We start from the raw sequence: 57,413 nt of genomic DNA, 5'->3' as shown, positions 1-57,413 counted from the left end.
CGCCTGCCACACCGAGTACGTCGTCTCCGACGGCCGGGTCCGGCTGATCGAGGTGAACTACCGCCTCATCGGCGACCGGATGGACCTGATCCTCGCCGACCTGCTCGGTGTGCCGTTGTTCGAGTACGTCATCCGGCTGCACCTCGGCGAACCGCTGGCCGCCCTCGGCCTGCCCGACACCGTCGACCACTACGCCCAGGTCGAGTACGTCTGCGCGGACCGGTCCGGCCGTCTCGTCGCCGCACCGGGCCCACTCGACACCGTCCACGGCGACGTCCGGCTGAGCTGCCGTCCGCTGCGCGAGGTGGGCCGCACCGCCGAGCACACCGGCACGAACCGTGACTACCTCGCCGTGTTGCACGGAATCGGCCCCGACGAGACCACCGTCCGGCAGTCGCTGGCCGCCCTCCGCAACGACCTCCAGTGGACCATCGTCGAGTGAGCGACGACTGCGAGCGGGAGGTCTTCGCCCGGGTGCTCGACGCCCTGCTGCGCGAGGACCACCTCGGGCTGCGCAGCGCCGGCCGAGCGGACGGGCCCGACTGGTGGCAGGTGCCACACCCCGCTGGCCTGCTGCGCGTTCCGGTCCGGGTGGACGGGTTCCAGCAGGCAGTGCGCAGCGCATCGCCGATGGTGCTGCTGGTGACCCGCACTGGCGAGACGCAGCGTACGGACACACTGGACGGACTGTTGACGCTGCTCGCCCCGCGCGACAACGCCGAGGCCGAGGCCGGCTGGCGGGACTTCGGCGTCGAGTGCCGCGCCGACCTGCGGGCCCGACGGCTCGCCGCCCGCAACCGGGCGCGGGTGTTCACCGAGGTGGCCGCCGAACGCGCGCTCACCCCGACCGGCCTGCCGGCGGCGCTCCTGGACGATGTGCTCGCCGCCCACCACGGCCACCCCGTCTACCCCACGGACCGGTGCCGGCACGGTCTGCGCGACGACGAACTGCTCCGGTACGCCCCGGAGCACGCCCCACGTTTCGCGCTGCGCTGGTACGCCGCCCCCGTCGAGGACGTCCGGCTCGCGGGCGAGCTGCCGTCGTGGTGGCCGCGCGCACCGCGACCGGATCAGCTGCTGCTGCCAGCGCACCCGATCACGGTGGCCCGCGACGCGCTCCCGGTGCTCGACCTGCCGGTGACCCTGGTGCGACCCACCCTCTCCATGCGGACAGTGGCGCTCGACCACGACCCGTACCTGCATCTCAAACTGCCGCTGCCGACCGCGAGTCTCGGCGCGCGCAACCGACGCACGCTGCAACCGGGCTCGCTCGCCGACGGCGCGGCCGTCGCCGCACTGCTCGACCGGATCGCCACCGCCGAACCCGGCTTCGCCGGTCGGATCCGGCACGCCGACGAGAGCACCTGGGCGCACGTCGACGGCGACGAGCGGCGCGGTTTCCTGCTGCGCCGGTTTCCGCGCGACCTGGCCGGGGTCCAGGTGGTGCCGGTCGCGGCCCTCGCCGCCGCCGACCCGGTGGCGGGCACTGTCCTCGAACGGATCAGCCCGCAAGGGCCCGCCGCGTTGCTGGAGTCCTACCTGGACCTGCTGCTCGACTGGCACGTCTTCCTCTGGCTACGCCACGGGATCGCCCTGGAGGCGCACCCGCAGAACATCCACCTGCTGGTGCACAGGGACGGCAGTGTCGGCCTGCTCTACAAGGACAACGACGGCGCCCGGCTGGACGCGCGACACGACGGCCCGAACGGGCTCGCCCTGCACGACGACCGGATGTGGGCGCGTGATCCGTACGAGTTGGCCGACGTGTTCATCACCATCACCCTGCACCTGGCCGCGGCCGCGCCCCTGGTGGCCCTGGCCGCCCGAGGGCTGCCCGTGCCGACACCCGCCGAGGCGCTGGTGCCCCGGCTCGCCGCCGCCCGAGACCGGTGGGGCGACGGACCGGCGGTGCGGACCTTCACCGAGCGGGTCCTGCACGCCACCCAGCTGCCCATCAAGGCGATGCTCACCGCCGGCACCCTGCTGCCCAAACAAAGGCTGGGCTGCTCCGACATCAACAAGTACTACCTGCGTACCGGCCCGAACTACCTCCGGGAGACACGATGACGAGCGCCCAGTTGCGCTCCCGGCCGGCCAGCGACACCGGTCAGCGCGCCGACCTGGCCGCCGCCCACGCCGTCTTCGGCTGCCTGCTGCGCGAGCTGGCCCCGCCGGACGACACCCCGACAGTTGTCGACGGCGCCGTACGGCTGCTACTGCGGCACCTCGACGTCACAGTGCGCTGCGAGGTCGCGCGAACCTCGCCGCTCGGCGCGCACCGCTACACCGGCCCGGTCCAACGCAGGAGCGGCGGCGGGCGGTGGGAAGACCTGGACGCGGACGGGTTGGCCGCCCTGGTCGCTGCGGAACTCACCACAGGTACCGGCCTGGTCAACGACGAGTTCGCCGAGCAGGTCCGGGCCAGCCGGGACACAGTGGCCCGGCTGCTGGCCGACCGACCGACAGAGGATCCGACCCCCACCGGTGAGCCCGCCATCGACGCGTACGTCGACTCCGAGCAGTCGTTGGTCTTCGGCCACCCGCACCACCCCACCCCGAAGTGGCGCAGCGGTGACCCGGACAGGTGGCGGGCGTACGCGCCGGAGCTGCGCACCGCGTTCCGGCTGCACTGGCTGGCCGTACCGGACGACCTGATCGCCGACGCCGGGCCGTTCGATCCGCTGGTGGCCGCGCTCGACCCGCCACGGCCCCCGCGCGGGCACCGCGTCCTGCCGGTGCACCCCTGGCAGCTGTCGCTGATCCCGCCCACCCACCCACGGCTGCGCGACCTGGGGGCGGCCGGTGTGCCGGTACGACCCACGGCGAGCGTCCGTACCCTCTACGCCCCCGAGGCCGATCTGTTCGTGAAGACCAGCCTGCACGTGCGGATCACCAACTGCCTGCGCAAGAACGCCCGTTACGAACTCACCGGCGCGGTGGCGCTGACCGACCTGCTGGCCCGGGTGCCCCTGCCGGACGGGGTGGGGCTGCTCGCCGAGCCCGCCTACCGCACTGTCGACGTCCCCGGCCCGGACGAGGCGTACGGAACGATCCTGCGCGGCGGTCTGCGCCCGCACCTTCGTCCGGGCGACACCCCGGTGCTGGCGGCGGCGCTGGCCGCAACGCCGCTGGTGACACCGGATCCGTTGGCCTGGTGGCGCGCGTACGTCGGTCTGCTGGTGCCGGCGGTGCTGCGTAGCTGGCTCAGCCACGGTGTCGTGCACGAGGCGCACCTGCAGAACGTCGTCGTCGTGCTCGACCGGGAGCGCCGTCCGGTACGCATGCTGCTGCGCGACCTGGAGGGGGTGAAGCTGGACGCCGATCGGTGGAGCACCTGGCCGGACGGCGTCCCGGCGCAGGTCCGCTACGGTCCCCGGGCCGCCCACCGCCGGATCGTCTACTGCCTGTTCGTCAACCACCTCGGTGGGATCAGCGGTGCCCTCGCCGACGCCCGGCCGGGAATCGAACGGCGGCTGTGGCAGGAGCTGCGCGGCGTCGTCGAGGCGGTGGCCGCCGACCTCGGTGAGCCGGCGGAGCTGCGGGCTCTGCTGACCGGGGAGCCGCTGCTGGCCAAGGCGAACCTGCTGGTCCGATGGCGGCGTGACGCCGACCGGGCCGCACCGTTCGTGCCGGTGCCGAACCCGATGGGTGGGCCACGATGACCCGACCGGTCTACGTCCACGACCTCGACGCGCTGGCCGGGCAGGCTCGAGCCATCCGGGCTGCGCTGCCCCAGCCGGTAGAGCTGCTCTACGCGGTCAAGGCCAACCCGGATCCCGGTGTGCTGCGAACCCTCGCCCCGATCGTCGACGGGTTCGAGGCCGCCAGCCAGGGGGAGCTGCGCAGGCTGGCCGAGGTGCTGCCGGGACGGTCGCCGGCCGCGTACGCCGGGCCGGGCAAGACCGACGCGGACCTCGCCGCCGCTCTCGCCGCCGGGGTGCACCGCATCCACGTCGAGTCACCCAGCGAGCTGGCGCGACTCGGCGTGCTGGCCACCGCGGCGGGCCGGACGGCCCAGGTGCTGCTGCGGGTGAACCTGCCTGTCGACGCGCCGGGCGCGAGCCTGGTCATGGGCGGTGGACCCAGCCCGTTCGGCATGGACCCGGCCGACGCGACCGCGTGCGCCCGCCGCCCGCCCGACGGCATCGACGTACGCGGAATCCACGCCCACCTGGCCAGCGGGCTGGACGCGCCGCTCGCCGCGACTGTCGCCGCCGCCGTGGTCGGCTGGGCGGCGGCCGAGGTCGACGCCGCCGAGGTCGACGTCGGCGGCGGCATGACAGTCGACTACACCGACCCGGACGCGCGGTTCGACTGGGAGGGCTACGGCCAGGCCCTGGCGGACGTCCTCGACAGGCACCCGGGCGTGCGGCTGCGCATCGAGCCGGGCCGGTCGGTCACCGCCTACTGCGGGGCGTACCTCACCGAGGTCGTCGACGTGAAGCGCTCCTACGGCGAGTGGTTCGTGGTGGTGGCCGGTGGGACGCACCACCTGCGGACCCCGGCGGCGAAGGGGCACGCGCAGCCGTTCACGGTGCACCAGCGACCGGGTGCCGCTGGCCCCCGCACCGACGGCGGGCCGGTCACAGTGGTCGGGCAACTCTGCACCCCGAAGGACGTGCTGTCCCGGTCGGCCACCGCGGGGCCGATCGGCGTGGGCGACGTGCTGGCCTTCGCCATGGCCGGGGCGTACGCCTGGAACATCAGCCACCGTGACTTCCTGCTGCACGAGCCCCCGCATTTCCGCACCGGTGACCTGCACGAAGTGGCCGCCGAGTGGGCGGCCCGGCCGCTCGGGACGTGAGCCCGAGAGGCTCGATCGGCTCGGCGTGTTATCGATAACATGCTATCTTTCACCCGGGAGTGAAGGGCACGCTCCCGGTCACCCGAGCCAGTCGGCGAAGACGCGCCGAGGGCCCCGCCCTCCCGCCTTTCCGGTCGGTGACCAGTCCGGGCCCCCGTCGATGCCAGGCGACCATTGTTGGTCGTCGAACGGCAAGGAGCCCAAGCGATGCTCAGACGTAGGTTCTTCCTCCCATCCATCGCGGCCGCGGCGCTTCTCCTCGCGGCCACCACCGGCGGCGCGTTGAGCGGCGGCTTCGGTGCGACCGCGGTGGCCGCCACCAACGGCACCCTCGCGGCGACCGCCGGCTGCGGCAAGGCCCCCACACTCGCCAGCGGAACGCGCACGATTCAGAGCAGCGGCCAGAGTCGTACGTACAACCTGCGGATCCCGGACGGGTACGACCGGAACCGTCAGTACCGGCTGATCTTCGGCTTCCACTGGTTGAACGGCTCGGCCAACAACGTCACCTCGGCCGGCTACTACGGGCTGCAGCCGCTGTCGAACAACAGCACGATCTTCGTCGCCCCGCAGGGTCTCAACGCCGGCTGGGCCAACACCAACGGTCGGGACCTGACCCTCTTCGACGACATCTCCCGGCAGATCGAGAACGACCTCTGCGTGGACACCACCCAGCGCTTCGCCCTGGGCTGGAGCTACGGCGGGGCCATGAGTTACGCGGTGGCCTGTGCCCGGCCCACGATCATCCGTGCGGTCACCGTCTTGTCCGGCGCCAACCTCAGCGGATGCAACGGGGGCACGCAGCCGGTCGCCTACTTCGGCATCCACGGCATCTACGACAGCGTCCTGAACATCTCCCAGGGTAGGCAACTGCGCGACACGTTCGTGCGCAACAACGGCTGCACCGCGCAGAGCCCCCGCGAGCCGAGCCGGGGCAGCCTCACCCACATCACCACCGCCTACTCGGGTTGCCGGGCCGGCTACCCGGTGCAGTGGGCGGCGTTCGACGGTGACCACACCCCCAGCCCGGTGGACGGGTCGGGCAGCCCCAACGACTCACGGACCTGGACCTCAGCTGAGATCTGGAGGTTCTTCAGCCAGTTCGAGTCGACCACGCCGCCGACGACCCCACCGCCGACCGATCCGCCGCCCACCGATCCGCCGCCGACCACCCCGCCGCCGACCGGGGAGCCCGGCACCTGCGCTGCCACCTACCGGACGCTCAACACCTGGCCCGGCGGCTTCCAGGCCGAGGTGACGGTGGCCAACAACTCCACAGCGCCCCTGAACGGCTGGACGGTGGGCCTGACCCTGGCCAGTGGTCAGGCCATCAGCAGTCTCTGGAGCGGCACCAACACGGGCACCACCGGCAGCGTCACCGTCAGGAACGCCGCCTACAACGGCACAGTTGGCCCGAGCGCCTCCACCACCTTCGGGTTCACCGCCACTGGCAACGGTGCCACCGCACCCAGCAACGTCACCTGCACCAGCCCTTGAGGTCGACGGAGGGAGGGCCCGGAGCCAACTGGCTCCGGGCCCGCGGGTGACATCCACCGGCGGCGGTTGCCGGCGCACGCTGCGCTCAGGCTTCTCTCTCCAGCAGGTCGCGAAGGGTGTCGAGGGCGGCGATCTCCTCCTCGAACGTCTTGCCGACGACCGGGCCGAGGAAGCGCGACAGCCCGCTCGGCTGCCACGCCAGCTTCAGCGTGAGCCGCGTCCCGCCGCCGTCGGCCGGGGTGAGCGTGTATTCGCCCTGGGTGCGCACCACGCTGCCGGTTGCCTGGAACGCCAGACGTCGACCCGGCTCGAACCCGGTCACCTCGTAATCGGCCGGGATGCGGCTCCCGCCGGGGCCCTTGAGTCCCTGTTTGTAGCGAGCGCCGACCCCCTCGCCGGAGACGCGCGCGACGTCGAGCACGTTGGGACGCCAGCGCGCGTCGTTCTCGCCACGGGCGAGAAAGGCGAAGACGGCCTCAGGGGTCCGTCCGATCTGCACAGTCTTCTCTGCCGAGGGCACAAGGAACCTTTCTCAGGGGTCAGGGAACGATCTTCATCTGTGCCATCATCCCACTCGCGGAATGGTCGATCATGTGGCAATGGTAGACATAACGGCCAAGGTATGGCCCGAATGTCGCCTGGAGTCGGACCGTCTCGCCCGGTCCCACCGAGATGGTGTCCTTCACCCCGGCCTCCCCCGGCGCCGGCGGCTGACCGTTGCGGGCCAGCACCCGGAACTGGACCAGGTGGGGGTGGAAGTTGTGCGGGATGCCGAAGAGCGTGTCGCCGTTCGTCACCGTCCACACCTCGGTCGTGTTGCGTTTGATCTCGGTATCGACCCGTTCGGCGTCGAACTGCTGCCCGTTGATGAGGAACTGGCCGGTGGACGGGTTGAAGTTGAGCGTGAACGCCCGCTCCTTCGTGGCCGCCGGCAGCGCGGGGATGGTGCTCAGCCGGTCGGGCACCCGGCTGGTGTCGGCGGCGGCCCGGTTGACGTCGAAGCGCAGCACCGGCCCGGCCACCGCGTCGTCGAGGAAGACCTGGCTGCCGACCGGGAACGCGCTGAAATCGACGACGATCTCGACCCGCTCGCCGGGTGTCAGGCTCCATGAGCGGATCGGCGTCGGCCCGGCGAGCAGCCCGCCGTCACTCGCGATCTGGGCGACCTCGGCGTCGTTGCCGAGCCGCAGGGTGAACGTGCGGAGGTTGGACGCGTTGACGAAGCGCAGCCGGTACTTGCGGGCGGCCACCGGAAAGTAGGGCTGCGGCTTGCCGTTGACCAGGATCGTGTTGCGGAACTGGAAGTCGTCGTGTTCGAAGACCAGGCTCGCGTCGTCGGCGAACCGCGCGTCGCGCAACATGATCGGTATGTCGTAGCTGCCGGTGGGCAACCGCAGTTCGGCCTGGGCCGGGTCGTCGATCAGGAAGAAGCCGGCGAGCCCGCGGAACACGTGCTCGGCCTCCATGTGATGGGCGTGGTCGTGGTACCAGAGCGTGGCCGCCCGCTGCTTGTTGGGATAGCTGTAGATCCGGCTCTTCCCCGGGTCCAGCACGTCGGTCGGGAACCCGTCGCTGCTCGACGGTGTGTGGCCTCCGTGCACGTGCACAGCGGTCGGCATGTCGAGGTGGTTGCTGTGGGCGATGACCGCGAGCCGGCCTGTCTTGACCCGGAACGTCGGGCCGGGAAAGAGCCCGTCATAGGTCAACACTTCGGTACGCGTCCCGGGCAGGATCTCCGCTTGCGCCTTACGGGTGGAAACGACGTAGAAGTCGGTGTTGGCTACCGAGGCGATCGGCTGCTGCACGGGCGGTATCGGCATCCGGACAGCGAACGGGGCGGTGACGGCCGCGACGTGTGCCGTCTTCCCGTGGCCGGTGTGGGTGCCGTGGGCCGGCGTCGCGGACGGGGTGGAACCGCGGGCCGCTGCCGCCGCGGTGGCCGTGACCAGCGCGGCTGCTCCCGCGGTGGCACCGGCCTTCATGACGTTGCGTCTGCTCACCATTGGTCGCTCCACTCCTGGTGGTCGAGGTCTCGGGTGAACTGTCAGGGAAGTCCCTCGACGCGCCGTCGAAAACTGGTCGCGACCAAATATGGATTTCACCTTAAGTTTTGGTGTGACTACCAAAAGCTAAGCTTCGATGCTTCCAACGGCGCGCGGTGAGACCGTAGACTCGTGCGAGTAGTCGGTCGTGACAACTCGTAGAAGGCCGATCCGATCTGAGTGCTTATGTCGCCCACGACGGGGGGAGTCGGCGACACGGCGGGCAGCCGGCGCTGGGGAGAGCCGTTCGTGCCCGCACCTGGGGAGCAATAGGGCACACACCGGGGGATCCGCAATGGTTGTTGGAAACGATGCGCTGCGGAGGACCGCTGCCGAGGTTCTCGAACGCAGGCATCAACCGATTCTTGCCGCCTACCGTCAGCGTCTTGCCGCTGCGAGTGACGACTTCGAAGGGGCCGCTGGCCTGATCGACAGCTACACGGCGCAGGCCGACGCCCTGCTCCGGGAGACGACGTCCGAGATTCGTCGTGAGACGGACCCGCTGTCGACACCGCCGCCGGTGGTGTCCACCGAGGACGTCGAGCTTCACCCACGCGAGTGCTTTCGTGCCGTCGTCGCGCTGGCCGACATCGTGTTGGCCGACGCGCTGGAGCAGTCGGCCGGCAAGCCCGACCAGAGCGGGATCCTGGCGCTGGTCGCCGACGCGCTCACCCGTACGACACTGACCCGGCTGGCCGACGCGAGTTCGCGCTATGCCGCCGGTCTGATGAACGAGGTCCACCAGGCGCAGATCGCCGAGCGTTCGTTGATCGCGCGCGAGCTGCACGACCGGCTGGGCCACAGCCTCAGTGCGGCGTACCGCAACCTGGAGGCCCACGAGCTCGCCCAGGAACGACGCCAGGACGACGTGGACCGCCGGGTGGTCATCGCCCGGGAGTCGCTCCACGACGCGGTCGGCTATCTGCGTGTGCTCATCGCCGACCTTCGGCTCTCGCAGCCGCTCGGGTCACTCGACGAGGCGCTGGCCAACTTCCTGTCCACTGTCGAGACGGGCGAGGCACGTCTGCACACCGAGATCAACGGCGACGAGTCGTGGGTGCCGCCCGAGGTGCTCGACGAGGTGTTCCTGGTCGTCCGTGAAGCGTTGCGCAACGCGGTGGCCCACGCCGGCGCTCGGGTGATCCATGCGGTCATCGACATCACGCCGCACGAGCTACGGGCGACGGTGGCCGACGACGGGGTGGGCTTCGACGTCGCGGCGGCTCGCGACGGCTCCGGGCTGCGCGGGATGGCTGAGCGCGCGGCGGTCGTCGGCGGTCGCCTCGCGGTGCGCGCCGCGGGCCACCAGGGCGCTTCGGTCGAGCTCGTCGTGCCGCTGCTCGCCGTCGAGGCGGGGGTCGGCCGGTGACCGTCACGATGATCGAGCCGACCCGCATCGTGCTGGTCGACGACCACGTCGTGGTGCGCGACGGCCTCCGGGAGATCCTCGACGCCCAGCGCGACCTCGTGGTCGTCGGCGAGGCCGGCGACAGCGGCGCCGCGATCAACGAGATCCGAATACGCCAGCCCGACATCGTGCTGCTCGACGTGCAGATCCCCGGCGACGGGGTGACCACGACGGTCCGCCGGATCCGTGACGTCGCACCGGCGAGCCGGGTCATCATCCTCAGCATGTTCGACGGTCCGACGCTGTTGCGTGAGTTGTTGACCCTTGGCATCTGCGGCTACCTGCTGAAGAACTCGACGCGCCAGGAGTTGGTGGCGGCGATCCGCGGCGCGCGCGCCGATGACGCGCCGGTGATGCTCGCGGTGTCGCGGGAGAGCCTGACCCAGGTGCAAGGGCCGGTGCACAGCACGCTGTCGGACCGTGAGCGCGAGGTCCTGCAGTTGGTCGGTCAGGCGATGAGCAACGCCCAGATCGCCGGCCGGCTCTGCCTGTCGGAGGCGACGGTCAAGCGCCACCTGCGCAACATCTTCGCCAAACTCGGCGCGGTTTCCCGGATCGACGCGGTCAACAGGGCCATCGCGGCTTCGCTGATCGTCCTGCCGAGGCTCTGCGACCCGACGTTTCACGGATAGCGGGCCGCTCAAGGATTGCTCTGGGTAACTTGCCCGCAAACGGGCACTCGTGTTGGACTAATGCCGTGAATAGCACTCGCCTGTTCGTACTCGGAGCACTCGCGCGCGGGGGTCCCATGCACGGGCACCAGATCCGCCGGGCGGCCCAGGTCGACCGTACCGAGCTGTGGAGCGACGTCAAGCCGGGGTCGCTCTACGGCGCGCTGCACCGAATGCAGGTCGAGGGCGTCATCGAGGCGGTCCGGACCGAGCAGGAGGGCAACCGGCCCGCCCGCACGATCTACGCGCTCACCTCGGCCGGCGCGGCGGAGCTGATCGGCCACCGAGACGAGGCGCTGCGCGACACCAAGCTCCGTCACGACCCGGTCGACCTGGCCCTGCAGAACGTGATCGACCTCGGAGAGGATGCGCTGCGCGCGATCATCGTGGCGCGCCGGAAGGCCCTCGCCGAGCAGCTCGACTCGTGGCTCGCGCTCCGAGAGCTGGCGGCGCCGCACATCCGCGGTCTGGAGTGGACGACCTTCCGTCACACCGAGCTCCGACTCCGTACCGAGCTCGCCTGGCACGACGAACTGCTCGACCAGTTGCCCAAGCTGATGGCCAACCAACCGACCTCGATGACGACCTCGTGACGGCGCCAGCCCCGGCCCCGGTGGCATCTCCGGGGCCGGGGCTGGCGGCATGTCACTGAGCGGGCTCGGGCTGGGTGGTCACGTTCCAATCGGGCTTGCTCGCATCGGCCCAGGGCTCTTCGGGCCGGCGGGGCAGCAGGTAGACGAGAAGGAACGTGAGGATCACGCCGATCAGGACGGCGCCGACGGTCCACTGGACCGCCCGGTTGAAGTTGGTCTCCAGCGCCGACGTGGCCGCGCTGTCGAAGGCCTCGCCCACCGCACCCGGTGCCGAGTCCGCGCAGCCGGGCGGGGTGGCCGTCGGATCCGACGCGCGCGACTGGCGGATGAAACAGTCGGCGAAGGTGGTCGTCGCCGCGCTGGCCTCGGCCGGTGGCAGGCCCGCCGCCACGAGCGATGCCTGAAGCTCCGGGCTCGCCTTCTCGGCGGCCGTCCCCGAGTAGGAGCCGAGCGTTCCGAAGAGGACCACGCCGGCCACAGCGACGCCGATCGCCTGGCCGAGACGCTGGGCGGTGCCGAGCACACCGCTGGCCGCGCCCGCGTCCTGCCAGGGCACGCCGGCCAGCACGATCTCGACGCTCGGCGCGATCACCAGGCCCGAGCCGAAGCCGGCGAAGAGCAGGGCCGGCAGTAGCTCCAGGCCGGAGCCCCACCAGTGGATCGTGGCGATGATGCCCACCATGCCGACGATCACGATGCCCGCGCCGAGCATCAGGACGCCACGACCGAGCGCCCGGGCGAGGTTGTCGGAGATGGCCGCGCCGACCAGTGTGCCGAACGAGAACGGCAGCAGGATCAGGCCCGTCGTCAGGGCGGACTTCTCCAGGCCGATCTGCAGGTGCAGCGAGAGCGCGAAGAGCAGGCCGATGAAGCCCGCGAAGTAGCAGAGGCTGATGCCGACCCCGGCGGAGAACGAGCGGTGTGCGAAGAGGCGCATGCTCACCAGCGGGACCTGGGCGCGTCGGGCGCGACGCAACTCCCACACCGCGAAGACGGCCAGCGCGGGCAGCGCCGCTGCCATCGAGACGAAAGTCCAAGCCGGCCAACCCAGACGCTGGCCCTCGACCAAGGGGACGGCCAGCAGCAGGACGGCGGCCGAGACGAGCAGCATGCCGATCACGTCGAGACCACCGCGGCGGCCTCGCGACTCGGGTACCAGGATCAGCGCGGCGACGAACGTGGCCAGGCCGATCGGCACGTTGAGCAGGAACACCGGCCGCCAGTCCCAGCCGTTGAGGTCCCACGCGATCAGCAGGCCGCCGAGGAGCGGGCCGCTGGCGGTCGCGACGCCGCCGATCGCGCCGTAGATCCCGTACGCCTTGCCGGTCTCCTTCGCGGGGAACGTGGTCTGGATCAGCGCCAGCACCGGCGGGTTGAGGATGCCGGCCATCATGCCCTGCACCACCTGGAACGCGATCAGCTGGCCGGGTGTGGCGGCGAGCGCCGACGCGGCCGACGCGAGCGTGAACCCCGCGACGCCGATGAGGAACAGCTTGCGGTGGCCGAAGCGGTCGCCGATCCGGCCGGCGGGGATGAGCAACAGGCCGTAGCCGAGCGCGTAGCCGGCGATGACCCACTCCATGGCCGTGTAGGTCGACCGGAGGTCGCGCTGGATCGGCGCGACCGCCACATTGACGATCGTCGTCGCCAGCAGAATCATGAATGCCCCGGCCAGAATGACGGCCAGGATCAGCCATCGGCGCGGGTTGGGCGGGGCGGTGCTGCGTTCGTCGGTCCAGCTCTCCGTCATCGCGTTCCTCCTGAAGTCGGACGGGGGTCGACAGCGGACCCACCCTTCCGACTACACGCCGTCGCGTACGATTAGTCAAGTACGGCTATTTGCGTATGACCTGTACGGCAGATGAGGAGGGCCCGGGTCAGGAGCTGACCCGGGCCCGGTGACGCAGAGGCGGCTACGACCAGTCGGAGGAACCCGAACCCCACTCGGAGGAACCGGAGCCCCACGCGGACGTCGCCGGCCACGCCAGGTCGAAGGGGAAGTCGTTGGCGCGAAGCTCCAGCGTGCTCTCCAACACGGCGTCGGTCAGCCGGTCGACGTCGGCGTCGCTGTGAGCACCGCCGGCGAAGAACATCGGCATGCCGAGCGTGTAGATGCCGCGCTTGCGCAGCAACAGCGTGAGGATGAACGTCGCCGGGTTGAGCGCCCGCGAGTAGTCCCGGTAGTCGGTGTAGGAGTCTTCCGGAAGGAACTGGAAGCACCCGATGTAGTCGCCGAACCCCACCATGCGCAGCGGGATCCCCTCAGCCGCCCGGAACGCGGCCAGCCGCGCCTGGACCCGGTCGACCTTGGCCCGCAGGTCCGTGTAGTAGGCGGGCCCCTTGTCGCGAAGCAACTGGAGCGTGGCCAGCGACGCCGCCACCGACAGGTAGTTGCCGGTGTGGCTGCCCTGCAGGCCGGTCTTCTGGCCGAAGTCCGTCCAGGACTGCCCACTGGTCTGCGAGATGTCGAGGATGTCGGCCCGACCACCGATCGCCGACAGCGGCAGCCCGAGCCCGCTGATCACCTTGCCGTAGGTGACGAGGTCGGTCGGGATGTCGAACTTCTGCGCCGCGCCGCCGAGCCCCGAACGGAAGCCCGTCAGCACCTCGTCGAGGATGAACGGCACCCCGAGCCGCCGGGCGGCCACCGCCACCTCGCGGATCATCGGGATCGTCGTCTCCTCGAACGGGAACGACGAGGCCGCCGGCTCGGCCAGGATGCAGGCCAACTCGCCCGCGTGGCGCTCGATCAACTCAACCGCGAGCGTCGTGTCGTTGGGCAGGATCAGCAGGTCGCGCGGCTCGGCCGGTGTGACGCCGGCGAACGCCGAGACCAGCGGGATGCCGTCCTTGCCGATCTCCGGGAACGGCACCGCGGGGTGCCCGTGATACCAGGGCGCGGTGTTGTGGACGGCCAGGTCGTGGGACCCGTGCAGGGTGCCCTCGAACTTGGCGACCATCCGCCGCCCGGTGTGCGCACGGCAGAGCCGGATCGCCGACTGGGTGGCGCCCGTACCCGAGTGTTGGAAGGCGAACTTCTCGTTGTGCGGGACGATCTCCCGCAGCAGCGTCGCCAGTTCCAGCTCCAACGCGTTGGTGTAGCCGTTGCCGGTGCCCTTGCCGAGGTGTTCGCGGACGAAGTCGACGACCGGCGCCGGATTGTGCCCGTGCAGCGCCTGGGCCCCGTATCCCATGTGGCAGTCGAGGTAGTCGTTGCCGTCGATGTCGGTCAACGTCGATCCGCTGGCGGTGGCCGCGATCACCGGAAATGGCGGTGCCTGGAACGGCCAGAACACGTGCGCGGCGGAATCGACCGCCCTCAGTTGCTCGACGTGCGCGGCCGAGGCACCCTGGCGCGCGCCGATCTCGCCGAACAGCTCGTAGACCCACTTCTGCTGCATGAGGTCCTGAATGACCTCGATCGCTCCGCGCTCCTGGTGGCTGGCGCCCATCGTGTCCCCTTCGCATGGCGGCCGTGACAGGCGCAGCCTGCGCCGGCCCACTCGAACCCGGCTGGAGAACCGGTCGATCGACGCGGCTTCGAGCCGGTCTCGAGCGCCGTCGTCGAAGCTCGCCGCCATGACGGAAAATCGGGTCAATCTCTACTCGCTGACCGACACGATCACGCCGTGGGCAGTGCGGGCCGCGGCGACGCTCGGCCTCGCCGACCTGATCGCCGCGGGCACCACCACGCTCGACGAGCTCGCCGCGGCGACGAAGGCCAACCCCGACGCGCTGCACCGGCTGCTGCGCTACCTCGCGGTCCGCGGCGTCTTCAAGGAGACCGAGCCAAGGGTGTACGCCCTGACGGAAGCCGCCGAGTTCCTCAAGACCGACCACCCCGCCGCCCAACGTCCCTGGCTCGACGTCGACACGATGGCGGGCCGGATCGAGGGCACGTTCAGCTCGCTGACCCACTCGATCCGCACCGGCGACGCGGCGTACCCGGTGCGTTACGGCATCGAGTTCTGGGACGACCTGGCCACCAACCCCGACCGGGCCACGTCGTTCGGCGCGCTGATGGCCACCCACGCGAGCTACTTCGACCAGGTCGTGCAGGGCTTCGACTGGAGCACCGTCAACCACGTCATCGACGTCGGCGGCGGCACCGGCGCCCTGCTCACCGAGATCCTCAAGGCCCAGCCGCACCTGCGCGGCACAGTGGTCGACCTGCCGGGCGTCGTCGAGCAGGGCCGGGCCCGGTTCGAGGCGGCCGGCATCGCCGACCGCGCCGAGGTCGTCAGCGGGAGCATCTTCGACCCGCTCCCGGCCGGCGCCGACGTCTACATCCTGTCGAACGTGCTGCACGACTGGAACGACAGCGCCGCCGAGAAGATCCTCCAGCGGGCGGCGGACGCGATCGGCACGACCGGAAAGGTGCTGATCGTCCAGATCCTCGTGAAGGACGAGAACGACAACTTCCCCGACGACCCGGCCCGGCTGATGTTCATCACCCAGATGGACCTGCGCCTCCTCTCGCTCATGGCGGGCAAGGCGAGGACCTGGCGCGAGTACGCCGAACTCGGCGAGAAGGCCGGGCTCCAGGTGGACGGCAGCACTGTGATCCCCACCGGGCAGACCCTGCTCTCGCTCCGCCGCGGCTGAGCCGACGGGCCCCTTGCCGACGGTTTCCGGTTGGGAAGGGGCCCTCGCTAACGGACCGTGCGCGCGTCGTACCGTTGCGGACATGAACCCGGCCATCAGACGAACCGCGATCGATGCCCTCATCGCGGTCCTCGTCGCGGCCGTCGTGGCGGTGGCGATCCGGGTCGCCGACGAGCCCGGCGCCCGGCCGCCGGACGCGCGCGCCTACGCGATCGGCGCGGTGATCGGGCTGCTGCTGGTCTTCCGGCGCCGCTGGCCGCTGCTGGTGCTGGTCGGCTCGGTCACCGCGCTGATGATCTACTACGCGCTCGAGTACCCGGGCATCCCGCCCGCCCTCCCGCTGGCCGCCGCCCTCTTCTCCGTCGCTGCCGCCGGCCGGTTCACCTGGGCGCTCGTCGTCGCCGGGTTCTTCGTCGTCCTTGAGCTGATCATGCGGTACACGCTGCTCGGCGAGGGTTTCTTCCCCGCCCTCTCGGCCACCCTCGAAGAGGGCTCGCTGCTCGCGGCAGTGGTGCTGCTCGCCGAGACGATCCGCACCCGCCGGGACCGGCTGGCCGAGGCACAGCAGCGTCTCGCCGTGATGCGCCAGGAGCGTCAACACGAGGTCGCCCAGGAGCGGCTCCGCATCGCCCGCGAGGTCCACGACGTACTCGGTCACACGATCGCCGCGATCAGTGTGCAGGCGAGCCTCGCCGACGACATCTTCGACAGCAAGCCGGCCGAGGCGCGGGCCGCGCTGCGGAGCATCCGGGGCGCGGCACGCGACGCCATGCACGAGGTCCGCTCGGCGATCGGCATGCTCCGCGACGCCGGGGAGGTGCCCGACCTGGCGCGCGTCTTCGCGGTCGCCGAACAGGCCGGCGTGAAGGTGCGGTCGGGGATCGCCGGCACCCCGCGCCCGATCCCGCCGGAGGTGGCGCTCTCGGTCTACCGGATCGTGCAGGAGTCGATCACCAACACCGTCAAACACGCCGAAGCGACGACCGTCGACGTCACCATCGCCTACGCGGGTGACGCCGTCACCGTGGAGATCGTCGACGACGGGGTCGGGTCCGGGGCGAGCCGGCGTGGGCACGGGGTGGCCGGCATGCGGGAACGGGCCACGGCCGCCGGTGGGTCGCTCGAGGCCGGGCCCCGGCCGCAGGGCGGGGGGTTCCGAGTGGCCGCGCGGCTGCCGGTCGAGGTGGAGGAGACAGCGTGACGATCCGGATGGTGCTGGCGGACGACCAGACACTCGTACGGGCCGGCTTCCGGGGCCTGCTCGACCACAGCGACGACCTGGAGGTGGTCGGCGAGGCATCCAACGGCGCCCAGGCTGTCGAGATTGTCGCCGCGACCCGGCCGGACATCGTGCTGATGGACGTGCGGATGCCGGTGCTCGACGGCGTGCGGGCCACGGCCGCGATCGTCGAGCGGTTCCCGGCCGTGCGGGTCATCGTCCTGACCACCTTCGAGCTCGACGAGTACGTCTTCGAGGCGCTGCGCGCCGGCGCGAGCGGGTTCCTGCTCAAGGACATCGAGCCCGACGAGCTGCGCCAGGCGGTGCGGGTGGTGGCCGGCGGCGACATGCTGATCTCACCGCGGGTGACGAGCCGGCTGGTGAGCGCGTTCGTCAGCAAGGTCGCGCCGACGCCGGTCGACGGCGGCCGACTGGCGGTGTTGACCGACCGCGAGCGCGAGGTGATGAGCCTGGTGGCCAGCGGGCTGACGAACGAGGAGATCGGGCGCCGGCTGTCGATGAGCCCGGCCACGGCCCGTACCCACGTCCACCGAGCCATGGTCAAGCTCCGCGTCCGCGACCGCGCGCAACTCGTCGTCCTCGCCTACCAGACGGGGCTCGTCGCGCCCGGCAGCTGACTACGGCAGTTGTTTCGCGGGCGGTGCCGGCTACGGCGAACGCCGTACGCACCGGGCGTTCCTCAACGGATGCCGGGCGGTGCGCATCCTTCGTATGTTGGCGTCATGTTTGAGGTCGGAGAGAACGCCGATGGGATCCTGGCCGGGGTCCTGTTCCTGATCTGGCTGTCCGCGGCGATCCTCGCCACGCGGCTGGCCTGGCGGCCGACGCCCGAGGCGCTGCGCAAGAGCGCCCGTCGGCTGCTGCGTCTGCTCGTCGCCGCGCTGGTGGTGCTGGTCGTCAAGTGCGTCGCCATCGGGCTGATGCTCGCCGTCGACTGGATCTTTGCCGACAACCGCGTGCTCGTGCAGATGCCGCTCCTGCTGCTGCCGATGCTGGCCGTCGTCATCTGGACCGTGCCGGGCCTGCGCGCCCTGGCCAACCGTGACGACGCACCGGTCGACGTCGAGACGCGCTCCGCCGCCGCCGATCCCCGATTCGTCGTGCCGGTCCAGGTGACGGCCGTGGCGACGGTCATCGGCGTCTACTTCGCGTACGTGTCCCGTCCGGTCCCGTCCTACCTCGACGACATCGCGACCCACGCCGCGCCGATCCTGCTGTCGGTGTTGGTGCTGTGGTTCTGGCAGGGGCGTCGCCTGCGGGTCGTCACCGCTACCGACTTCGCACGCCGTGGTCGGCGTGCCAGCGCCCTGCGCGCCACCGCGCAGGCCGCCGTCGTGGTGCTGGTCGTCGCCGCCGGCATCACCTACGTGGCGCAGAGCAGTAGGCTGCCCGACCGCATGAGCATGACGTCCCACGACAACGTCGACTACGGCGGCGGCCCGTCGATCGGTCACGGTGGCCACGGCGGGACCTCCGTCGACGACCTGCGTGGGCCGCGGACCGGCAAGCCCAACAGGGCCTTCACGCTGACCGCGAAGAACGCAACGGTACGGCTCTCGTCGGGCACCGAGATCAAGGCGCTGACGTACAACGGACAGTCGCCCGGGCCGGAGCTGCGGGTCCGCGAGGGCGACCTCGTCGAGGTGACGTTGCACAACGAGATTCCCGACGAGAACGTGACCATCCACTGGCACGGCCTCGACGTCCCCAACGGTGAGGACGGCGTGGCCGGCGCGACGCAGAACGCTGTGGAGCCGGGCGGCAGCTTCACCTACCGGTTCATCGCGGAGCAGGTCGGCACCTTCTGGTACCACACCCACCAGAACCCGCTGGAGGCGATTCGGCGCGGCCTGTTCGGGGCGCTGATCGTCGAGCCGCGCGACGGCCCAGCACCCGGCGAGCGGGACTTCGTCGTGCAGGCCCACGAGTGGCGTACGCCGGACGACAACATCGTCTCGTTCGGCACCAGTGACACGCTGCAACGCCAGGAGGTCGCCCCGGGCACGCCGGTGCGGCTGCGTCTGATCAACACCGACAACAACCCGTCCACCGACAGTCGTCCGCGGGCTCTGACGGTCAACGGCACGCCGGTGCGGGTGGCGGCGATCGACGGGGTCGACGTCAACGGTCCGACTCCGCTGACCGACCCGCGGTTCGGGCTGGCGACCGGTGGACGCTACGACGTGACGTTCACGATGCCGGCGGGCCCGGTGCGCCTGACCGACCTCGCCAACCGCGACGCCGGGCTGGTCCTGGCGCCACCGGGTGACACCTCGACGCCGAAGATCGTCGACGACGGGGAGCACTTCGACCCGCTCTCGTACGGCTCTGGCGGATCCCGGCCCTTCGACGCGGGCTCGTCGTACGACCGCTCGTTCACCCAGCTCCTCGACGACCGGTTGTCCTTCTACAATGGGGGACTCCACCTGGTGCCGATCATCAACGGGCACAGCTTCCCCGACACGCCGACGCTCATGGTCCGGATGGACGACGTGGTCAAGGTGCGGATCGTCAACCGCAGCCACCAGAACCACCCGATGCATCTGCACGGCCATCACGCGTTGGTGCTGTCCCGCAACGGGGTCCGTGCGACCGGGTCACCGTGGTGGATCGACAGCCTCGACGTGATCCCCGGTGAGATCTACGAAATCGGCTTCAAGGCGGACAACCCGGGGCTCTGGATGGACCACTGCCACAACCTCGACCACGCTGCCAACGGCATGGTGATGCACCTCGCCTACGAGGGCGTGACATCCCCCTATGAGCTGGGGCGCGGCACTCCCAACCAGCCGGAGTAGGCGGACCTGTCGAGCCTTCCTCCACCGGGCCTCGAGGCAACGACGGCAGCGTCGTTCGCGTCCGAACCCCGCTTGCTGAGGAGAACCCATGCTCGACGCGATGCGACGAACGTTGTCGCTGGCTGTGCCGCTGGTACTGGTGGCCGGCATTGCCGCGCCCGCCACTGCGGCCACCTCGACCACTGGGCGACTGACCGTCGTCGCCCGCAACCTCGACAACCCTCGTGGTGTCGCCATCGACCGGGCCGGCCTCGTCTACGTCGCCGAGGCCGGGCTCGGCGGCGACGACGTGTGCATCCCCGGCACGTTCGGTACCAACCTCTGCTACGGCTCGACCGGTGCGATCACGGCGGTCCGTCACGGCTGGCAGAAGCGAGTCGTGACGGGTCTGCCGTCGCTGCGGAGCACCGGCGCCGGCTTCTCCGTCTACGGTGCCCACGACCTGGCCTTCGATCGGCAGGGCAAGCTCCTGGTGGCGATGGGCTACAGCACCGACCCGGTCTCGCGTGACCTGCTCGGTGCGGCCGGGGCCACGATGGGAACCATCCTGCGGGTCGAGGGGAAGCGCCGCTGGTCGGTCGTCGGCGACCTCTCCGCCTTCGAGGGGCAGAACAACCCCGACGGTGTCATTCCGGAGAGCCAGCCGTACGCGGTCGTCGCCGACGGGCGTGACGTCTACGCGCTCGACGCGGCCGCCAACGACGTGCTCCGGATCGACCGTCGTGGCGTGGTCACCGCCGAACACGTGTGGCCACAGGAGCAGGTTCCGGCTCCGCCGGAGTGGGGTCTGCCGCCCGGCTCGACGACGCCGATCCAGTTCGTGCCGGTCACCATCACCCGCGGGCCGGACGGCGCACTCTACATCGGACAGCTGACCGGGCACCCCTTCCCGAACGGCGGCGCCCGGGTGTGGCGGCTGGTGCCCGGGCAGGAGCCGACGATCTTCGCGACCGGCTTCACCAACATCATCGACATCGCGTTCGACAAGCGGGGTCGACTGGTCGTGCTGGAGATCGCGAAGAACGGGCTCAGCTCCGGAGATTCCACCGGTGCGTTGATCCGGGTGGAGCGCGACGGCAGCCATCGGGAGCTGGCGAGCACCGGCCTGGACTCCCCGATGTCGTTCGCCATCGCTTCCGACGGCAGCTTCTACATCGCCAACAAGGGCCTCGGCATCGGCGAGTTGGTCCGTCTGTCCACACGAGACTGACAGAATCGCGCGGCGATCGTGGCGTTCTTCGTGTCGGGAGGACGCCACGATAGCTGTGGTGTCATGCGTCCGCGATACGGTGCCAATCGTGGGCACGCAGGCGGCGGGGGATGGGGTCTGGGGGTTAGGTTGACGCGGTCCGACGGCGGGTCTCCCGCCGGCGCCACCACCATCCTCATAGTCGACGACCACGCTCTCGTCCGCGAGGGGCTGCGCTGGGTGCTCGAGGTGCACGCCGACCTCGACGTCGTCGACGAGGCGGGCGACTCGGCCACAGCGGTCGCCAAGGCGGCGTCGGAGCGTCCCGACGTGGTGTTGCTCGACGTCGAGATTCCCGGCGACGACCCGGTGGTCACCGTGCGCCGCATCCGTGAGGTGTCGCCCGACAGCGCGGTCGTCATCCTCAGCATGTATGACAGCCCTGACCTGCTGCGCCGTCTGATCGCCGCCGGGGTGCGCGCCTACCTCCTCAAGAGCGTGGGTCGTGAGGAGCTGGTCGCCGCGATCCGCAAGTCGCGCGACGGCAGCGGCTCGGTGCTGCTCTCGGTCTCCGGTCAGAGCCTGGTGCAGGTGCAGAACGCGGAGTCCGCCATCCTGTCCCCCGTCGAGCTGGAGATCCTGCAACTCGCGGCCGAGGCGATGACCAATGCCCAGATCGCACGGCGACTCGACCTGACCGAGGCCACTGTCAAGAGTCACCTGCGTCGCATCTTCGCGAAGCTCGGCGCCGTCTCCCGCATCGACGCGGTCAACAAGGCGGTGGCAGCGTCACTGGTGACGCTGCCACACGACCGGTTGGTGCCACGCCCGCGCCGCCCTCCGTTCTAGCGACCGGCGACGTTCCTCAACGACCGGCGACGTTCCTCAACAAGCGGCCTTGAGGTCGGCGGCGCGGTCCGTGCGCTCCCACGTCAGGTCCGGGAGCTCACGGCCGAAGTGGCCGTAGGCGGCCGTCTGCTGGTAGATCGGACGCAGGAGGTCCAGGTCGCGGATGATCGCCGCCGGGCGCAGGTCGAAGACCTCGCCGATCGCCTTCTCGATCCGGTCGAGCGGCACCGTCTCCGTCCCGAACGTCTCCACGAACAGGCTCACCGGGTGGGCCTTGCCGATCGCGTAGGCCACCTGCGCCTCACACCGTTCGGCCAGGCCCGCGGCGACCACGTTCTTCGCCACCCACCGCATCGCGTACGCCGCCGAGCGGTCGACCTTCGACGGGTCCTTGCCCGAGAACGCGCCACCACCGTGCCGGGCGTACCCGCCGTAGGTGTCGACGATGATCTTCCGTCCGGTGAGGCCGGCGTCGCCCATCGGGCCACCGATCTCGAACCGGCCGGTCGGGTTGACCAGCAGCCGGTAACCCTCGGTGTCGAGGTCGAGCGCCTCCAGCTCCGGCGTGATCACGTGGTTCCGGATGTCGGGGGCAAGCAGTTCGTCGAGGGAGATGTGGGCGGCGTGCTGCGTGGAGACCACGACTGTGTCGAGCCGGACCGGGCGTAGGCCGTCGTACTCGACGGTGACCTGCGTCTTGCCGTCCGGCCGCAGGTAGGGCACCGTGCCGTCCTTGCGGACGGCGGCCAGCCGACGGGCCAGCCGGTGGGCCAGCGCGATCGGCAGCGGCATCAGCTCCGGCGTCTCCGAGCAGGCGAAGCCGAACATCATGCCCTGGTCACCGGCGCCCTGGGCGTCGAGCCCACCGCCGGACGAACCGTCGCGCAGCTCGATCGCCGTGTCGACGCCCTGCGCGATGTCGGGCGACTGGGCACCGATCGAGATGCTGACGCCGCAGGAGGCGCCGTCGAAGCCCTTCTTCGACGAGTCGTACCCGATGCCCAGGACCGTTTCCCGCACGATGCGCGGGATGTCGGCGTAGGCCTGCGTGGTGACCTCGCCCGCGACGTGGACCTGGCCGGTGGTGATCAGGCTTTCGACGGCGACCCGGCTGTGCGGGTCCTGTGCCAGTAACGCGTCGAGGATCCCGTCGCTGATCTGATCGGCGATCTTGTCGGGATGACCTTCGGTGACCGACTCGGAGGTGAAGAGGCGGCGCGACATGTGTGACTCCTAACCCGAGGGGCGTGGGGGCCCGGCGAGTCTTCCCGCCGCTGGTGGAGGTTGCCTGGAGGAAGCATGGAGCGATCGAAGGGGTACGCGCCGTACAACTTTCGACACGCATCGATCCTCGGAAGAACCCGCGATGTCGCTACCTGCGGTCGTTCCGACACGCCCCGCTCATCCATAGCTTGAGAGCGTCTCGACGAGTGCTATGGGGAATGGGGGGACCACTGTGGTCAGGTACGAGATTCTCGGGTCGCTGGAAGTGATCCACGAGGGCCGGATCTGCACGCCGACGCCGCCGAAGGTACGGACCGTGTTGGCGCTGCTGGTGATGCGGGCCAATCGGGTCGTTCTGGTCGACTCGATAATCCGGGAGCTGTGGGGTGACGATCCGGCGCGCAGCGCCGTCACCACTGTGCAGACCTACATCTACCACCTGCGCAAGCTCTTCGCGAAGGAGGGCATAGAGACCCCGGACCGAACCGTGCTGGAGAGCCGTGCCCGCGGCTACCTGCTCAGGGTGGAGCCGGGCCAGCTCGACGCCGAGGTGTTCGAGACGATGCTCGACCAGGGTCGCTCGCACATCGAGTCGGACCGGCCCGAGGAGGGCGCCGAGGTGCTGCGGCGGGCGCTGGCCATGTGGACGGGGCCGGTGGGCGCCAACGTGACGTTCGGGCCGGCGTTGGAGGCGCACGCGATCCACCTCCAGGAGCAGTGGATCCGCGCGTTGGAGCTGCGCATCCAGGCCGACATCACGCTCGGCCGCCACCGCGAGCTGATCGGCGAGCTGCGCTATCTCGTGGGCACGTACCCGCTCAACGAGTGGTTCCACCGCCAGCTCATCGTGGCGCTCAGCCGCTCGGGGCGCCGTGGCGAGGCGTTGCAGGCGTACCACCACCTGCGCCGGGTGCTCAGTGAGGAGTTGGGCCTGGACCCTTCGCCTGACCTCCAACGGCTCCAGCGGGAGGTGTTGGCCGCCGGCGGGCCACTGCGCCCGGGGCTGGCCAGGGCCTCGTGACAGGCCCTCGACCGACGCTCCAGCGCCGTTCGACCGGCCGTCCCTAGCTTTCACACGGACATCGCGGCCAGGAGGTCTTCCATGACGAGCACATCCGACCGTCGGGTGGTCATCACCGGGATTGGCGTCATCGCCCCCGGTGGACTGGGCACCAAGGCGTTCTGGGAACTGTTGACCGCTGGCCGCACGGCCACCCGTACCCTGTCGTTCTTCGACGCCACCCCCTTCCGGTCGCGGGTGGCCGCGGAGGCCGACTTCGACCCGGTCGCCGAGGGCCTTTCACCGCAGGAGGTCCGCCGGATGGACCGGGCGGCCCAGATGGCGGTGGTCTGCACCCGGGAGGCGCTGGCCGACAGCGGCTTCGAGGTCGCCGACCCCACCCGGGTCGGCGTGAGCGTCGGCACGGCGGTCGGGGCCACGATGAGCCTCGAAGAGGAGTACGTCGTGGTCAGCGACGGCGGCCGGAAATGGCTGACCGACCACCGGTACGCCACCCCGCACCTCTACGACTATCTGGTGCCGAGCTCGTTCGCCCGCGAGGTGGCGTGGTCGGTCGGGGCGGAAGGTCCGGCGACGGTGGTCTCCACCGGCTGCACGTCGGGCCTCGACTCGGTCGGTCACGCCCGGGAGTTGATCCGGGAGGGCTCGGCCGACGTGATGATCGCCGGCGCTACCGACGCCCCGATCTCGCCGATCACCGTGGCCTGCTTCGACGCCATCAAGGCGACCACGGCCCGCAACGACGACCCGACGCACGCCTCGCGGCCGTTCGACAACAGCCGCGACGGGTTCGTTCTCGGCGAGGGTTCGGCGATGTTCGTCCTCGAAGAGCTCGAGCACGCCCGCCGGCGAGGCGCGCAGATCTACGCCGAACTGGTCGGGTTCGCCTCGCGCTCCAACGCGTTCCACATGACCGGCCTGCGGCCCGACGGGCGGGAGATGGCCGAGGCGATCCGGGTCGCGCTCGCCGACGCCCGGCTGCCCGGCGACGCCGTCGACTACATCAACGCGCACGGCTCGGGTACGAAGCAGAACGACAGGCACGAGACGGCGGCGTTCAAGCGGAGCCTCGGCGACCACGCGTACCGCACCCCGGTCAGCTCGATCAAGTCGATGATCGGCCACTCGCTCGGCGCCATCGGCTCGATCGAGATCGCGGCGTCGGCGCTGGCGATCAAGCACGGGGCGGTGCCGCCGACGGCCAACCTGCACGAACGCGACCCGGAGTGCGACCTCGACTACGTGCCTCTCACCGCCCGCGAGCAGCAGACCGACGTGGTGTTGAGCGTGGGCAGCGGGTTCGGCGGCTTCCAGAGCGCGATGCTCCTGGCGCGTGTGTCATGACCACCGTCGTCACCGGGGTCGGGGTGGCCGCGCCCAACGGGTTGGGCCGCGACGCCTTCTGGGCGGCCACCGTCGCCGGGGTGGGTGGCATCGCGCCGATCAGTCGTTTCGACCCATCGGGTTATCCCGCCCAGTTGGCCGGCGAGGTGCCCGGGTACGAGGCTGCCGATCACATCCCGAGCCGGCTGATGGCGCAGACCGACCACATGACGCGGCTGTCGTTGACGGCGGCGCAGTGGGCGCTGGCCGATGCGTCGGTCGACCCGTCGGCGCTGCCCGAGTTCGGCATGGGTGTCGTCACGGCCAGCGCGTCGGGCGGCTTCGAGTTCGGCCATCGTGAGCTGGAGAAGCTCTGGAGCAAGGGCTCCGAGCACGTCAGCGCCTACCAGTCGTTCGCCTGGTTCTACGCCGTCAACACCGGCCAGATCTCGATCCGCCACGGGATGCGTGGGCCGACCGGGGTGCTCGTCACCGAGCAGGCGGGTGGGCTCGACGCGGTGGCGCAGGCCCGACGCCAGGTGCGCAAGGGCGTGCAGCTCGTGATGACCGGCGGTGTCGACGCGTCGCTCTGCCCGTGGGGCTGGACGGCCCAGCTCGCCAACGGCCTCCTCAGCACGGGGCGCGATCCGGCCACGGCGTACCTGCCGTTCGACGCCAACGCGTCGGGTTACGTGCCGGGCGAGGGCGGGGCGATCCTCGTGTTGGAGGACGAACACGCCGCTGCCCGGCGCGGGGCCGCCGTCTACGGGGTGATCGCCGGATACGGCGCGACGTTCGACCCGCGGCCCGGCTCCGGCCGCCCGCCGGGTCTGCGTCGGGCGGCCGAGATGGCAGTGTCCGACGCCGGTCTCACACCGGCCGACATCGACGTCGTCTTCGCTGACGGCGCCGGTGTCGCGGAGCTCGACCGCGTCGAGGCCGAGGCGATCACCGCGGTCTTCGGCCCACGCGGGGTGCCGGTGACAGCGCCCAAGACGATGACCGGCCGGCTCTACTCGGGCGGGGCGGCGCTCGACCTCGTCTCCGCGCTGCTGTCGATCCGGCACGGTGTCATCCCGCCCACCACCAACATCCGCCAGCCGGCCGAGGGCCTGCACCTCGACCTGGTGCGCGACGTCGCGCGGGAGACACCCGTACGCGCGGCGCTCGTCCTCGCCAGGGGCTACGGCGGGTTCAACGCGGCCATGGTCGTTACCGACGAAAGGAATGGACGATGACCGACGCCAGCCTCGCCGCCGTCGCTAACTTCGACGAGCAGCAGGCGCTTGACCTGCGTGAACGGCAGATCGCGGTGCTGGGAAGCGCCAAACAGATCGCCAACGTGATCTACGTGGTCACCGAGCTCGGCGTCGCCGACCTGCTCGTCGACGGACCGGTGCCGGTCGCCCAACTGGCGGCGGCGACCGAGTCGCACGAGGACGCGCTGCGGCGGATCCTGCGCGCGGCCTCGGCGGTCGGCATCTTCGACGAGCAGGAGGACGGGTCGTTCGCGCTGACCCCGCTCGGCGAGGGGCTGACGTCGGCCCGGATCGGCGGGCTGCGGCCGATGGTGCAGTTCAGCGGCGCCGACTTCAACCGCCTCCCGTACGCGGAGATCCTGCACAGCGTCCGCACCGGCGAGCCGGCCTTCAACAAGGTCTTCGGCATGGGCTTCTACGACTACCTCCAGGCCCACCCGGAGGCCAACCGGTTCTTCGAGGGCTTCATGGCCCACTGGAGCCGGCGGCTCGCCGACCGGTTCGCGGCGGAGTTGGCGCCCGAGCGGTTCGGCCGGATCGCCGACATCGGCGGCAGCAACGGCTACTTCCTGGCCAAGATGCTCCAGCGTCACCCCGAGGGCACCGGTGTCCTCTTCGACCTGCCCGAGGTGGTGGCCGACGCCGAACCGCTGCTCAAGGAGCACGGTGTCACCGAGCGGGTCGAGGTGCGGGGCGGCGACTTCTTCACCGACGAACTGCCGGCCGGCGCCGACGCGTACATCCTGAAGTCGATCGTCCACAACTGGCCGGACGACACCTGCGTCACGCTGCTGCGTCGGATCCGCGCGGCGATCGGCGACGCCGACTCCCGCCTCATCGCGATCGACCAGATCGTTCCGCCGCGCAACCAGTGGGACCACGCCAAGATCATCGACATCGACATGCTGGTGCTCTTCGGCGGCAAGGAGCGCGACCTCCGCGAATGGCAGGCGCTGTTCACCGCGTCCGGTTTCGAGCTGGTCAACACCCCCGCGTCCCGCGGCTGGGCCCTGCTCGAAGCGCGTCCGATCTAGGAAAGGAAGCCCGCAATGGCACACATCGGCATCGACCAGCCGGTCGTGACGATGGTCAACGTCTTCACCGTCGAGCCGGCCAACCAGCAGAAGCTCGTCGACATCCTGATCGAGGCGACCGACGCGGTGATGTCCAAGGTCGACGGGTTCGTGTCGGCGAACATCCACGCCAGCCTCGACGGGACCCGGGTCGTCAACTACGCGCAGTGGAAGAGCGAAGAGCACTTCACAGCGATGCTCCAGAACCCCGAGGTCCACCCCCACTTCGGCGAGGTACGCGCGATCGCCACGCCGGAACGCCACCTCTACAAAGTCGTCTACACGGAGGACGCTCATGTCTGACGGAAGCACCGACGTCCTGATCGTCGGCGGCGGCCCGGTCGGCCTGTCGACCGCGCTCTTCCTGGCCCGCAAGGGGATCCGGCCGATCCTTGTCGAACGTCGGCCCCGGCTGTCGACGATCCCCCGCGCGACCGGTCTGCACGCCCGCACCGTGGAGATCTTCCGCACCGTCGGCCTGGAGCCGGCAGTGCAGCAGGCCGGCATGAAGATCGTCGGGCCGGGCGCCGAACTCGACCTCGTTCGCGCCGGCCGCGCCACGCCACTGGTCATGCTCGGCGCCCAGTCCCTGGCCGACCTCCACAAGTCGTTCGTCATGGAGGCGCACGACGTCGACTACGACCCGTTCACGCCAAGCTGGCCGATCTGGTGCGGCCAGGACCACTACGAGCCGCTGCTCCACGACGCCGCCGTCGAGGCGGGCGCGGAGATCCGCTTCCAGAACGAGCTGATCGGGCTGACCCAGGACCAGGACGGCGTGACCGCGACAGTCAACGACAACGGCACGACACGCACGATCCGGGCGCGCTACGTCGTCGCGGCCGACGGCGTGAAGAGCCCTGTCCGGAACATGCTTGAGATCGGAGACCGCAGCAACGGTGTCGCCGGGAACTTCGTCAGCATCATCTTCCGCGCCAAGGTCGACCTGCCCGAGTCGGCACCCCGGTTCACGCTGATCTACCTGATGAACCAGCTGGCCCAGGGTCTGCTGCTCTTCATCGAGCCGGGGCGGTGGATGTTCGGCGTCAACTACTACCCCGAGCGGGGGCAGTCACCGGCCGACTTCACCCCGGAACGCTGCGTCGAACTGGCCCGGATCGCGGCCGGCGACCCCGAACTGGAGGTCGAGGTCGAGTCGGCCCAGCCCTGGGACGCGCGGCACATGGTGGCCGACGCGTACCAGTCGGGGCGGGTCTTCCTCGCCGGCGACGCCTGCCACGCCCACCCGCCGGCCGGCGGCTTCGGCGTCAACGCCGGCATCCAGGACGCGCACAACCTGGCGTGGAAGCTCGCCGACGTCCTTGCGGGGCGGGCCGACGAGAGCCTGCTCGACTCCTACGAAGCCGAGCGTCGTCCGGTCGGCGCGGCGACCGCCGACCAGGCGTGGATGCTTTTCCGCACCAGGGGTCAGCTCGCCGACGAGGACAAGGCCGCCTACCGGGACTTCGTCATCGTGACGATGGGCTACCGGTACACCTCAAACGCGATCGTCGGCGCGCCCGCCGACACCGAGCTGCTGCCCCGCGAGCTGACCTTCACCGGTCAACCCGGGTCGCGTGCCCCGCACGGCTGGGTCGACCACGACGGCGCTCGGGTCTCCACTATCGACGTGCTGACCGAGGGCTGGACGTTGGCCACGGCTCCGGGCGACGACACCTGGCTCGCGGCGGCCGAGGCGGTCTCGGCGGAGACCGGGCTTCCGATCAAGGCGCTGACCGCCGGCCCCGACGGCGACCTCGCCGACGACGGCTCGTGGCTCGCGAGCTGCGGAGTCGGCCCCGGCGGGGCGCTGCTGGTACGCCCCGACGGCATCGTGGCCTGGCGCAGCGCCGGCCCGGTCGACGACCAGGCAAAGACCCTCGCCGCCGCCCTGGCCACGATCCTGCGGGGAGCGTGAGCACATGTCCTACCGCGCCCTCATGGTCATGCGGATGGCCCCCGGTCACGCCGACGCGGTCGCCGAGCTCTTCGCCGAGCACGACAAGGGCGACATGCCCTACGTCGTCGGCATCTCGCGGCGCACCCTCTTCCAGTACCAGGACCTCTACATGCACCTGCTCGAAGCCGACACCGACGTCTTCGACAAGCTCCTCGCGGCCCGAGCCCGCGCGGACTTCCAGGAGGTCAACCGGCGCCTCTCGGCCTACCTGCAGCGCTACGCGCCAGACAGCATGACCGAGTTGCAGGACTCGAAGGCCACGCCCTTCTACACCTGGAGCCCCGAGACAGGGAGCATCACGTGACGCTGACCCGCCGCGACATCAACGACATGATGCAGGCATACAAGAAGACGAGCCTGCTGCGTACCGCTGTCGAGCTGGGCGTGTTCGACGCGCTCGCCGCGGGCCCGGCCACGGCCGGCGGGCTCGCTCCGAAGCTCGGCGTCCACCCGCGGGGCGCGCGGATCCTGCTCGACGCGCTCACCGCGATCCGCCTCACCGACCGGACCGGCGAGCACTTCTCGCTCACCCCGGCGGCCGCCGACCACCTGGTCAGCACCCGTCCGGACTACCTGGGCGGCATGGTCAAGGTGATGTCGAGCGACTGGGAGTGGGACGCGCTGCGCGACCTCAGCGCCGCCGTACGGGCCGGCGGCACCGTCCTCGACGTGCACGCCGAGACCCCGGAGTACACCTACTGGGAGGACTTCGCCGCGTACGCCACGAAGGTCGCCCAGCCGACCGCCGAGGTGATGGCCGAGGCGCTCGCGCCGTGGACGAAGGAGCGCGCCGAACTCGACATCCTCGACGTCGCCTGCGGCCACGGCGTCTACGGCTACACCCTCGCGCAGCACAACCCACAGGCGGCGGTGACCTCGCTGGACTGGCCCAACGTGCTCGCCGTGACGGAGAAGCACGCCGAGCGGCTCGGCGTACGCGACCGGGCGTCGTTCCTGCCGGGTGACATGTTCACCACCGATCTCGGTGGCCCCTACGACGTCGCGTTGCTCACCAACGTCACCCACCACTTCTCCGAGGAGCGGGTGCACGAGCTGGTGGCCAGGCTCGGTTCCGTGGTCAAGCCGGGTGGGCGGCTGGTCATCGTCGGTTTCACCACCGGCGACGAGTCGCCGGCACTGGACCCGGCGCCGTACCTCTTCTCGGTGTTGATGTTGGTCTGGACCTTCGAGGGTGAGTCGCACTCCGTCGCCGCCTACAACCGGGCCCTCGCCGCGGCGGGCTTCGGCCCGGCCACCGTCCACCCGACGGACCTGCCGTTCCGAGTGCTCGTCGCAGAGAAGGGATGATCATGCATCGGCAACCGATCGTGAAGGTCGCCGCCACCGACGTGCCCGGCATCAACCGGATCGGCGGCGAGGTGCGGATCCTGCTCAGCCCGAAGACCGTCGACGCGACGGAGGGCTTCATGGGCACTGTCCGCCTGGAGCCGGGCGAGTTCCTGGCGGAGCAGTACAACCCGTACTCGGACAAGTTCTGTTATCTGGTGCGCGGCGAGGTGGTGATCCGCGTCGACGGCGCGGAGGTCAAGCTCGCGGCCGACGAGGCTCTCATGGTCCGTCGCGGCCAGCGGCACCGCATCGTCAACGCCGGTGGCGAGACCGCGCTGATCGTGTTCCAGATCAGCCCGCTCGCGCCGCGCCCCGAACTGGGCCACGTCGACACCGAGGAGGTCCCGCACCCGGAGTCGCCGGTGCCGCAGGTCGGCGGCGTGCGCGACGGATGGCAGCGACCGACGGGAGGAAACTCATGAGCCAGCTGACCCTCGACGACCTGCGTCGAATCCTGGAGACCAGTTCCGGTGTGGTCGAGCAGACCGACTGGGCCGACCCGGCGACGCTCGACGCGCCGTTCGACGACCTCGGCTACGACTCGCTCGCGCTGTTGGAGCTGGCGGCGCGGGTGCAACAGGAGTACGAGGTGCGCATCCCCGACGACGCCGTGTCGATCATGAAGACGCCGCGGCTCGCCGTCGACTACGTCAACCAACGACTCGCGGATCGGTGACCCCATGGCCGGACACACTGACAACGCGGTCGTCATCAACGCACCGTTCGACCTCGTCTGGGACCTGACCAACGACATCCCCAACTGGCCCTCCCTGTTCAGCGAGTACGCCAGCACCGAGGTGCTCTCGACGTCCGCCGACGGGGCCGTCGTCTTCCGCCTGACCATGCACCCCGACCCGGCCGGCCGGGTCTGGAGCTGGGTCTCCGAGCGGGTGCCCGACCGCGGCGACCGGGTGGTGCGGGCACGGCGGCTGGAGACCGGCGCCTTCAAGTACATGAACCTGTTCTGGGAATACACCGAGATCCCGGACGGCGGGGTGCGGATGCGGTGGGTACAGGACTTCGAGATGCGGCCGGGCGGGCACGCCGACGACGAGGGCATGACCGCTCACCTCAACCGGACCACACGTGAGCAGCAGGCACGCATCCGGGAGATCGTGGAGAAGGCCGCGGCCGAACGCGGGCAGTCATGACCGCCACCGTCAACGCGCCCGTCGGCAAGAGCTGGCTGATCTGTCCGGGCTGTCGGGCGCTGCTCTACCAGCGCCGGGTCGAGCGCAACCTGGGCGTCTGCCCGGAGTGCGACCACCACGACCAGGTCACCGCACACCAGCGGATCGAGCAGCTCTTCGATCTCGACTCGGTCGAGGAGCTGCCACCGGTCGGCGCCTTCGGTGATCCGCTCGGGTTCGTCGACACCGTGCCCTACCCGCAACGCATCGAGGCGGCCCGCCGGCGCACCGGGCTCGACGAGGCGGTCGTCTGCGTCCGGGGCACCGTCGAGGGGCAGCCGTTGATAGCGGCGGTCATGGACTTCCGGTTCCTCGGCGGCAGCCTCGGCACGGGCGTCGGCGAGCGGATCACCCGGGCCGCCGAGGTGGCGCTGGAAACCCGTACGCCGCTGCTGATCGTCAGCGCCTCCGGCGGCGCCCGGATGCAGGAGGGCGTGCTGTCGCTCATGCAGATGGCCAAGACGAGCGCGGCGCTCGGGGCCCTCGACGAGGCCGGGGTGTTGACGATCTCGCTGGTCAGCGACCCGACCTACGGTGGCGTCGCCGCATCGTTCGCGACGCTCTGCGACGTCATCCTCGCCGAGCCGGGGGCGCGCCTCGGCTTCGCCGGGCCGAGGGTCATCCAGCAGACGCTGCGTCAGCCGCTGCCGGCCGGCTTCCAGACCGCCGAGTACCTCTTTGCCCGCGGCATGCTCGACGACCTGGTGCCCCGGTCGAACCTGCGGTCGACAATCGGCCGGCTGCTGGCCTTCGCGGGGGCCGACCGGTCCGCGCCGGATCGTTACCCGGTACGGGCCATCACGCCCCCCGAGTCGGCGGACCCGTGGGCGGTCGTGGCGCTGTCCCGCGATCTCGCCCGACCATCCACACTCGACTACATCGGCCACTTCGTTGACGGTTTCGTGGAGCTGCACGGCGACCGGCTGGCGAGTGACTGCCCGGCGATCGTCGGCGGCGTCGGTCTGATCGACGGCCGGCCCACAGTGGTGATCGGCCACCAGAAGGGCCACACTGTCGCCGAGGTGGCCAGCCGCAACTTCGGCATGGCGACACCGGCCGGCTACCGCAAGGCGGCCCGGCTGATGCGCCTGGCCGAGAAGCTCGGCACGCCGATCGTGACGCTGATCGACACGCCCGGCGCCTACCACGGCATCTCCGCGGAGGAGAACGGGCAGGCCCTCGCCATCGCCGACAGCATTCGGCTGATGGCCGGGCTGACGGTTCCGGTCGTCGCGATCGTGACCGGCGAGGGTGGCAGCGGAGGTGCGCTCGCCCTCGGCGTCGGCAACCGGGTGCTGATGCTCGCCAACGCGACGTACTCGGTGATCAGCCCGGAAGGCTGCGCCGCGATCCTCTGGAACGACTCCGGTCGGGCCGACGAGGCCGCCGCGCAGCTCAAGCTCCAGGCCGGCGACCTGCTGGCGCTCGGCATCGTCGACGGTGTGGTTCCCGAACCACAGGGCGGGGCGCCGGCCGATCCCGGGGCGACCGCGTCGGCCGTACACCGGGCGGTTGTCGACGCGTTCGCGGAGTTGGCCGGTCTCAACCGCGAGGAGGTGCGGGCCCAGCGCCGGGCCCGCTTCCGACAGATCGGAGGTTTGACGAATGCCGGAGGGTAACGCCGACCCGCTGGATGCCGCGGTCCGCAGTCTCGCGCGGCTGATCGGGTCGACGCCAGGTCCGGTCCGCCGCGCCCGGCTCCAGCACGGCGACCTGGTGGTCGAGGTGGAGTGGCCGGACGGCGCACCCGGGGTCGCTGCGATCCCGGCGGTCCCGCCGGTGGAGGCCGACGCCGGTCTGCACTACGTGTGCGCGCCGATGGTCGCGACGCTCTACCTCGCGCCGTCGCCCGGCGCCGACCCGTTCGTCAGTGAGGGCGACCAGGTCGTGCCCGGCCAGCAGGTAGCGATCCTCGAAGCGATGAAGATGATGATCCCGGTCGAAGCCGACCGCGCGGGCGAGGTCGTGAAGGTGCTGGTGCCCAACGCGACGCCGGTCGAGTACGGCGAACGGTTGATCGCCTTAGCTGTGTCGGAGGGCTGACCCAGTGTTCGAGTCGGTGCTGATCGCCAACCGGGGCGAGATCGCGGTCCGGATCGCCCGGACCTGCCGGGAGATGGGGCTGCGTACGGTGGCGGTCTACTCGACAGTCGACCGGGACTCCGCTGTGGTGCGGCTGGCCGACGAAGCCGTCCAGATCGGGCCCGGTCCCAGCCGGCGCAGCTACCTGAGCGCCCCGGCCATCATCGAGGCGGCCCGCCGCACGGGGGCCGACGCCATCCACCCGGGCTACGGATTCCTCTCCGAGGACCCGGACTTCGCCGAGATCTGCGAGGCCGACGGGATCACGTTCATCGGGCCGCCGCCCGCCGTGATGGCCGCGCTGGGCGACAAGGCCCGGACGCGGGGCATCATGGCGGGCCTCGGCCTGCCCGTGCTCCCCGGCACTACCAACGCCGTCGAGTCGGCGGCCCACGCCCGCGCGGTCGCCGACGAGATCGGCTTCCCGCTGATCATCAAGGCGGTCGCCGGTGGCGGCGGTCGGGGCGTACGGGTGGTCCGCGACAGGGCCTCGTTCCTGGGCGAGTTCGCCTCCGCGCGGGCCGAGGCGCAGCTGCTCTTCGGTGACAATCGGGTCTACATCGAGCGCTACCTCGAGTCGGCCCGGCACGTCGAGGTGCAGGTGCTCACCGACCGCTACGGCAACGGCATCCACCTCGGCGAGCGCGACTGCTCGGTGCAGCGGCGTCACCAGAAGCTGATCGAGGAGTCACCGGCGCCCGGGTTGCCGCAACACATGGTCGACCGGATGACCGCCGCCGCGGTCACCGGCGCGCTCGGTGTCGGGTACGTGGGCGCGGGCACCTTCGAGTTCCTGGTCGGCGGTGGGGACGACTTCCACCTCATGGAGGTCAACTGCCGACTCCAGGTCGAACACCCGGTCTCCGAGCTGGTGACCGGCGTCGACCTGGTGCGGCAACAGATCCTCGTCGCGGCCGGCGAACGACTCGCGCTGACCCAGGCCGACGTGACGCCGCGCGGCACCGCGATCGAGTGTCGCCTCAACGTCGAGGACCCGGCGCGCGGCTTCGTACCGACGCCGGGGGAGTTGACCCGCTTCGACCTGCCCGCCGGCCCGTTCGTCCGGGTCGACACGCACGGGTACGCCGGCTACCGGGTTCCGGCCGACTACGACTCCCTCCTCGCGAAGGTGGTCGTCTGGGCGCCCGACCGCACCCAGGCCCTGGCCCGGATGGCCCGCGCCCTCGACGAGTGCGCCGTCGAAGGGCCAGGTGTGGCCACCACCCGCGACTTCCTCCGATCGACGCTCGACCACCCGCTGTTCCGCGCCGCGAAACACGACACCTCGCTGGTCGACACCATGCTCACCGGCCTCCAGCCGGACACCACCGAAGCTCCAGGGCGCCACTAACCGAAGGGTCCACACTGCTGCCGGTTCGCGGGTTTGCGGCCCGTGCGTCCACGCGGGCGCCCGCGGACGGAAGGTGGCCGACATGGCAATTGACAACGCTTCTCGAGGTGTCAGCCGACGGCGATTATTGGCCGGAGTCGGCGCGGGGGCGCTCGTGGCCGGCACCGGGGGAGTCCTGCTCGACGCGACGCCCGCGGCGGCCGCGTTCTCCAACCGGTTCGGCCGGATGTTCCCGTCGCTGCCGGCGTTCGGGTCCGCGACGACCCAGATGCGGAACGCGCTGATCGACCTGTCGCGCGTCGGCGGCCCGATGGACGCCCGCGACCCGCTCGGTGTCGGCGCGGAGGCACTCGCCGAGCAGCAGCAGCACAGCATCAACAACCCCGACAACTTCTCGATCCCGCAGGGCATGACGTACTTCGGGCAGTTCGTCGACCACGACCTGGCCTTCGAGACGACGGCGCCGCTGGGTACGCCGGTCGACCCGACCACGGTGCCGAACCCCCGGACGCCGGCCCTCGACCTCGACTCGCTCTACGGTGGCGGGCCGACCGGAAACCCGGAGCTGTACAACTCCGCCGATCCCGCCAAACTCAAGATCGAGTCGGGCGGACGCTTCGAAGACCTGCCGCGCAACTCCAGTGGCAGGGCGATCGTCTTCGACGTCCGCAACGACGAGAACCTGCCGATCGCGCAGATCACGGCCGCGTTCATCCTCTTCCACAACCGGGTGGTCGACCTGGTGCGCGCACAGGGCACACCGGCGGCACAGGTCTTCGGCGCCGCCCGGCAACTCGTCACCTGGCACTACCAGTGGATCGTGCTCAACGAGTTCCTTCCGCTGATCGCCGGCCCGGGCACTGTCTTCACAGTGCTCAACGGAGGCCGCCGCTTCTACAAGCCGGAGCCCAACGCGACGTTCATCCCGGTCGAGTTCACAGCGGCGGCGTTCCGCTTCGGCCACAGCCAGCCACGACCGGCCTACCTGGTCAACCGCACCGGCAACGGTGGTGACGAGTTCTACGCCATGCTCTTCGACCCGGCGCTGAGCGGCGGCGACCCGGCCGACCTGCGCGGCGGGAAGCGGGCCGCCCGTCGCTACCTCGACTACCAGTTCTGGTTCCAGTTCTTCGACGGCCAGGTGCACTGGAGCAAGTGGATCGACGTACGCAACTCGACGCCGTTGTTCGGCTTCCCGCTGCCACCGCCGCCGTCCGGCTCGCCGTCGGCCAACCTGCTCGGACGCGACCTGCTCCGTCAGCTCACCTTCGGCATCCCGTCGGGCCAGCGGATCGCCGCCCACATCGGGGCGCCCGCACTGGGCAGTTTCAACTTCCCGGAGCTCAGTGGGTACGGCCTCGGCCTGGACTCGAACACCCCGCTCTTCTACTACATCCTCAAGGAGGCACAGCTACAGGCCGGCGGAGGCTCGTTGGGCGCGGTAGGTGGGCGAATCGTGGCAGAGGTGCTCATCGGCATCGCCCAGCTCGACCCGGCGAGCTACCTGAAGGTGCAGCCCAACTGGCGTCCCACCCTGCCCGCCCGCTTCTCGGGCCAGTTCACGATGGCCGACCTGCTCACGTACGCCCGGGTCGACCCGGGCAGCCGCAACTCCTGACGGCGCTTGCTCCGCACGCGGGCCCGAGGTGGCCGGCGTGCGGAGCATGAGCCCGGTTGAACGGGACTCCAACGGTCCTCGACGCGGGTGGGAGAGGGTGCGGGCATGACTGGCGACTTCAGCGATTTCAAGGTGGCGGATCTGTCGTTGGCGGCCTTCGGGCGTAAGGAGATCGAGCTGGCCGAGCATGAGATGCCGGGTCTGATGTCGATTCGGAGGGAGTTCGCCTCGCGGCAGCCGTTGAAGGGTGCGCGGATCACCGGCTCGCTGCACATGACGATCCAGACGGCCGTGTTGATCGAGACGCTGGTGGCGCTCGGCGCGCAGGTCCGGTGGGCGTCCTGCAACATCTTCTCCACCCAGGACCACGCGGCGGCGGCGGTCGCGGTCGGCCCGACCGGCACCCCGGACGCCCCGGCGGGTGTCCCGGTCTACGCCTGGAAGGGCGAGTCCCTCGACGAGTACTGGTGGTGCACCCAGCAGGTGCTGCTCTGGCCGGACGGGCAGGGCCCGAACATGATCCTCGACGATGGTGGTGACGCCACACTGCTGGTGCACAAGGGCGCCGAGTTCGAGGCGATCGGCGCGGTCCCGTCACCGGAGAGCGCCGACTCCGAGGAGTACGAGGTCATCCTCGGTGTGTTGACGCGGTCGCTGCGGGAGGACGACCGCCGCTGGACGCGGGTCGCTGCCGGGATCAAGGGGGTGACCGAGGAGACCACCACCGGCGTGCACCGGCTGTACGAGATGCAGCAGGCAGGGAACCTGATGTTCCCGGCGATCAACGTGAACGACTCGGTGACCAAGAGCAAGTTCGACAACAAGTACGGCTGTCGGCACTCGTTGATCGACGGTATCAACCGGGCCACCGATGTGCTGATCGGCGGGAAGGTCGCCGTGGTGTTCGGCTACGGCGACGTCGGTAAGGGCTGCGCCGAGAGTCTGCGTGGTCAGGGTGCGCGGGTCATCGTGACCGAGGTGGATCCGATCTGCGCGCTCCAGGCCGCGATGGACGGCTACCAGGTCGCGACCATCGACGACGTTGTCGAGACCGCTGACATCTTCGTGACCGCCACCGGCTGCTTCAGCGTGATCACCAACGAGCACATGGCGCGGATGAAGCACCAGGCGATAGTGGGAAACATCGGTCACTTCGACAACGAGATCGACATGGCTGGTCTCGCGAAACGCGGGGACGTCGAGCGGATCACAGTGAAGCCGCAGGTGGACGAGTGGCGGTTCGCGGACGGCCACTCGATCATCGTGCTGTCCGAGGGGCGGCTGTTGAACCTGGGCAACGCCACCGGGCATCCGAGCTTCGTGATGTCGAACAGCTTCGCCAACCAGACCATCGCGCAGATCGAGCTGTTCACCAGCACCGACCAGTACCCGATCGGTGTCCACACCCTCCCCAAGCACCTGGACGAGAAGGTGGCCCGACTCCACCTCTCCGCGCTGGGTGTCCGCCTCACCGAACTGACAAAGGAACAAGCCAACTACCTCGGCGTCCCGGTCGAAGGGCCCTACAAGCCCGACCACTACCGCTACTGAGAGGGCCCGTCCGCATGATCGCCGTATCCGGCTCGATCGCGACCGACCATCTGATGCGTTTTCCCGGGCGTTTCGCCGAGCAACTCATCGCCGGCAGCCTCGACACCGTCTCGCTCTCGTTCCTCGTCGACGACCTGGTCGTCCGACGCGGCGGGGTCGCGGCAAACATCGCCTTCGGGCTCGCCCAACTCGGGCACCGGCCGGTACTGCTCGGCGCGGTCGGCGGCGACTTCGGCGACTACCGCGGCTGGCTGGAGCGGCACGGGGTCGACTGCTCGGAGGTGCAGGTCAGCTCCATCGCGCACACCGCCCGGTTCATCTGCACCACCGACACCGACCTCTGCCAGATCGCGTCGTTCTATCCCGGCGCGATGGGCGAGCCCGACCGGATCAATCTCGACGGTGTCGCCGCACGGGCCGGCGGGCTCGGGCTCGTCATCGTCGCCGCGGAGAACCCGGACACGATGCTCGCCCGCGCCGCCGCCTGCCGCCGGCTGGGCCTGCCCTTCGCCGCCGACCCGTCACAGCAGCTGGCCCGGATGCCGTCGGCCGACATCGAGGCAATGATCAACGGCGCTCGTTACCTGTTGACGAACGAGTACGAGGCGGCGCTGCTGGAGTCGAAGACCGGGCTGAGCGAGGACGACATCCTGCGCCGCGTGGGCGTGCGGGTCGTGACCCTGGGCGCCAACGGGGTACGCGTCACCGGGCAGGACTGCGACTTCCTGGTCCCGGCGGCGCGAGTGGGTCGCATCGTCGACCCGACCGGCGTCGGCGACGGCTTCCGGGCCGGCTTCTTCGCCGCGCTCGCCGCCGATCTGCCCATCGAGCGCGCGGCGCAGGTGGGCTGCGTACTGGCGGCGCACGTGCTGGAGGTCGAGGGCCCGCAGGAATACACGATCGACGCCGACGCTTTCGAGCGCCGCATCGCCGACTCCTACGGCCCGGACGTCGCTGTCGACGTGCGGGCACTGGGGTTGGCTCGGGTCTGATCGGGCCAGCCAGGGGAGAGGCCCTTCCCTGGGTGGTCTTCAGACGATTGACGACGACCAGCGAAGCTCGATCTTGACACAGTGACACCGGATGACTACCCTACGGGCCGATCTGCACAACGGGGGTGTCATCGTGGCGGTGCCGATCGACTTCATGGTGCTCGGGCCCCTGGAGGTCCACGCTGGCGACCAACGCGTTGAGCTGGGCGGCGAGCGGCAGAGAAGGCTGCTGGCCGGTCTGCTTCTCCGCCACGGTCAGTTGGTGTCCGCCGCAGACCTGATCGCCATCGCCTGGAGCGGGGACCCGCCCGCGACAGCTCGCAACCAGATCCACAGCGGAATTTGGCAGCTGCGTCGCACACTTGACCGCTACGGTGCGGCGCACCTGCTGGGTGGTGAGCGCGCCAACTACCGGCTTCGGGTCGACGCGAGTCAGCTGGACCTCGCCCGATTCAAGGATGCCGTGTCCGAGGGGCGACGCCTGGTCGCGCTCGACGACAAGCGTAAGGCCGCCGTCGTGCTGCGTCAGGCGGTGTCGATGTGGCGAGGTCCCGCTCTCGCCGATCTGAACGGAATCGTGCTGGAGCGCGAGGCCGCCGCATTGGAGGAGTTGCGCATCGCGGTTCTCGAAGAGTGTCTGGAGTGCGAGCTGGCCTTCGGCGGCGGGGCTGCCGTGGTCGCCGAACTGACTGATCTGGTGGCGAAACATCCGCTGCGGGAGCGGCTCGCGGCCATGCTGATGACCGGCCTCTACCAGTCCGGGCGGCAGGCCGAGGCGATCGAGGCGTACCAGCGCGTCGCTTCCACGCTCGCCGACGAACTGGGCGTCGACCCGGGCGACGAGCTGCGGAGGAGGTACGAGGCGATTCTTCGGCAAGACCGAGCCCTCGACCCGTCGGCGCGTCCCGAGGGCGTCGCCCTTGCGTCCGGCGCCGGTGCGACACCTGTTCGCCCGGCTCAACTTCCCCTGCAAGGGGCCCTGTTCGTCGGCCGTTCTTCCAGTCTGGCCGAGTTGGATGCGGCTCTGGCGACCGAGCCCACTGACCAGCCGCCCCCGAGTGTCCTGTCCATCGTGGGCCATGCCGGTGTCGGCAAGACCGCGCTGGCCGTCCGTTGGGCACATCGGGTCCGTGACCGTTTCCCGGACGGGCAGCTCTTTGTGAACCTGGACGGGTTCGGCCCGGACGGAACGGCGGCCCTCAAGCCGACCGACGTGCTACGAGACTTCCTGGAAGCGTTGCACGTTCCGCCGGACCGGATACCTCCCGGGCTCAACGCGCAGGCGAGTCTCTACCGCAGCGTCCTGGCCGACCGGCGGGTGCTGGTCGTGCTGGACAACGCCCGCGACGCGGCACAGGTACGCCCACTGCTTCCGGGCAGCCCGTCCTGCCTGGTCGTGGTCACCAGCCGAAACCGGCTCACCGGACTCGTCGTGAACGAAGGCGCTCAACCCGTGGCGCTCGGCATGCTGACCGAGGTGGAGGCGCACGAGTTGCTCACCCGCCGCCTCGGCGTCGCCCGGGTCGTGCGGGACGCGGGAGCCGTCGACCAGATCATCCGCCGGTGCGCAGGTCTACCCCTGGCGCTGGCCATCGTCGCGGCGCGTGCGGCCACCGACGCCCAGCTCTCGATCGAGGTCCTCGCCGGTCGCCTCGCGAGCGGCGGGGATCTGGACGTCCTTGCCGGGGACGATCCGCGGTCCGACCTCCGGACGGTTCTCTCCGGCTCCTACCGCGCTCTCAGTCCCGAGCACGCCCGACTGTTCCGCCTGCTCGGCCTGCATCATGGCCTGGAGATGGCCGTCTCGACCTGCGCCAGCCTGGCCGGCCTGCCGCTGGACCAGACCAGCCGACTGCTCGCCGACCTCGTAGCCGTCCACATGGTCGAGCGGCGTTCGACCGACCGGTACGCGCTCCACGATCTCCTGCGCGCGTACGCGCGCGAACTCGTCGACGGTCACGAGACCGAGCGCGATCGGCGCGCCGCGCGGCATCGGATGCTCGACCACTACCTGAACACCGCCCATGTCGCCGATCGCCTGATCTATCCGCACCGGCGTGACTCGATCGACCTCGCGGCGCCGCAGCCCGGCGTGACCACGGAGATCCTCACCGACAGCGACGCGGCGTTCGCCTGGTTCACGCACGAACGGCGGGCACTCGTCACGGCGGTCGACATGGCAGCCTCGGACGGGTTCGACTCGCACGCGTGGCAACTTGGCTGGACACTGACCACCTTCCTCAACCGATGCGGATGGTGGCACGAGTGGGCTGCGGTCGAGGCCACTGGTCTCGTCGCTGCGCAGCGGCTGAAGGACCGCAGGGCCGAGGCGCGCTGTCATCGCGGCCTCGCCAACGCCCACACCCGCCTGGGGCACTACGAACGTGCCCGCCAGCACCACGGCTCTGCCTTGAATCTGTACGTCGAGATCGGGGACCGGACCGGACAGGCGCAGGTCCACAGCAATCTGTCCTGGTTGGCCGAGCGTCAGGGAAGCTACCGTGACGCGCTGGCGCACGCCCAACAGATGCTGGACCTCCACCGGCAGGTGGGCCCCGAAGCTGGCGAGGCCAGCGCACTCAACGCGGTCGGGTGGTACCACAGCCTGCTGGGGGACCACACCCGCGCTCTCGACTACTGCGGACGCGCCGTCACTCTCATGCAACGCCTGGGCGACCTCCACGGTGAGGCGTACGTGTGGGACAGCCTGGCGCATGTTCACCACCAACGAGGCGACCACGCCCAGGCGCTCTCGTGTGGGCGGCGCGCGGTCAACCTGGCTGCAGAGGTCGGTGAGACCACTCTCCAAGCCAGCGCGTTGGCCCGCCTCGGCGACACCCACGAGGCCGCGGGTGACCTGGCCTCAGCGTGGAAGGTGTGGCATCAAGCATTGGATGTCTACAACGGACGCGACGAGGTGCAGGCGGCAGCCATTCGAGAAAAGCTGAAGGTCAGCATCTACGGCTCCTGACCTCCCGCCGGTCGTGACAATCAGACACGAACCCCCAGACACGGATATCCAACCCATCGACGGCTGTCCACACCTTGGCAGCGGTGCGCTCCTCCGCTAACGTCCATGGGAACGCTCCCATGAAGTTGGATACATCCATGTGATCTGGAGGCAACACGTCGTGGCTATCCTCTCCTCGCTCCGCCGCAGATCGGCGGCCCTCAGCGTGGCGGCCGTCGCGGGCGCCACCGCCGTCGGCGTCTGCCTCGCCGTCAGCAGCGCCTCCGCCGGCACGCTGTCCGGGTCGCTCTACCGTGACCCGAGTTCGGCAGTCGTCCGCTGGGTCGCCGCCAACCCCGGCGACTCGCGCACGGCCGTCATCCGCGACAAGGTCGCGAGTCAGCCGCAGGCGCGCTGGTTCGCCAACTTCAACCCCTCGACAGTGCAGTCCGAGGTCTCCGGGTTCATCGGCGCCGCCAACGCGGCGCAGCAGATCCCGGTCCTGGCCGTCTACGAGATCACCAACCGGGACTGCGGCGGTGCCAGCGCCGGTGGAGCGCCGGACCTCAACCAGTACCAGACGTGGGTGTCCAACTTCGCCAGGGGACTGGGCAACCAGACCGTCATCATCATCCTGGAAACCGACTCGCTCGCTCTGCTGACGTGCCTGAGCAGCGCCGAGATCAACGCGCGCAACGCGGCGATCTCGACTGCCACCCGGACCATCAAGTCGGGCAACCCCAACGCCAAGGTGTACCTCGACGGCGGCCACTCCACCTGGAACAGCGCCGGTGAGACGGCCAACCGGCTCCGGGCGGCCGGCGTGCAGTACGCCGACGGCTTCTTCACCAACGTGTCGAACTACAACTCCACCTCCAGCGAGGCGAACTTCGGTCGGGCGGTCATCTCCTCCCTCAACGGCATGGGGATCTCGGGCAAGCGCCAGGTCATCGACACCAGCCGTAACGGGGGTGCCAGCGGGGACTGGTGCGGCGACGACAACACCGACCGGCGCATCGGGCAGTACCCGACGACCAACACGGGTGACGGCAACATCGACGCCTACCTCTGGGTGAAGCCGCCCGGGGAGGCGGACGGCTGCCGCTTCACGGCCGGTTCGTTCCAGCCCGACCTGGCCTTCAGCCTGGCCAACGGCGCGCCGAACCCGCCCACCACCACCCCGCCGACGACCCCGCCGACGACCCCGCCGACGACGCCGCCGACGACCCCGCCGACCTCGCCGCCGGCCGGTGACGGCTGCTACGCGTCGATCGCGGTCAACCAGTGGGCTGGCGGTTTCACAGCGAGCGTGACGGTCACCGCCGGCAAGTCGGACATCAACGGCTGGACCGTGACCGTCGCGCTGCCCGGCGGCGCGGTCACCAGCACCTGGAGCGCCCAGGCCAGCGGCACCAGCGGAACCGTGGGGTTCACCAACGTGAGCTACAACGGGCGGGTCCTCGGCCGGCAGTCGACCAGCTTCGGCTTCCAGGGCACCGGCACCGGTCCGAGCACGACGGCCGCCTGCGTGACCAGCTGACCCGAGCCGATGCGGCGGGCCCGGCGTGGAGGATGCCTCCCCGCGTCGGGCCCGCCCCGCCATGCGGCACGGGCCGGGGGCGTTCTACCTGACCTGTGGTTCGTCACAAACCAACCGCGCGGATCGACGTTCCTTTCGAAGCCATCTCGGAAGGGAGCACACCGGATGCGTATCGTCGTTCTCGGCGCGAACGGGAGCACGGGCCGTCGCCTGGTACAGCAGGCGCTGGACGCCGGCCATGACGTACGGGCGGTGACCCGGCAGCCGCAGTCGTTCCCGGTCAGAGGCCCCGGCCTGGAGGTGGTGGCAGCCGATGCCACAGTGGAGGTCCCGGTGGGTGGTGCCGCCGTGGTGCTGTCGACGCTCGGAACGCCGTTCACTCGGCGACCGGTGAGGCTCTACAGCCACAGCACGGCGACGGTCCTGGCCGCGATGCGCCGCGAGGGTGTGCGGCGGCTCGTCGTTGTCAGTTCCAGCGCCGCCGAGCCGCATCACCATGCCGAGGGCGGGTTCCTGCTCAACCGGGTCATCCAGCCTTTGGTCACCGCCACGATCGGCAAGTCCACCTACGACGACATGCGCGCCATGGAGAAGCTGGTGCGGGACAGCAACCTCGACTGGACGATCGTGCGCCCGTCGGGGCTGTTCGACAGCGACAGCGTCACCCGCTACCGGCTCTCCGAGAGTCGTTCCGACGGCATCTTCACCAGCCGAGCCGACCTGGCGGCCTGTCTGCTGGCACAGGCCACCGACACCGCCTGGGTCAGGCGGACCGTGGCCGTCACCACCGCCGAGGGCACCCCGACGCTGTTGGCGATGCTGCGGCGGGAAGCGTTCGGGAAATAGGGACATGGACGACCAGCAGTGGTTTGCCGAGCAGTTGGCGCAGCACCGCCCGCATCTGCGGGCCGTTGCCTATCGACTGCTGGGCTCGCAGGCCGAGGTCGACGACGCGCTCCAGGAGGCGTGGCTGCGCACGACGCGCGCCGACCCGACCGCGATCACCAACCCTGCGGCGTGGCTGACCACGCTCGTAGGGCGGGTGTGCATCGACATGCTGCGGGCCCGGCAAGCGCGCCGCGAGCAGTTGAGCGCAACCTGGGAGCCGCTGGTCAGTGAGTACGGGGATCCGGAGGAAGCCAGCCTGCACACCGACGCGGTCGGCATCGCGTTGCTCGTGGTGCTGGACAGCCTCGAACCCGCCGAACGGCTCGCGGTCGTGCTGCACGACATGTTCGGCATGCCGTTCGAGCAGGTGGCCGCCATCGTGGGACGTACACCGGCGGCCACCAGGCAGCTGGCCAGCCGAGCCCGGCGGCGCCTGCGCGAGAGCGCTCCGCAGCCCCGGGCCGGCCTGCCCGCCCAGCGACGTGTCGTCGACGCCTTCCTGGCCGCCGCCCGCGCCGGCGACTTCGGCGCCCTGTTGACCCTGCTGGACCCCGACGTGGTGTTCCGCTCCGACCACGGACGCCGTGCACGGCTCGCGCCGGCCCTACTCACCGGTGCCCGTGCCGTGGCCTCCCGCGCGGCCGACGCCGGGCCACGGTTCGCGCGTCTCTGCGCTCCTGCGTTGGTAAACGGAGCCGCCGGGGTTGTCGCCCGCGACCGGCGGGGCAGGCCCATCGCCGTAGTCGGCTTCACCGTCTACGACCAACGCATCGTCGCCATCGACATGATCCTCGACCCGGACAAGCTCCGTTGGCCGCCGAATGGCTCTGGCAGGTCATCCGCGCGTCATTCCGGCGCAGCGCGGTAACGGACCCTGCTTGCGCCCGCGTCGCGGGCGGCGAGGTCTAGACGAGGGGGAGGATCGGGTCTGGGCGCGAAGTGTGGGGTTCGCCGAGGTCAACGCGGGTCACTCCCTGCCAACGCCGGTTGACCCGCAGGTCGTTACACTTACCGTTCGCGCCCCCGTAGCTCAGGGGATAGAGCATCGGTTTCCTAAACCGTGTGTCGCAGGTTCGAATCCTGCCGGGGGCACGTCACAGCGCAGCGGGCCGGTCAGACGGCGTAGATCAGCTTGACTCCGTCCAGCCCCAGAGCGGCGGCCCGGGTGCCGCGGACCCCGCTGTTGAGGTTGCGCCAACTGTTGTTGCTGGCGGCCTCGTGCACCCACCCGTCGACGACGTTGTAGATGTGCTTCACCCCGTTGACGTTGAGCGCTGCCAGCGAGATGCCCTGTGCGCCGTAGATGCCGGTCCACAGGTTGGCCCAGCCGGCGTTGCTGGCGGCCTCGTAGACCCGGCCGCCGTTCAGTGTGTAGAGGATCTTCGTGCTGCCCACCGTGATAGCCGCTACCGCCGAGGCCGGGATGCCCGTGTTCAGGTTCCGCCAGGCGTTTGCGCTGTGCGCCTCGTGTACGTAGCCGCCGACGATGCTGTAGACGTACTTGACGCCGTTCAGCGCGATCACCGAGATCGACGACGAGCTTGCGCCGCCGATGCCGGTGTTGAGGTTGCGCCAGCCGTTGTTGCTGGCGGCCTCGTGCACGTACCCGTCGACGACGTTGTAGACCAGCTTCACCCCGTCGAGGTTGATCGCGGCCAGTGCGGTGCCCTGTGCGCCGTGGATGCCGGTCCACAGGTTGGTCCAGCCGGCGTTGCTGGCGGCCTCGTGGATGCGGCCGCCGTTGAGGGTGTAGAGGATCTTCGTGGATCCGAGGGTGATCGCGGTCGTCGCCGTGCCGGTCACCGCGCCCGCGCTGCCGGAGACCGGCAGGGCGCGCCAGCCGGCGTTGCTGGCCGCCTCGAACACCTGACGGGGCTGGTCGGCCGGGTTCTGCTGGATGAAGACCAGCGGGTTGATCCGGGTGCCGGACGGGTCGATCATGTGCCAGTGCAGGTGGGGGCCCGTCGAGCTGCCCGAGCCGGGTGCGCCGGCCGCGCCGCCGGAGCGGCCCACGATCGTGCCCGGGCCCACGCTGGCACCGTTGCCGAGCAGGAACTGCGACAGGTGCAGGTACTGGCTGCGGTACCCGTCCGCGTGCTGGATCGTGACGGTGTGCCCGCCCGTGCCGTTGTTGGGGGTGTTCTGGATGGTGCCGGCGCCGCAGGCCGGCAACGCCGTGCCCACCCCCATCCCGAAGTCGATGCCGCCGAGTGACCCGCGGCGGAGGTGACCCTCCCAGGTGTCGGTGATCGGGTAGGCGCCGAACGGGTTGTAGATCGACGGTGCGGCCTGTGCGGCCTCGGGAACCAGCAGGCCACCGGTGCTGATGGCGCCCGCACCCAGCACCGCCGCGCGCAACATGGTGCGGCGACTCACGGCGGAGGTGGTCGTGTCGTCGCCGCAGCAGCTGCCTTCGTGACCGTCCGTCATTCCCACTCCTTCTGCGCCCGCCAAGATATCTACGGAGGCTAATGGGTGGGGTGGCCTGACGGTGCCGCCGCTACCAGACGTTGATCAGAGCGTTGGCAGCTGTTCGGCTCGGGTGACCACCTGGTCGATGAGGCCGTACTCCCGGGCCTGCTCGGCGGTGAACCAACGGTCCCGGTCCCAGTCCCGCTGGATCTCGTCGAGGGTCCGTCCACTGTGCTGGGCGATCAGCTCCTGCATCGTCCGCTTCACGTGCAGCATGTTCTCCGCCTGGATGGTGATGTCGGCGGCGGTTCCGCCCATCCCGCCGGACGGCTGGTGCATCATGATCCGCGAGTGCGGCAGCGCGTACCGCTTGCCGGCCGCACCCGCGCAGAGCAGGAACTGCCCCATCGAGCCGGCGAACCCGAGCGCCAGCGTCGCCACGTCGTTGCGGACGTAGCGCATCGTGTCGTAGACGGCCATTCCCGCGCTCACCGAACCGCCCGGCGAGTTGATGTAGAGGTAGATGTCCCGGTTGTCGTCCTCGGCGGCGAGCAGCAGGATCTGCGCGCAGATCTGGTTGGCCGACTCCTCCGTCACCTCGGTGCCGAGGAAGACGATCCGCTCCCGCAGCAGCCGCTCGAACACATGGTCGCCGAAGGACGGCTGCCCGCCCTCCAGCATTCGCACGTTGTACCCGATCATGTGCCGTCGCCTTCCGCCGTGCCGGCGGGCGGTGGGGACCACCCGGTGGACCGGCACCTTCAGCGTGCGGGCGACGGCGGTGGCTGGCCCAGTGATTCTGCCGCCGGCAGATCCGCCGACGGCAGAACCGCGCGGCCTACGCGGCGGTCAGCCGCCGCAGGCCCAGCCGGGTCTGTGCGCAGTCAGCCAGAGCGGCGGTACGCGGGCCGGGGCGCGAGCCGCCAGCGGAGGCCAACGCGTCGACGTCGAGGGTGGGTTCGCTGAACCCTGCTCCCTGGTGCAGGACGAACCCGCTGGTGCGGGGACCCACCAGCAGTGTGGCGTTGCCGATCTCGCGTCGGGTCGCGTCGACCCGCTCCAGGTGGGTGAGCGCGGCGCGCGGCGTGGCCGGGAGGCGCGGCTCGACCCGGCGCATGTCGTCGCGGGCCTCGCCGAGCAGGTCGGCGAGGCTGATGCCGAGCGCCCGGCAGATCGCCGCGAGCACCTCCGACGAGGCCTCCTTGCGGCCCCGCTCGACCTCGGAGAGGTAGGGCACGGAGACGTCGGCCGACGCGGCCACCTCGCGCAGCGTGCGGCCCTGACGTTGGCGGTGGCGGCGCAGCACCCCACCGATCACTCGTCGCAGCAACGACATGCCGGCCTCACTTTCGCGGTCGTCGTCGGGAACACCCTCATCATGCCCGTTCCCGGCCGTCCGGACCGACCCGACCGGGTCCGCGCCGCTCCGACGGCGCGGACCCGGGGCTCTCACCGGTGCAGATGGGTGTGCCAGGTGGCCGGCTCGGGCACCAGCGTCACCCTGCGGAACAGGGCCTTGGTGGCGCCGGCGGGCAGCAGTGCGTCGTCGTCGATCGTCACGGTCGCCCCGTTGACGTCGTAGACGGTCAGCGACTCGTTGCCGTTCTCTCCACCGAACCGCGCCGGGTGCCCGTCTATCGTGGTGTTCGGGTTGACATATGCCTTGTCGGACGGGTCGGTGACGTGCCGGTATCGGGAGATGCCGACCCTGAGTACGCGGGCGAACGCCGAGCCCGGTCCGGCGCTGGCCTCCGAGGACCACTGCGTGCTGGCGTACCAGTACCCAGGTTGCTCCAGCGACTCGGTGACGTCGACCGCGGTCAGGCGCAGGTCTGCCGGGAGGTCAGCCACCTTTCCCGGCAGCTGGACCGGGTCGTCGCCGAAGCGTAGCGACCGGGCCACCCGCACGGCGGTGTCCTTCGTGTCCGTCCCAGTGCCGAAGACCCGCAACTGCGCCCAGCCGTCCGGGGCGTACCGCCACACGAGGACCGTCTCCGGAGCCTCCGCGCCAGCGTAGGCGGTGAAGGTGCTCGCCCCACCGTTCAGTTCGGGCCCGGCACTGGCGCCGGTCACGATGGCCGCCTGCCCGCTGTCTCGCTGCGGCATAGGGGGCGGAGCCCCCTTCGGAGAGAGGGTGAGCGCTACGCCGTGCCACTGGTCGCCGCTGCGGCTGCTGGTTGCGCCGAGGTAGACGCGCCCACCTTGTCGAGCCGCTAACGCTGCTGCTGCCGGTCCCGCGCCGGGATCGGGGAGCGGCCGCCCGGCCTGGTATTGGAGATTGCGTATGCCGTCCGGCAGCCAGCCGAATCGGACGTACACCCGTGCGGGATCGATCGTGGTCAGCGCCGCTGGCAGGCCGGTCGCGACCGCCTTTTCGCCGTCGCTGGACGGCATCGTGGCAGCCGGCGGACGATCCGGGTTCAGCAGGTCGGGCACTGTCAGCGCGCCCACGGTCAGCGCCGCCGCGAGCAGCGTCGCGCCGGTCCCACGCGCCAAGCGGCGCTGGCGGCGCACGGTGCTCATCGCCCGATCCAGGTCGAGCACCCGGGAGGGTGTCTCCGCCGACTCGATCTCGGCGAGCATGAGGTCGCTCATCTGGCGTTCGTCCAGCATCTCGTTTCTCCTTTCAGCTGCCGGTGAGGCTGGGGGCGAGCAGGGTGCGCAGGGTGGCCAGGCCCTTGGCGGTCTGGCTCTTCACCGTTCCGGTCGAGCAGCCCATGGCCTTGGCGGTCTCCTCGACGCTGAGGTCCTGGAAAAACCGCAGCACCAACACCGCGCGTTGGCGTGGCGGCACCTGTCGCAGGGCGCCCACCACTGTGATCCGGTCGGTCGGGTCGGGAAAGGCCCTGGACACGTCGGGCAGTGCGGCGCCGAGGCGGACCCGAGCCCAGCGCAACCGGCGCTCGTCGATCAGTCGCCGCACCAACATGGTGCGGACCAGCGCTTCCAGGTGATCGGCCTGCCGCGCCCGGGCCCACGAGCGGTACAGCTCGGTGAGCACTCGTTGCAGGATGTCGTCGCCCCGGTCCCAGTCCCCGCACATCAGGTAGGCGGTGCGCCGCCACTGCACCATCCGGGACCGGACGTACTCGGTGTATTCGTCGTCGGCCTCGGCTCGCCGTCTGCCGCTCGTCGTCACGAGGGTCGCGCCCCCTCCGTCTGCCGGCCTGCACCGGTTCGTCGTTGTCGTCCGGTAGTCGGGTGCGGGCGCGCCGCCGGTTGTCCGCCGCGACCCGGGCGTGCGGCCGACGGTGTACCCGCTATGTTGTGGGCGTGCAGGCGACGGCGGGGGAGCAGGTTCGACGGTGATCCATTTTCCCGCGCAGCGCCGGGGCCCACTGAGCGCGCTGAGCCTTCGGCTCGCCGCCGCCCTGGGTCTGGTCTTCGCCGTGGTCGCCGCGGTCTATCTGGGCCGGGACGGCTACCGTGACGTCAACGAGGACGGCCTCACCCTCCTCGACTGCTTCTACTACGCGGTCGTGTCGCTCTCGACCACCGGCTACGGGGACATCACCCCGGCCGCGCCGTCGGCCCGGCTGGTCAACGTCCTCTTCATCACCCCGGCCCGAGTGATCTTCCTTATCATCCTGGTCGGCACCACACTGGAAGTTCTGACCGAGCAGTACCGGACCGGCCGTCGCCTGTCGCGGTGGAGGAGAGCCGTGAAGGATCACGTCATCATCTGCGGCTACGGCACCAAGGGGCGCAGCGCTGTCTCCGCCCTGATGGAGAACGGTCTTGACCGCTCGCGGATCGTGGTGGTGGAGCGCAGTGCCGCCGCCCTGCGGCAGGCCACCTCGGCTGGGCTGGTGGCGATCGAGGGCTCGGCGACCCGTTCGTCGGTGCTGAACGAGGCGCACGTCAAGAACGCGAAGGCCGTGATCATCGCGACCGACAGTGACGACGCGTCGGTGCTGGTCGCGCTGACGGTACGGCAGCTCACCGCCGGACAGGTCCGCATCATCGCGGCGGCGCGGGAGGCGGAGAACGCCCCGCTGCTCAAGCAGAGTGGCGCGCACCATGTGATCGTCTCCTCGGCCACGGCGGGCCGGCTGCTCGGCCTGTCCACCTCGGCGCCGCCGCTGATCGACGTCGTGGAGGACCTGCTCACTCCCGGCCAGGGCATGGCGCTGGCGATGCGTTCCGCCGAGCGGGACGAGGTGGGTCGCTCGCCGCGCGAGCTGGAGTCGTTGGTGATCGCCCTGGTGCGGCGGGGCAAGGTGGTCACCCTGGCCGACCGGGCCGGCGCGGTGATCGAGACCGGCGACATGCTGGTGCACGTACGCGACGATCGCCCCCAGTCGGCAACCACCGCCTGATCGTCCTACCGCTGCCGCGGTGTGACTGCTGGCATGACGGTGCCGCTCTCGCCGCTGTGATGAGGCGGCGTCAGCAGGTGTCGTCGGTGACGCAGATCGCCTCGGTGCAGCTGACCGCCGTGCCGGTGGACGCCCGGCTGAGCAGTTCGTAGAGCGTCTCCCGTTCGGCGGGGTCCAGCGCGCCCAGCACCTCGTCCTCGGCGCCGGCCAGGGCGCACTCGGCCTCGCTGAGGCGTTTTGCCCCATCTTCGGTGAGTTCGACGACGTGTCGGCGGCGATCCTCGGGTGAGCGCCGACGCTCGATCAGCTGCTTCGCCTCCAGGTCGTTGAGCAGCCCGACGATGTTGGTGCTGTCCATTTCCAGGATGGTGGCGAGCGCCTGTTGCCCGGTGCCGCCGCCGGCGCGCAGCACTGTGAGCGCGACCAGATGCCGGGGGCGTAGCCCCAGCGGCGCCAGCACCGACTCCGACCGCAGTCGCATCCGCCGGGCCAGATGGTCCAGGAGTGCGCCCGAGCGGTGCTCGGAGGAGTCGAGCGGCTGCGCGGACATGTGACCCAGTCTACCGACTCAGCGGAACATCGGCCTGCTATAAATAGTTGGTGCCTCACGAACGATTACTGAAGGAGGAATGATGCATCTACTGCATATTGACTCGAGCATCCGCGGTGACTGGTCGGTCAGCCGGCGGCTCACCGCCCGCGCGGTCGACGCATGGCGTGCGGCCCACCCGGACGGCACAGTGGCCTACCGGGACCTGGGCGCGGAACCGCTGCCGCACCTGGACGCGAACGGTGGGCTGGCGCGGATGACGCCTCCGGACCAGCACACGCCGGCCCAGCGCGACTCCTGGGACCTCAGCGAGCGGCTGGTCGACGAGGTGAAGCAGGCCGACGTGGTGCTGCTCGGTCTGCCGCTCTACAACTTCGGCGCGCCCAGCAGCGTCAAGTCCTGGGTCGACCACCTGATCGTTCCCGGGCTGGCGTACGACCCGACGACGCAGGAGGGCCTGCTCGGCGGACGCGAGTTCGTGGTGCTGGCCACCCGGGGCGGCGGCTACGGCGAGGGCACCCCTCGTTACGGCTGGGACCACGCCGAGCCGTGGCTCCCGCACGGCCTGTCGATGACCGGCATGCAGCCACGTTTCATCAGCGCCGAGCTGACCCTGGCACCGTCCGTGCCGGCGATGGCCGAGCTGATCCCGCTGCACGAGGCGAGCCTCGCGGCGGCCGAGAAGGAGATCGACAACCTCTGGACCCCGGCCAGCGCCCAGCGCTGAGCAGCGCCGACACGACGAGAGCGGCCGCCCCCGATCGGGGACGGCCGCTCTCGTCAGTGCGGACGGATTACATGATCGTCCAGGTGTCGCCGCTGCCCAGCAGGCCGGCGAGCTGCTGCTCGGGGGTCTCGGTGACAGTCGCCTTGGCGGCCGCGAGCTGAGCCTGCACCACGCTGTCGTACGACGGCCGGTCCACCGAGCGGAACACCCCGATCGGAGTGTTGCGCAGGTCCAGGCCGGGCAGCCGGGACAGGGCGAAGGCATAAGCAGGGTCGGTCACCGTCGCGTCGTGCACGACGATCTCCTCCGGGCGGACCGAGCTGGTGTCCCGGACCTCCAGGCCGAAGCCACCCGGCGGGTGCACCACGCAGAACTGCCCGTCGGCCCCGAAGGTGATCGGCTGGCCGTGCTCCAGGCGGATCAGGTAGTCGTCCCGCGTGGACGGGTCCTTGAGCTGCTCGAACGCCCCATCGTTGAAGATGTTGCAGTTCTGGTAGATCTCCACGAACGCCGAACCCTCGTGCTCCGCGGCGGCCCGCAGCACCGACTGGAGGTGCTTGCGGTCCGAGTCGATGGTCCGGCCCACGAAGCTGGCCTCCGCGCCGAGGGCGAGCGAGAGCGGGTTGAACGGGGCGTCCGCCGAGCCGGCCGGCGTCGACTTGGTGACCTTGCCGACCTCGGACGTCGGAGAATACTGACCCTTGGTCAGACCGTAGATCCGGTTGTTGAACAGCAGGATCTTGAGGTTGACGTTGCGCCGCAGCGCGTGGATCAGGTGGTTGCCACCGATGGAGAGCGCGTCGCCGTCGCCGGTGACCACCCAGACCGACAGGTCCGGCCGGGACACCGACAGGCCGGTCGCGATCGCCGGGGCCCGACCGTGGATCGAGTGCATCCCGTACGTGTTCATGTAGTACGGGAAGCGGGACGAGCAGCCGATCCCGGAGACGAAGACGGTGCGCTCGCGGGGGATGTTCAGCTCGGGCATGAACTGCTGGATGGCCGCCAGGATCGCGTAGTCACCGCAGCCGGGGCACCAGCGCACCTCCTGGTCGGACTTGAAGTCCTTCGCGGTGAGCTTGAGGGCGACGGGCTCAGACATTCTTCAGCACCTCTTCCAGCGTCGTCTCCAGCTCGGCGGCCGTGAACGGAAGGCCGCGGACCTGGTTGTAGCTGATCGCGTCGACCAGGTAGCGGGCCCGGATGACGTGGGCCAGCTGGCCCAGGTTCATCTCCGGGATGACCACCTTGTCGTACGAGCGGAGCACCTCACCGAGGTTGGCCGGCATCGGTGCCAGGTGCCGCAGGTGCGCCTGGGCGATGGAGAGGCCACGCTGGCGGACCCCGCGGCACGCCGCGCCGATCGGCCCGTACGTCGAGCCCCAGCCGAGGACGAGCACTCGGGCGTCGCCGTCCGGGTCCTCCACCTCGATGTCGGGCACGGGGATGGTCTCGATCCGGGCGGCCCGGGTGCGCACCATGAAGTCGTGGTTGGCCGGGTCGTAGGAGATGTCGCCGGTCTTGTCGGCCTTCTCCAGACCGCCGATCCGGTGCTCCAGGCCGGCGGTGCCCGGGATCGCCCACGGTCGGGCCAGGGTCTCCGGGTCACGCAGGTAGGGCAGGAAGGTGGTGCCGTCCTCGCCGTTGGGCTTGGTGGCGAACTCGACACGCAGGTCGGGCAGCGACTCCACGTCCGGCAGAAGCCACGGCTCGGAGCCGTTGGCGACGTAGTTGTCGGACAGCAGGATCACCGGGGTGCGGTAGGTGAGCGCGATCCGGGCCGCCTCCAGCGCCGCGAAGAAGCAGTCCGACGGTGACCGGGGCGCGATCACCGCGACCGGCGCCTCACCGTGCCGACCGTAGAGCGCCATGTTGAGGTCGGCCTGCTCGGTCTTGGTCGGCATGCCGGTCGACGGGCCGGCGCGCTGCACGTCCACGATCACCAGCGGCAGCTCCAGCGCCACCGCCAGCGAGATCGTCTCGCTCTTGAGCGCCACGCCCGGACCGCTGGTGGTGGTCACGCCGAGCGACCCGCCGTAGGAGGCGCCCAGCGCGGCGCCGACGGCGGCGATCTCGTCCTCCGCCTGCACTGTGAGAACGCCGAAGCGCTTGTGCTTGCTCAGCTCGTGCAGGATGTCCGACGCGGGCGTGATCGGGTACGCGCCGAGGAAGACCGGCAGCCCGGAGCGGACCCCGGCGGCGACCAATCCCAGCGAGAGCGCCGCGTTGCCGGTGATGTTGCGGTACGTGCCCGGCTTCATCTTGGCCGGCTTGACCTCGTAGCGGACCCCGAAGTCCTCGGTGGTCTCGCCGAAGTTCCAGCCGGCCTTGAAGGCGGCGACGTTAGCGGCGACCAGCTCCGGCCGAGCCGCGAACTTGCGCTCCAGGAAGCGCAGCGTCGACTCGTAGGGCCGGGAGTACATCCAGGAGAGCAGGCCGAGCGCGAACATGTTCTTCGACCGCTCGGCGTCCTTCTTGGACACCTGGTGGGCCGCGAGCGCGCCGACCGTCATCGAGGTCAGCGCCACCGGGTGCACCACGTAACCGGCCAGCGAGTCGTCGTCCAGCGGGCTGGTCTGGTAACCGACCTTGGCGAGGTTGCGCTTGGTGAACTCGTCGGTGTTGACGATGATGTCCGCGCCGCGCGGCAGATCGGCCAGGTTGGCCTTGAGCGCCGCCGGGTTCATCGCCACCAGCACGTTGGGCGCGTCGCCCGGTGTGAGGATGTCGTAGTCGGCGAAGTGCACCTGGAAGCTCGACACGCCGGGCAGGGTGCCGGCGGGAGCCCGGATCTCGGCGGGGAAGTTTGGCAGCGTGGAGATGTCGTTGCCGAGCTGTGCCGTCTCCGAGGTGAAGCGGTCGCCGGTCAGCTGCATGCCGTCGCCGGAGTCACCGGCGAACCGGATGACCACCCGGTCGAGTTGACGGATCTGCTTGGTCACTGTGCCACCTTCGTTCGCGACTGCGGGGCTTGCCCGGCCACGGAACCTCCTTGACGCAACGCTTCACCGCACCGCCCCAGGCTGGTCCGGCCGCTGTCGTTCCTCACCTGAGAGCCTACGTCTAAGGGAGCCCTAACCATCCCCGGAGGTCCGCCGACTGAGACCCGATGTGGTGGTGAAACGCCCACATTTGCGGTGTTACGCCCCGCCCGCCGTAATTCAGATCACCACCGGTTGCGCCGACGACCCCGGCTGCGCTGCCGGGGTCGTCGGTCGATCAGTCAGCCGGGTTGGGCGCGGGCTCGGGCGGCGGGCCGCCGAACCGACGGCGCAGCGAGGTCGTGGCCAGCGTGAGAGCCAGCACCACCAGCAGCGCGGACACCGCGATCAGGATCGCCGCGGTGCGCTCCACCGAGGTCAACCCGCCGTCTCCGGTCGTGGCGCCGGCGGGCAGTACGCCCTGCGAGCCGGTCGGCGCGGGCGGGGAGACCACCGGCGTGGCCAGCGCGGCCGCCGCGGTGATCCGGAAGCTCATCTGCACCCGACGGGTCGGGCCGCTGCGGGGATCGAGTTGCCCGATCACGGCCCCGGACAGCGGCGCTTCCCGCTGCGCCTGCGGCGTCGCCTCCACCGGCAGCTGCACCTCGGCGGTCGTGCCCGCCAGCACCACGCCGGCGTCGCAGCGGGTACGCGTCGGGTCGACCGCCACGCAGCCGAGCGGCGGGGTCGGCACTGTCACGCCGGCCGGCAGGACGACCTCGACCCGCCCGGCGGCGTCCACCGCGCCGGTGTTGCCCAACCGGAGCGTGAGGGTGCTGGGGCCGCCGCTGATGTCGAAGGCCACCTCGTCGGCGGCGAGCGCGATCCCGGGCACCGGCGGGCCCGCTGGGAAGAGCACCGCGAAGCCCTGGTCGTCGGTCGCCTCCCCGGCCGTTCCCGGCGCGTCCGCGATGACCTGGACGGAGCCGCTGAGCGGCATCTGCTTCCACGCCGTGCCAGCGACCCGCAGCCGCAGCACCGTGCTGAACCGGACGCCCGCACCGGCGGTCCAGGCACCGCATCGGTACGTCCCACCACCGGCGGCGGCGCAGCCCTTCGTGCCGGCGTCGGTCAGCCCGGCGGGCAGCGTGTACGAGAGTCGGATCTGTTCCGTGGTGGTACCGGTGTTGTGCACGGTGACCTGGAGGGTGGCGGCCGTGTTCGGCGTGTTCCAGTACGCCTCGGTGAGCGTGACGTCGCCGGTGGTGACCTGCACGCCCAGCGGGCTCTGCGGCGGTGGCGCCGAACCCGGAGCGGGCGGACGGACCGTCGGCGCCGGCGGCGTCGGCGGGGCCGGGGGCGCCGTCGGTGGCACCGGGGGAGCCGGGCTGGGCGGTCGGGTGGTGCCGCCCGGCG

At 70.4% G+C, this 57,413-nt stretch carries 51 protein-coding genes and 1 tRNA gene (2 of these 52 cut by a window edge); 38 read left to right on the top strand and 14 right to left on the bottom strand.

Annotation, left to right across the window (positions count from 1 at the left end; all coding sequences use genetic code 11):
- The 5 genes from OG598_RS23835 to OG598_RS23815 form a co-directional block, all read left to right on the top strand.
- Nucleotides 1-442, top strand: partial view of an ATP-grasp domain-containing protein gene (locus OG598_RS23835; RefSeq protein ID WP_328655418.1) — the 3' portion only. The gene continues 728 nt to the left of window position 1, outside the view; only the last 442 of its 1,170 coding nucleotides appear in the window; the start codon falls outside the window, past its left edge; its stop codon occupies nt 440-442.
- Nucleotides 439-2,067 (top strand): IucA/IucC family siderophore biosynthesis protein, encoded by a 1,629-nt coding sequence (locus OG598_RS23830; RefSeq protein ID WP_328651147.1) that lies wholly within the window; start codon nt 439-441, stop codon nt 2,065-2,067. The genes OG598_RS23835 and OG598_RS23830 overlap by 4 nt, the downstream gene beginning before the upstream one ends.
- Nucleotides 2,064-3,662, top strand: a complete 1,599-nt coding sequence (locus OG598_RS23825; RefSeq protein WP_328651146.1) for an IucA/IucC family protein — start codon at nt 2,064-2,066, stop codon at nt 3,660-3,662. The genes OG598_RS23830 and OG598_RS23825 overlap by 4 nt, the downstream gene beginning before the upstream one ends.
- Complete coding sequence (locus OG598_RS23820; RefSeq protein WP_328651145.1) at nt 3,659-4,804, top strand: alanine racemase; 1,146 nt, start codon at nt 3,659-3,661, stop codon at nt 4,802-4,804. The genes OG598_RS23825 and OG598_RS23820 overlap by 4 nt, the downstream gene beginning before the upstream one ends.
- A 207-nt stretch (nt 4,805-5,011) precedes the next feature.
- Complete coding sequence (locus OG598_RS23815) at nt 5,012-6,301, top strand: cellulose binding domain-containing protein (RefSeq protein ID WP_328651144.1); 1,290 nt, start codon at nt 5,012-5,014, stop codon at nt 6,299-6,301.
- Nucleotides 6,302-6,386: 85 nt separating this feature from the next.
- Here the strand turns inward: OG598_RS23815 and OG598_RS23810 are convergent, their stop codons facing one another.
- On the bottom strand, nt 6,387-6,821 hold the full coding sequence (locus tag OG598_RS23810) for an SRPBCC family protein (protein WP_328651143.1): 435 nt from the start codon (nt 6,819-6,821) through the stop codon (nt 6,387-6,389).
- A gap of 19 nt (nt 6,822-6,840) precedes the next feature.
- Entirely contained in the window at nt 6,841-8,304 is a 1,464-nt protein-coding gene (locus tag OG598_RS23805; protein WP_328651142.1) for a multicopper oxidase family protein, read from the bottom strand.
- Between the two features lie 334 nt (nt 8,305-8,638).
- Between OG598_RS23805 and OG598_RS23800 the strand changes: the two genes are divergently transcribed.
- The 3 genes from OG598_RS23800 to OG598_RS23790 all read left to right on the top strand — a co-directional run bounded on the left by OG598_RS23800 (nt 8,639) and on the right by OG598_RS23790 (nt 11,015).
- Entirely contained in the window at nt 8,639-9,712 is a 1,074-nt protein-coding gene (locus tag OG598_RS23800) for a sensor histidine kinase (protein ID WP_328651141.1), read from the top strand.
- Nucleotides 9,709-10,383, top strand: a complete 675-nt coding sequence (locus tag OG598_RS23795) for a response regulator (protein ID WP_238683696.1) — start codon at nt 9,709-9,711, stop codon at nt 10,381-10,383. The genes OG598_RS23800 and OG598_RS23795 overlap by 4 nt, the downstream gene beginning before the upstream one ends.
- 65 nt (nt 10,384-10,448) lie before the next feature.
- The gene (locus OG598_RS23790; RefSeq protein ID WP_091394968.1) at nt 10,449-11,015 is read left to right on the top strand and encodes a PadR family transcriptional regulator; all 567 of its coding nucleotides are present in this window, start codon (nt 10,449-10,451) and stop codon (nt 11,013-11,015) included.
- Nucleotides 11,016-11,067: 52 nt separating this feature from the next.
- Here OG598_RS23790 and OG598_RS23785 read toward each other — a convergent pair whose 3' ends face one another.
- Both OG598_RS23785 and OG598_RS23780 read right to left on the bottom strand, forming a co-directional pair.
- The gene (locus OG598_RS23785; protein ID WP_328651140.1) at nt 11,068-12,765 is read right to left on the bottom strand and encodes an MFS transporter; all 1,698 of its coding nucleotides are present in this window, start codon (nt 12,763-12,765) and stop codon (nt 11,068-11,070) included.
- Nucleotides 12,766-12,928: 163 nt separating this feature from the next.
- Entirely contained in the window at nt 12,929-14,467 is a 1,539-nt protein-coding gene (locus tag OG598_RS23780) for an aminotransferase class III-fold pyridoxal phosphate-dependent enzyme (protein WP_328651139.1), read from the bottom strand.
- Between the two features lie 127 nt (nt 14,468-14,594).
- Between OG598_RS23780 and OG598_RS23775 the strand changes: the two genes are divergently transcribed.
- From OG598_RS23775 to OG598_RS23750, 6 genes are all read left to right on the top strand, one after another.
- Entirely contained in the window at nt 14,595-15,620 is a 1,026-nt protein-coding gene (locus OG598_RS23775) for a methyltransferase (RefSeq protein WP_328651138.1), read from the top strand.
- A gap of 82 nt (nt 15,621-15,702) precedes the next feature.
- The gene (locus tag OG598_RS23770; protein ID WP_328651137.1) at nt 15,703-16,821 is read left to right on the top strand and encodes a sensor histidine kinase; all 1,119 of its coding nucleotides are present in this window, start codon (nt 15,703-15,705) and stop codon (nt 16,819-16,821) included.
- Nucleotides 16,818-17,477 (top strand): response regulator transcription factor, encoded by a 660-nt coding sequence (locus OG598_RS23765; RefSeq protein ID WP_328651136.1) that lies wholly within the window; start codon nt 16,818-16,820, stop codon nt 17,475-17,477. Before OG598_RS23770 ends, OG598_RS23765 begins: the two co-directional genes overlap by 4 nt.
- Before the next feature lie 105 nt (nt 17,478-17,582).
- Entirely contained in the window at nt 17,583-19,658 is a 2,076-nt protein-coding gene (locus OG598_RS23760) for a multicopper oxidase family protein (protein ID WP_328651135.1), read from the top strand.
- Between the two features lie 88 nt (nt 19,659-19,746).
- Nucleotides 19,747-20,868 carry a ScyD/ScyE family protein gene (locus OG598_RS23755; RefSeq protein ID WP_328651134.1) on the top strand — a complete coding sequence of 374 codons (1,122 nt, stop codon included), beginning with the start codon at nt 19,747-19,749 and terminating at the stop codon, nt 20,866-20,868.
- Nucleotides 20,869-20,997: 129 nt separating this feature from the next.
- Nucleotides 20,998-21,696, top strand: coding sequence for a response regulator transcription factor (locus OG598_RS23750; protein ID WP_328651133.1), 699 nt, complete (start codon nt 20,998-21,000; stop codon nt 21,694-21,696).
- A gap of 36 nt (nt 21,697-21,732) precedes the next feature.
- Here the strand turns inward: OG598_RS23750 and metK are convergent, their stop codons facing one another.
- Complete coding sequence (gene metK, locus OG598_RS23745; protein WP_238683686.1) at nt 21,733-22,920, bottom strand: methionine adenosyltransferase; 1,188 nt, start codon at nt 22,918-22,920, stop codon at nt 21,733-21,735.
- A 211-nt stretch (nt 22,921-23,131) separates the two neighbouring features.
- Here metK and OG598_RS23740 point away from each other — a divergent pair, with 211 nt between their 5' ends.
- From OG598_RS23740 to OG598_RS23635, 22 genes are all read left to right on the top strand, one after another.
- On the top strand, nt 23,132-23,941 hold the full coding sequence (locus tag OG598_RS23740) for an AfsR/SARP family transcriptional regulator (protein ID WP_196920881.1): 810 nt from the start codon (nt 23,132-23,134) through the stop codon (nt 23,939-23,941).
- Between the two features lie 81 nt (nt 23,942-24,022).
- Entirely contained in the window at nt 24,023-25,285 is a 1,263-nt protein-coding gene (locus OG598_RS23735) for a beta-ketoacyl-[acyl-carrier-protein] synthase family protein (RefSeq protein ID WP_328651132.1), read from the top strand.
- Nucleotides 25,282-26,502, top strand: a complete 1,221-nt coding sequence (locus OG598_RS23730) for a ketosynthase chain-length factor (protein WP_328651131.1) — start codon at nt 25,282-25,284, stop codon at nt 26,500-26,502. Before OG598_RS23735 ends, OG598_RS23730 begins: the two co-directional genes overlap by 4 nt.
- Entirely contained in the window at nt 26,499-27,557 is a 1,059-nt protein-coding gene (locus tag OG598_RS23725) for a methyltransferase (protein ID WP_091394932.1), read from the top strand. The genes OG598_RS23730 and OG598_RS23725 overlap by 4 nt, the downstream gene beginning before the upstream one ends.
- Nucleotides 27,558-27,572: 15 nt before the next feature.
- Nucleotides 27,573-27,899 carry an antibiotic biosynthesis monooxygenase family protein gene (locus OG598_RS23720; RefSeq protein ID WP_210781784.1) on the top strand — a complete coding sequence of 109 codons (327 nt, stop codon included), beginning with the start codon at nt 27,573-27,575 and terminating at the stop codon, nt 27,897-27,899.
- The gene (locus tag OG598_RS23715; protein ID WP_328651130.1) at nt 27,892-29,514 is read left to right on the top strand and encodes an FAD-dependent oxidoreductase; all 1,623 of its coding nucleotides are present in this window, start codon (nt 27,892-27,894) and stop codon (nt 29,512-29,514) included. The genes OG598_RS23720 and OG598_RS23715 overlap by 8 nt, the downstream gene beginning before the upstream one ends.
- Before the next feature lie 4 nt (nt 29,515-29,518).
- Nucleotides 29,519-29,860 (top strand): TcmI family type II polyketide cyclase, encoded by a 342-nt coding sequence (locus tag OG598_RS23710; protein ID WP_112581708.1) that lies wholly within the window; start codon nt 29,519-29,521, stop codon nt 29,858-29,860.
- Nucleotides 29,857-30,864, top strand: coding sequence for a methyltransferase (locus OG598_RS23705; RefSeq protein ID WP_328651129.1), 1,008 nt, complete (start codon nt 29,857-29,859; stop codon nt 30,862-30,864). Before OG598_RS23710 ends, OG598_RS23705 begins: the two co-directional genes overlap by 4 nt.
- Nucleotides 30,864-31,328 carry a cupin domain-containing protein gene (locus tag OG598_RS23700; protein ID WP_208646634.1) on the top strand — a complete coding sequence of 155 codons (465 nt, stop codon included), beginning with the start codon at nt 30,864-30,866 and terminating at the stop codon, nt 31,326-31,328. The genes OG598_RS23705 and OG598_RS23700 overlap by 1 nt, the downstream gene beginning before the upstream one ends.
- Entirely contained in the window at nt 31,325-31,582 is a 258-nt protein-coding gene (locus OG598_RS23695; RefSeq protein ID WP_091394916.1) for an acyl carrier protein, read from the top strand. The genes OG598_RS23700 and OG598_RS23695 overlap by 4 nt, the downstream gene beginning before the upstream one ends.
- Nucleotides 31,583-31,586: 4 nt before the next feature.
- The gene (locus OG598_RS23690; protein ID WP_238671243.1) at nt 31,587-32,057 is read left to right on the top strand and encodes an SRPBCC family protein; all 471 of its coding nucleotides are present in this window, start codon (nt 31,587-31,589) and stop codon (nt 32,055-32,057) included.
- Nucleotides 32,054-33,715, top strand: a complete 1,662-nt coding sequence (locus OG598_RS23685; RefSeq protein ID WP_328651128.1) for an acetyl-CoA carboxylase carboxyltransferase subunit alpha — start codon at nt 32,054-32,056, stop codon at nt 33,713-33,715. The genes OG598_RS23690 and OG598_RS23685 overlap by 4 nt, the downstream gene beginning before the upstream one ends.
- Nucleotides 33,702-34,139 carry an acetyl-CoA carboxylase biotin carboxyl carrier protein gene (locus OG598_RS23680; protein ID WP_328651127.1) on the top strand — a complete coding sequence of 146 codons (438 nt, stop codon included), beginning with the start codon at nt 33,702-33,704 and terminating at the stop codon, nt 34,137-34,139. Before OG598_RS23685 ends, OG598_RS23680 begins: the two co-directional genes overlap by 14 nt.
- A 4-nt stretch (nt 34,140-34,143) precedes the next feature.
- Nucleotides 34,144-35,529 (top strand): acetyl-CoA carboxylase biotin carboxylase subunit, encoded by a 1,386-nt coding sequence (locus OG598_RS23675; RefSeq protein WP_328651126.1) that lies wholly within the window; start codon nt 34,144-34,146, stop codon nt 35,527-35,529.
- Between the two features lie 154 nt (nt 35,530-35,683).
- Nucleotides 35,684-37,147, top strand: a complete 1,464-nt coding sequence (locus OG598_RS23670) for a peroxidase family protein (RefSeq protein WP_328651125.1) — start codon at nt 35,684-35,686, stop codon at nt 37,145-37,147.
- A 105-nt stretch (nt 37,148-37,252) separates the two neighbouring features.
- Nucleotides 37,253-38,698 carry an adenosylhomocysteinase gene (gene ahcY, locus OG598_RS23665; RefSeq protein WP_328651124.1) on the top strand — a complete coding sequence of 482 codons (1,446 nt, stop codon included), beginning with the start codon at nt 37,253-37,255 and terminating at the stop codon, nt 38,696-38,698.
- Nucleotides 38,699-38,712: 14 nt separating this feature from the next.
- Nucleotides 38,713-39,690 carry a carbohydrate kinase family protein gene (locus tag OG598_RS23660; protein WP_328651123.1) on the top strand — a complete coding sequence of 326 codons (978 nt, stop codon included), beginning with the start codon at nt 38,713-38,715 and terminating at the stop codon, nt 39,688-39,690.
- Between the two features lie 91 nt (nt 39,691-39,781).
- A complete protein-coding gene (locus OG598_RS23655) occupies nt 39,782-42,661 on the top strand; it encodes an AfsR/SARP family transcriptional regulator (RefSeq protein ID WP_328651122.1) in 2,880 nt (959 codons plus the stop codon).
- 160 nt (nt 42,662-42,821) lie between these two features.
- Nucleotides 42,822-44,180 (top strand): glycoside hydrolase family 6 protein, encoded by a 1,359-nt coding sequence (locus OG598_RS23650; RefSeq protein WP_328651121.1) that lies wholly within the window; start codon nt 42,822-42,824, stop codon nt 44,178-44,180.
- A 165-nt stretch (nt 44,181-44,345) separates the two neighbouring features.
- Nucleotides 44,346-45,026, top strand: coding sequence for an NAD(P)-dependent oxidoreductase (locus OG598_RS23645; RefSeq protein ID WP_328651120.1), 681 nt, complete (start codon nt 44,346-44,348; stop codon nt 45,024-45,026).
- 4 nt (nt 45,027-45,030) lie between these two features.
- On the top strand, nt 45,031-45,936 hold the full coding sequence (locus OG598_RS23640) for a sigma-70 family RNA polymerase sigma factor (protein ID WP_328651119.1): 906 nt from the start codon (nt 45,031-45,033) through the stop codon (nt 45,934-45,936).
- Between the two features lie 151 nt (nt 45,937-46,087).
- Nucleotides 46,088-46,160, top strand: a tRNA-Arg gene (locus OG598_RS23635).
- Nucleotides 46,161-46,181: 21 nt separating this feature from the next.
- Here the strand turns inward: OG598_RS23635 and OG598_RS23630 are convergent.
- The 5 genes from OG598_RS23630 to OG598_RS23610 form a co-directional block, all read right to left on the bottom strand.
- A complete protein-coding gene (locus OG598_RS23630) occupies nt 46,182-47,498 on the bottom strand; it encodes a M23 family metallopeptidase (protein WP_328651118.1) in 1,317 nt (438 codons plus the stop codon).
- An 84-nt stretch (nt 47,499-47,582) separates the two neighbouring features.
- Complete coding sequence (locus tag OG598_RS23625) at nt 47,583-48,182, bottom strand: ClpP family protease (protein WP_328651117.1); 600 nt, start codon at nt 48,180-48,182, stop codon at nt 47,583-47,585.
- A gap of 136 nt (nt 48,183-48,318) precedes the next feature.
- Nucleotides 48,319-48,816 (bottom strand): helix-turn-helix domain-containing protein, encoded by a 498-nt coding sequence (locus OG598_RS23620; RefSeq protein ID WP_328651116.1) that lies wholly within the window; start codon nt 48,814-48,816, stop codon nt 48,319-48,321.
- A 113-nt stretch (nt 48,817-48,929) separates the two neighbouring features.
- Nucleotides 48,930-50,093 (bottom strand): hypothetical protein, encoded by a 1,164-nt coding sequence (locus OG598_RS23615; RefSeq protein ID WP_328651115.1) that lies wholly within the window; start codon nt 50,091-50,093, stop codon nt 48,930-48,932.
- A 13-nt stretch (nt 50,094-50,106) separates the two neighbouring features.
- The gene (locus OG598_RS23610; RefSeq protein ID WP_328651114.1) at nt 50,107-50,619 is read right to left on the bottom strand and encodes a SigE family RNA polymerase sigma factor; all 513 of its coding nucleotides are present in this window, start codon (nt 50,617-50,619) and stop codon (nt 50,107-50,109) included.
- Between the two features lie 166 nt (nt 50,620-50,785).
- Here OG598_RS23610 and OG598_RS23605 point away from each other — a divergent pair, with 166 nt between their 5' ends.
- On the top strand, nt 50,786-51,799 hold the full coding sequence (locus tag OG598_RS23605) for a potassium channel family protein (protein WP_112603739.1): 1,014 nt from the start codon (nt 50,786-50,788) through the stop codon (nt 51,797-51,799).
- Between the two features lie 70 nt (nt 51,800-51,869).
- On the opposite strand, the gene OG598_RS23600 is transcribed toward OG598_RS23605, so the two are convergent.
- Complete coding sequence (locus tag OG598_RS23600) at nt 51,870-52,349, bottom strand: MarR family winged helix-turn-helix transcriptional regulator (protein WP_328651113.1); 480 nt, start codon at nt 52,347-52,349, stop codon at nt 51,870-51,872.
- An 82-nt stretch (nt 52,350-52,431) separates the two neighbouring features.
- Between OG598_RS23600 and OG598_RS23595 the strand changes: the two genes are divergently transcribed.
- Nucleotides 52,432-53,076 (top strand): FMN-dependent NADH-azoreductase, encoded by a 645-nt coding sequence (locus OG598_RS23595; RefSeq protein WP_328651112.1) that lies wholly within the window; start codon nt 52,432-52,434, stop codon nt 53,074-53,076.
- A gap of 67 nt (nt 53,077-53,143) precedes the next feature.
- Here the strand turns inward: OG598_RS23595 and OG598_RS23590 are convergent, their stop codons facing one another.
- The 3 genes from OG598_RS23590 to OG598_RS23580 form a co-directional block, all read right to left on the bottom strand.
- Nucleotides 53,144-54,178, bottom strand: a complete 1,035-nt coding sequence (locus OG598_RS23590; RefSeq protein WP_328651111.1) for a 2-oxoacid:ferredoxin oxidoreductase subunit beta — start codon at nt 54,176-54,178, stop codon at nt 53,144-53,146.
- Nucleotides 54,171-56,018 carry a 2-oxoacid:acceptor oxidoreductase subunit alpha gene (locus OG598_RS23585; protein ID WP_112673885.1) on the bottom strand — a complete coding sequence of 616 codons (1,848 nt, stop codon included), beginning with the start codon at nt 56,016-56,018 and terminating at the stop codon, nt 54,171-54,173. The genes OG598_RS23590 and OG598_RS23585 overlap by 8 nt, the downstream gene beginning before the upstream one ends.
- A 277-nt stretch (nt 56,019-56,295) precedes the next feature.
- On the bottom strand, nt 56,296-57,413 hold the 3' portion of the coding sequence (locus tag OG598_RS23580; RefSeq protein ID WP_328651110.1) for a hypothetical protein. 361 nt of this gene lie beyond the right edge of the window; the window shows 1,118 of its 1,479 coding nt (coding positions 362-1,479); its start codon lies off the right edge, out of view; its stop codon occupies nt 56,296-56,298.

It is taken from the genome of Micromonospora sp. NBC_00330 (assembly GCF_036136635.1).
In the GTDB taxonomy this organism is placed as follows: Bacteria; Actinomycetota; Actinomycetes; order Mycobacteriales; family Micromonosporaceae; genus Micromonospora; species Micromonospora salmantinae.
This window is presented reverse-complemented; position numbering and strand designations above follow the sequence as displayed.

Bases quoted from the DNA above. Each gene is read 5' to 3' on its own strand.
- OG598_RS23690 (WP_238671243.1), top strand. From the start codon at position 31,587: ATGGCCGGACACACTGACAACGCGGTCGTCATCAACGCACCGTTCGAC.
- ahcY (WP_328651124.1), top strand. From the start codon at position 37,253: ATGACTGGCGACTTCAGCGATTTCAAGGTGGCGGATCTGTCGTTGGCG.
- OG598_RS23760 (WP_328651135.1), top strand. From the start codon at position 17,583: ATGTTTGAGGTCGGAGAGAACGCCGATGGGATCCTGGCCGGGGTCCTG.
- OG598_RS23615 (WP_328651115.1), bottom strand. From the start codon at position 50,093: ATGCTGGACGAACGCCAGATGAGCGACCTCATGCTCGCCGAGATCGAG.
- OG598_RS23740 (WP_196920881.1), top strand. From the start codon at position 23,132: ATGGGGAATGGGGGGACCACTGTGGTCAGGTACGAGATTCTCGGGTCG.
- OG598_RS23780 (WP_328651139.1), bottom strand. From the start codon at position 14,467: ATGGGCGCCAGCCACCAGGAGCGCGGAGCGATCGAGGTCATTCAGGAC.
- OG598_RS23600 (WP_328651113.1), bottom strand. From the start codon at position 52,349: ATGTCCGCGCAGCCGCTCGACTCCTCCGAGCACCGCTCGGGCGCACTC.
- OG598_RS23620 (WP_328651116.1), bottom strand. From the start codon at position 48,816: ATGTCGTTGCTGCGACGAGTGATCGGTGGGGTGCTGCGCCGCCACCGC.
- OG598_RS23590 (WP_328651111.1), bottom strand. From the start codon at position 54,178: ATGTCTGAGCCCGTCGCCCTCAAGCTCACCGCGAAGGACTTCAAGTCC.
- OG598_RS23755 (WP_328651134.1), top strand. From the start codon at position 19,747: ATGCTCGACGCGATGCGACGAACGTTGTCGCTGGCTGTGCCGCTGGTA.
- OG598_RS23735 (WP_328651132.1), top strand. From the start codon at position 24,023: ATGACGAGCACATCCGACCGTCGGGTGGTCATCACCGGGATTGGCGTC.
- OG598_RS23800 (WP_328651141.1), top strand. From the start codon at position 8,639: ATGGTTGTTGGAAACGATGCGCTGCGGAGGACCGCTGCCGAGGTTCTC.
- OG598_RS23775 (WP_328651138.1), top strand. From the start codon at position 14,595: ATGACGGAAAATCGGGTCAATCTCTACTCGCTGACCGACACGATCACG.
- OG598_RS23805 (WP_328651142.1), bottom strand. From the start codon at position 8,304: ATGGTGAGCAGACGCAACGTCATGAAGGCCGGTGCCACCGCGGGAGCA.
- OG598_RS23770 (WP_328651137.1), top strand. From the start codon at position 15,703: ATGAACCCGGCCATCAGACGAACCGCGATCGATGCCCTCATCGCGGTC.
- OG598_RS23640 (WP_328651119.1), top strand. From the start codon at position 45,031: ATGGACGACCAGCAGTGGTTTGCCGAGCAGTTGGCGCAGCACCGCCCG.
- OG598_RS23680 (WP_328651127.1), top strand. From the start codon at position 33,702: ATGCCGGAGGGTAACGCCGACCCGCTGGATGCCGCGGTCCGCAGTCTC.
- OG598_RS23660 (WP_328651123.1), top strand. From the start codon at position 38,713: ATGATCGCCGTATCCGGCTCGATCGCGACCGACCATCTGATGCGTTTT.
- OG598_RS23825 (WP_328651146.1), top strand. From the start codon at position 2,064: ATGACGAGCGCCCAGTTGCGCTCCCGGCCGGCCAGCGACACCGGTCAG.
- OG598_RS23655 (WP_328651122.1), top strand. From the start codon at position 39,782: ATGACTACCCTACGGGCCGATCTGCACAACGGGGGTGTCATCGTGGCG.
- OG598_RS23725 (WP_091394932.1), top strand. From the start codon at position 26,499: ATGACCGACGCCAGCCTCGCCGCCGTCGCTAACTTCGACGAGCAGCAG.
- OG598_RS23625 (WP_328651117.1), bottom strand. From the start codon at position 48,182: ATGATCGGGTACAACGTGCGAATGCTGGAGGGCGGGCAGCCGTCCTTC.
- OG598_RS23730 (WP_328651131.1), top strand. From the start codon at position 25,282: ATGACCACCGTCGTCACCGGGGTCGGGGTGGCCGCGCCCAACGGGTTG.
- OG598_RS23720 (WP_210781784.1), top strand. From the start codon at position 27,573: ATGGCACACATCGGCATCGACCAGCCGGTCGTGACGATGGTCAACGTC.
- OG598_RS23710 (WP_112581708.1), top strand. From the start codon at position 29,519: ATGTCCTACCGCGCCCTCATGGTCATGCGGATGGCCCCCGGTCACGCC.
- OG598_RS23595 (WP_328651112.1), top strand. From the start codon at position 52,432: ATGCATCTACTGCATATTGACTCGAGCATCCGCGGTGACTGGTCGGTC.
- OG598_RS23645 (WP_328651120.1), top strand. From the start codon at position 44,346: ATGCGTATCGTCGTTCTCGGCGCGAACGGGAGCACGGGCCGTCGCCTG.
- OG598_RS23685 (WP_328651128.1), top strand. From the start codon at position 32,054: ATGACCGCCACCGTCAACGCGCCCGTCGGCAAGAGCTGGCTGATCTGT.
- OG598_RS23715 (WP_328651130.1), top strand. From the start codon at position 27,892: ATGTCTGACGGAAGCACCGACGTCCTGATCGTCGGCGGCGGCCCGGTC.
- metK (WP_238683686.1), bottom strand. From the start codon at position 22,920: ATGTCGCGCCGCCTCTTCACCTCCGAGTCGGTCACCGAAGGTCATCCC.
- OG598_RS23695 (WP_091394916.1), top strand. From the start codon at position 31,325: ATGAGCCAGCTGACCCTCGACGACCTGCGTCGAATCCTGGAGACCAGT.
- OG598_RS23785 (WP_328651140.1), bottom strand. From the start codon at position 12,765: ATGACGGAGAGCTGGACCGACGAACGCAGCACCGCCCCGCCCAACCCG.
- OG598_RS23820 (WP_328651145.1), top strand. From the start codon at position 3,659: ATGACCCGACCGGTCTACGTCCACGACCTCGACGCGCTGGCCGGGCAG.
- OG598_RS23630 (WP_328651118.1), bottom strand. From the start codon at position 47,498: ATGACGGACGGTCACGAAGGCAGCTGCTGCGGCGACGACACGACCACC.
- OG598_RS23815 (WP_328651144.1), top strand. From the start codon at position 5,012: ATGCTCAGACGTAGGTTCTTCCTCCCATCCATCGCGGCCGCGGCGCTT.